General features: G+C 39.9%; 59 protein-coding genes (2 of these 59 only partly in view). 13 read left to right on the top strand and 46 right to left on the bottom strand.

Translation table 11 applies throughout. The features are described from left to right. Window positions 1-482, bottom strand: partial view of a hypothetical protein gene (locus ACYVM0_RS04345; RefSeq protein ID WP_460553009.1) — the 5' portion only. 139 nt of this gene lie to the left of the window's left edge; the window shows 482 of its 621 coding nt (coding positions 1-482); it begins with the start codon at window positions 480-482; the stop codon falls past the left edge of the window. Between the two features lie 180 nt (window positions 483-662). Here ACYVM0_RS04345 and ACYVM0_RS04340 point away from each other — a divergent pair, with 180 nt between their 5' ends. Beyond that, complete coding sequence (locus tag ACYVM0_RS04340) at window positions 663-1,169, top strand: hypothetical protein (RefSeq protein ID WP_460553006.1); 507 nt, start codon at window positions 663-665, stop codon at window positions 1,167-1,169. Window positions 1,170-1,285: 116 nt separating this feature from the next. Here ACYVM0_RS04340 and ACYVM0_RS04335 read toward each other — a convergent pair whose 3' ends face one another. The 3 genes from ACYVM0_RS04335 to ACYVM0_RS04325 all read right to left on the bottom strand — a co-directional run bounded on the left by ACYVM0_RS04335 (window position 1,286) and on the right by ACYVM0_RS04325 (window position 4,234). After that, window positions 1,286-1,924 (bottom strand): peptidylprolyl isomerase, encoded by a 639-nt coding sequence (locus ACYVM0_RS04335; protein WP_460553003.1) that lies wholly within the window; start codon window positions 1,922-1,924, stop codon window positions 1,286-1,288. Beyond that, window positions 1,914-2,666: a PLDc N-terminal domain-containing protein gene (locus ACYVM0_RS04330; RefSeq protein ID WP_460553000.1), complete on the bottom strand. Its 753-nt coding sequence runs from the start codon at window positions 2,664-2,666 to the stop codon at window positions 1,914-1,916. Before ACYVM0_RS04330 ends, ACYVM0_RS04335 begins: the two co-directional genes overlap by 11 nt. Before the next feature lie 251 nt (window positions 2,667-2,917). Next, window positions 2,918-4,234, bottom strand: a complete 1,317-nt coding sequence (locus ACYVM0_RS04325) for a T9SS type A sorting domain-containing protein (protein WP_460552997.1) — start codon at window positions 4,232-4,234, stop codon at window positions 2,918-2,920. A gap of 435 nt (window positions 4,235-4,669) precedes the next feature. On the opposite strand from ACYVM0_RS04325, the gene ACYVM0_RS04320 reads away from it, so the two are divergent. The 3 genes from ACYVM0_RS04320 to ACYVM0_RS04310 all read left to right on the top strand — a co-directional run bounded on the left by ACYVM0_RS04320 (window position 4,670) and on the right by ACYVM0_RS04310 (window position 9,027). Then, window positions 4,670-6,091, top strand: a complete 1,422-nt coding sequence (locus ACYVM0_RS04320) for a hypothetical protein (RefSeq protein ID WP_460552994.1) — start codon at window positions 4,670-4,672, stop codon at window positions 6,089-6,091. 274 nt (window positions 6,092-6,365) lie between these two features. Next, complete coding sequence (locus tag ACYVM0_RS04315) at window positions 6,366-7,565, top strand: hypothetical protein (RefSeq protein WP_460552991.1); 1,200 nt, start codon at window positions 6,366-6,368, stop codon at window positions 7,563-7,565. A gap of 28 nt (window positions 7,566-7,593) precedes the next feature. After that, entirely contained in the window at window positions 7,594-9,027 is a 1,434-nt protein-coding gene (locus ACYVM0_RS04310) for a hypothetical protein (RefSeq protein WP_460552987.1), read from the top strand. A 101-nt stretch (window positions 9,028-9,128) separates the two neighbouring features. Here ACYVM0_RS04310 and ACYVM0_RS04305 read toward each other — a convergent pair whose 3' ends face one another. The 3 genes from ACYVM0_RS04305 to ACYVM0_RS04295 all read right to left on the bottom strand — a co-directional run bounded on the left by ACYVM0_RS04305 (window position 9,129) and on the right by ACYVM0_RS04295 (window position 10,959). After that, a complete protein-coding gene (locus tag ACYVM0_RS04305; RefSeq protein WP_460552984.1) occupies window positions 9,129-9,353 on the bottom strand; it encodes a CDGSH iron-sulfur domain-containing protein in 225 nt (74 codons plus the stop codon). 103 nt (window positions 9,354-9,456) lie between these two features. Further along, window positions 9,457-10,194 carry a hypothetical protein gene (locus ACYVM0_RS04300; RefSeq protein ID WP_460552981.1) on the bottom strand — a complete coding sequence of 246 codons (738 nt, stop codon included), beginning with the start codon at window positions 10,192-10,194 and terminating at the stop codon, window positions 9,457-9,459. Window positions 10,195-10,326: 132 nt separating this feature from the next. Beyond that, a complete protein-coding gene (locus ACYVM0_RS04295; protein WP_460552978.1) occupies window positions 10,327-10,959 on the bottom strand; it encodes a class I SAM-dependent methyltransferase in 633 nt (210 codons plus the stop codon). 122 nt (window positions 10,960-11,081) lie between these two features. On the opposite strand from ACYVM0_RS04295, the gene ACYVM0_RS04290 reads away from it, so the two are divergent. Beyond that, window positions 11,082-14,309 carry a toxin-antitoxin system YwqK family antitoxin gene (locus tag ACYVM0_RS04290; RefSeq protein WP_460552975.1) on the top strand — a complete coding sequence of 1,076 codons (3,228 nt, stop codon included), beginning with the start codon at window positions 11,082-11,084 and terminating at the stop codon, window positions 14,307-14,309. Window positions 14,310-14,391: 82 nt separating this feature from the next. Here ACYVM0_RS04290 and ygiD read toward each other — a convergent pair whose 3' ends face one another. From ygiD to ACYVM0_RS04270, 4 genes are all read right to left on the bottom strand, one after another. Continuing rightward, window positions 14,392-15,282, bottom strand: coding sequence for a 4,5-DOPA-extradiol-dioxygenase (ygiD, locus tag ACYVM0_RS04285; protein ID WP_460552972.1), 891 nt, complete (start codon window positions 15,280-15,282; stop codon window positions 14,392-14,394). 11 nt (window positions 15,283-15,293) lie between these two features. After that, window positions 15,294-15,869: an ester cyclase gene (locus ACYVM0_RS04280; RefSeq protein ID WP_460552969.1), complete on the bottom strand. Its 576-nt coding sequence runs from the start codon at window positions 15,867-15,869 to the stop codon at window positions 15,294-15,296. A gap of 96 nt (window positions 15,870-15,965) precedes the next feature. Then, window positions 15,966-16,787, bottom strand: coding sequence for an AraC family transcriptional regulator (locus tag ACYVM0_RS04275; RefSeq protein ID WP_460552967.1), 822 nt, complete (start codon window positions 16,785-16,787; stop codon window positions 15,966-15,968). Between the two features lie 96 nt (window positions 16,788-16,883). Beyond that, window positions 16,884-17,249: a SnoaL-like domain-containing protein gene (locus ACYVM0_RS04270; protein ID WP_460552965.1), complete on the bottom strand. Its 366-nt coding sequence runs from the start codon at window positions 17,247-17,249 to the stop codon at window positions 16,884-16,886. A 154-nt stretch (window positions 17,250-17,403) separates the two neighbouring features. Between ACYVM0_RS04270 and ACYVM0_RS04265 the strand changes: the two genes are divergently transcribed. Further along, window positions 17,404-18,168: an oxygenase MpaB family protein gene (locus ACYVM0_RS04265; protein ID WP_460552963.1), complete on the top strand. Its 765-nt coding sequence runs from the start codon at window positions 17,404-17,406 to the stop codon at window positions 18,166-18,168. A 106-nt stretch (window positions 18,169-18,274) separates the two neighbouring features. Here ACYVM0_RS04265 and ACYVM0_RS04260 read toward each other — a convergent pair whose 3' ends face one another. The 9 genes from ACYVM0_RS04260 to ACYVM0_RS04220 form a co-directional block, all read right to left on the bottom strand. Then, window positions 18,275-18,907, bottom strand: coding sequence for an outer membrane beta-barrel protein (locus tag ACYVM0_RS04260; protein ID WP_460552960.1), 633 nt, complete (start codon window positions 18,905-18,907; stop codon window positions 18,275-18,277). 195 nt (window positions 18,908-19,102) lie between these two features. Beyond that, window positions 19,103-19,525 (bottom strand): ester cyclase, encoded by a 423-nt coding sequence (locus ACYVM0_RS04255; protein WP_460552957.1) that lies wholly within the window; start codon window positions 19,523-19,525, stop codon window positions 19,103-19,105. A 65-nt stretch (window positions 19,526-19,590) separates the two neighbouring features. Further along, on the bottom strand, window positions 19,591-20,472 hold the full coding sequence (locus tag ACYVM0_RS04250; RefSeq protein WP_460556290.1) for a helix-turn-helix transcriptional regulator: 882 nt from the start codon (window positions 20,470-20,472) through the stop codon (window positions 19,591-19,593). Window positions 20,473-20,522: 50 nt separating this feature from the next. Further along, window positions 20,523-21,641, bottom strand: a complete 1,119-nt coding sequence (locus ACYVM0_RS04245) for a D-TA family PLP-dependent enzyme (protein ID WP_460552954.1) — start codon at window positions 21,639-21,641, stop codon at window positions 20,523-20,525. A 121-nt stretch (window positions 21,642-21,762) separates the two neighbouring features. Continuing rightward, complete coding sequence (locus ACYVM0_RS04240) at window positions 21,763-22,863, bottom strand: CARDB domain-containing protein (protein WP_460552951.1); 1,101 nt, start codon at window positions 22,861-22,863, stop codon at window positions 21,763-21,765. Between the two features lie 271 nt (window positions 22,864-23,134). Further along, window positions 23,135-23,731 (bottom strand): dihydrofolate reductase family protein, encoded by a 597-nt coding sequence (locus ACYVM0_RS04235; RefSeq protein WP_460552948.1) that lies wholly within the window; start codon window positions 23,729-23,731, stop codon window positions 23,135-23,137. 154 nt (window positions 23,732-23,885) lie between these two features. Beyond that, the gene (locus ACYVM0_RS04230) at window positions 23,886-24,437 is read right to left on the bottom strand and encodes a hypothetical protein (protein WP_460552945.1); all 552 of its coding nucleotides are present in this window, start codon (window positions 24,435-24,437) and stop codon (window positions 23,886-23,888) included. Window positions 24,438-24,465: 28 nt separating this feature from the next. Continuing rightward, window positions 24,466-24,897: a DUF1801 domain-containing protein gene (locus ACYVM0_RS04225; RefSeq protein WP_460552942.1), complete on the bottom strand. Its 432-nt coding sequence runs from the start codon at window positions 24,895-24,897 to the stop codon at window positions 24,466-24,468. Window positions 24,898-25,110: 213 nt separating this feature from the next. Beyond that, complete coding sequence (locus ACYVM0_RS04220) at window positions 25,111-25,563, bottom strand: Hsp20/alpha crystallin family protein (RefSeq protein WP_460552939.1); 453 nt, start codon at window positions 25,561-25,563, stop codon at window positions 25,111-25,113. Window positions 25,564-25,841: 278 nt separating this feature from the next. Here ACYVM0_RS04220 and ACYVM0_RS04215 point away from each other — a divergent pair, with 278 nt between their 5' ends. After that, window positions 25,842-31,415: a T9SS type B sorting domain-containing protein gene (locus tag ACYVM0_RS04215; protein WP_460552936.1), complete on the top strand. Its 5,574-nt coding sequence runs from the start codon at window positions 25,842-25,844 to the stop codon at window positions 31,413-31,415. Between the two features lie 99 nt (window positions 31,416-31,514). Here ACYVM0_RS04215 and ACYVM0_RS04210 read toward each other — a convergent pair whose 3' ends face one another. The 7 genes from ACYVM0_RS04210 to ACYVM0_RS04180 form a co-directional block, all read right to left on the bottom strand. Next, window positions 31,515-33,026 carry an alpha/beta hydrolase-fold protein gene (locus ACYVM0_RS04210; RefSeq protein WP_460552933.1) on the bottom strand — a complete coding sequence of 504 codons (1,512 nt, stop codon included), beginning with the start codon at window positions 33,024-33,026 and terminating at the stop codon, window positions 31,515-31,517. A 67-nt stretch (window positions 33,027-33,093) separates the two neighbouring features. Further along, window positions 33,094-33,945, bottom strand: coding sequence for a helix-turn-helix domain-containing protein (locus ACYVM0_RS04205; protein ID WP_460552930.1), 852 nt, complete (start codon window positions 33,943-33,945; stop codon window positions 33,094-33,096). Window positions 33,946-34,008: 63 nt separating this feature from the next. Beyond that, the gene (locus ACYVM0_RS04200; protein WP_460552927.1) at window positions 34,009-34,506 is read right to left on the bottom strand and encodes a hypothetical protein; all 498 of its coding nucleotides are present in this window, start codon (window positions 34,504-34,506) and stop codon (window positions 34,009-34,011) included. Between the two features lie 68 nt (window positions 34,507-34,574). After that, window positions 34,575-35,009, bottom strand: a complete 435-nt coding sequence (locus tag ACYVM0_RS04195; RefSeq protein WP_460552924.1) for a hypothetical protein — start codon at window positions 35,007-35,009, stop codon at window positions 34,575-34,577. Window positions 35,010-35,116: 107 nt separating this feature from the next. After that, window positions 35,117-35,794 (bottom strand): hypothetical protein, encoded by a 678-nt coding sequence (locus ACYVM0_RS04190; RefSeq protein WP_460552921.1) that lies wholly within the window; start codon window positions 35,792-35,794, stop codon window positions 35,117-35,119. Between the two features lie 75 nt (window positions 35,795-35,869). Further along, window positions 35,870-36,151: an HNH endonuclease gene (locus ACYVM0_RS04185; RefSeq protein ID WP_460552918.1), complete on the bottom strand. Its 282-nt coding sequence runs from the start codon at window positions 36,149-36,151 to the stop codon at window positions 35,870-35,872. A gap of 216 nt (window positions 36,152-36,367) precedes the next feature. Beyond that, entirely contained in the window at window positions 36,368-36,712 is a 345-nt protein-coding gene (locus ACYVM0_RS04180) for a winged helix-turn-helix transcriptional regulator (protein ID WP_460552915.1), read from the bottom strand. A 121-nt stretch (window positions 36,713-36,833) separates the two neighbouring features. On the opposite strand from ACYVM0_RS04180, the gene ACYVM0_RS04175 reads away from it, so the two are divergent. From ACYVM0_RS04175 to ACYVM0_RS04160, 4 genes are all read left to right on the top strand, one after another. Continuing rightward, entirely contained in the window at window positions 36,834-37,691 is an 858-nt protein-coding gene (locus tag ACYVM0_RS04175; protein WP_460552912.1) for a type 1 glutamine amidotransferase domain-containing protein, read from the top strand. Window positions 37,692-37,858: 167 nt separating this feature from the next. Then, window positions 37,859-38,479 (top strand): NADPH-dependent F420 reductase, encoded by a 621-nt coding sequence (locus tag ACYVM0_RS04170; RefSeq protein WP_460552909.1) that lies wholly within the window; start codon window positions 37,859-37,861, stop codon window positions 38,477-38,479. A 394-nt stretch (window positions 38,480-38,873) separates the two neighbouring features. Next, a complete protein-coding gene (locus ACYVM0_RS04165) occupies window positions 38,874-40,295 on the top strand; it encodes an SDR family oxidoreductase (protein WP_460552907.1) in 1,422 nt (473 codons plus the stop codon). Between the two features lie 247 nt (window positions 40,296-40,542). Further along, the gene (locus ACYVM0_RS04160) at window positions 40,543-40,968 is read left to right on the top strand and encodes a helix-turn-helix domain-containing protein (RefSeq protein WP_460552904.1); all 426 of its coding nucleotides are present in this window, start codon (window positions 40,543-40,545) and stop codon (window positions 40,966-40,968) included. 402 nt (window positions 40,969-41,370) lie between these two features. Here ACYVM0_RS04160 and ACYVM0_RS04155 read toward each other — a convergent pair whose 3' ends face one another. The 18 genes from ACYVM0_RS04155 to ACYVM0_RS04070 all read right to left on the bottom strand — a co-directional run bounded on the left by ACYVM0_RS04155 (window position 41,371) and on the right by ACYVM0_RS04070 (window position 56,228). Then, complete coding sequence (locus ACYVM0_RS04155; protein WP_460552901.1) at window positions 41,371-41,856, bottom strand: hypothetical protein; 486 nt, start codon at window positions 41,854-41,856, stop codon at window positions 41,371-41,373. 258 nt (window positions 41,857-42,114) lie between these two features. Beyond that, on the bottom strand, window positions 42,115-42,588 hold the full coding sequence (locus ACYVM0_RS04150) for a hypothetical protein (protein ID WP_460552898.1): 474 nt from the start codon (window positions 42,586-42,588) through the stop codon (window positions 42,115-42,117). Between the two features lie 225 nt (window positions 42,589-42,813). After that, window positions 42,814-43,401 carry a TMEM175 family protein gene (locus ACYVM0_RS04145; RefSeq protein WP_460552895.1) on the bottom strand — a complete coding sequence of 196 codons (588 nt, stop codon included), beginning with the start codon at window positions 43,399-43,401 and terminating at the stop codon, window positions 42,814-42,816. Window positions 43,402-43,406: 5 nt separating this feature from the next. Further along, the gene (locus ACYVM0_RS04140) at window positions 43,407-44,318 is read right to left on the bottom strand and encodes a helix-turn-helix domain-containing protein (RefSeq protein ID WP_460552892.1); all 912 of its coding nucleotides are present in this window, start codon (window positions 44,316-44,318) and stop codon (window positions 43,407-43,409) included. A gap of 34 nt (window positions 44,319-44,352) precedes the next feature. After that, entirely contained in the window at window positions 44,353-44,808 is a 456-nt protein-coding gene (locus ACYVM0_RS04135) for a nuclear transport factor 2 family protein (RefSeq protein ID WP_460552889.1), read from the bottom strand. A gap of 13 nt (window positions 44,809-44,821) precedes the next feature. Next, window positions 44,822-45,811: an aldo/keto reductase gene (locus tag ACYVM0_RS04130; protein WP_460552886.1), complete on the bottom strand. Its 990-nt coding sequence runs from the start codon at window positions 45,809-45,811 to the stop codon at window positions 44,822-44,824. 358 nt (window positions 45,812-46,169) lie between these two features. Then, entirely contained in the window at window positions 46,170-46,832 is a 663-nt protein-coding gene (locus ACYVM0_RS04125) for a hypothetical protein (RefSeq protein WP_460552883.1), read from the bottom strand. Between the two features lie 311 nt (window positions 46,833-47,143). Next, entirely contained in the window at window positions 47,144-47,674 is a 531-nt protein-coding gene (locus tag ACYVM0_RS04120) for a hypothetical protein (protein WP_460552880.1), read from the bottom strand. Between the two features lie 194 nt (window positions 47,675-47,868). After that, window positions 47,869-48,540, bottom strand: a complete 672-nt coding sequence (locus ACYVM0_RS04115) for a hypothetical protein (protein WP_460552877.1) — start codon at window positions 48,538-48,540, stop codon at window positions 47,869-47,871. Between the two features lie 267 nt (window positions 48,541-48,807). After that, a complete protein-coding gene (locus tag ACYVM0_RS04110; RefSeq protein ID WP_460552874.1) occupies window positions 48,808-49,419 on the bottom strand; it encodes a hypothetical protein in 612 nt (203 codons plus the stop codon). Window positions 49,420-49,833: 414 nt separating this feature from the next. Then, the gene (locus tag ACYVM0_RS04105; protein WP_460552871.1) at window positions 49,834-50,343 is read right to left on the bottom strand and encodes a hypothetical protein; all 510 of its coding nucleotides are present in this window, start codon (window positions 50,341-50,343) and stop codon (window positions 49,834-49,836) included. 232 nt (window positions 50,344-50,575) lie between these two features. Next, the gene (locus ACYVM0_RS04100) at window positions 50,576-51,355 is read right to left on the bottom strand and encodes a hypothetical protein (protein ID WP_460552868.1); all 780 of its coding nucleotides are present in this window, start codon (window positions 51,353-51,355) and stop codon (window positions 50,576-50,578) included. 252 nt (window positions 51,356-51,607) lie between these two features. Then, complete coding sequence (locus tag ACYVM0_RS04095; protein WP_460552866.1) at window positions 51,608-52,279, bottom strand: hypothetical protein; 672 nt, start codon at window positions 52,277-52,279, stop codon at window positions 51,608-51,610. Between the two features lie 221 nt (window positions 52,280-52,500). Beyond that, entirely contained in the window at window positions 52,501-53,607 is a 1,107-nt protein-coding gene (locus tag ACYVM0_RS04090) for a hypothetical protein (RefSeq protein WP_460552863.1), read from the bottom strand. A 90-nt stretch (window positions 53,608-53,697) separates the two neighbouring features. Further along, window positions 53,698-54,153, bottom strand: coding sequence for a hypothetical protein (locus ACYVM0_RS04085; RefSeq protein WP_460552860.1), 456 nt, complete (start codon window positions 54,151-54,153; stop codon window positions 53,698-53,700). Window positions 54,154-54,497: 344 nt separating this feature from the next. Next, window positions 54,498-54,860, bottom strand: a complete 363-nt coding sequence (locus ACYVM0_RS04080) for a hypothetical protein (protein WP_460552858.1) — start codon at window positions 54,858-54,860, stop codon at window positions 54,498-54,500. A gap of 154 nt (window positions 54,861-55,014) precedes the next feature. After that, window positions 55,015-55,452 (bottom strand): DUF1801 domain-containing protein, encoded by a 438-nt coding sequence (locus tag ACYVM0_RS04075; RefSeq protein ID WP_460552855.1) that lies wholly within the window; start codon window positions 55,450-55,452, stop codon window positions 55,015-55,017. Between the two features lie 218 nt (window positions 55,453-55,670). Continuing rightward, a complete protein-coding gene (locus tag ACYVM0_RS04070) occupies window positions 55,671-56,228 on the bottom strand; it encodes a YcxB family protein (protein ID WP_460552852.1) in 558 nt (185 codons plus the stop codon). A 186-nt stretch (window positions 56,229-56,414) separates the two neighbouring features. On the opposite strand from ACYVM0_RS04070, the gene ACYVM0_RS04065 reads away from it, so the two are divergent. Both ACYVM0_RS04065 and ACYVM0_RS04060 read left to right on the top strand, forming a co-directional pair. After that, a complete protein-coding gene (locus tag ACYVM0_RS04065) occupies window positions 56,415-56,669 on the top strand; it encodes a hypothetical protein (RefSeq protein WP_460552849.1) in 255 nt (84 codons plus the stop codon). A gap of 9 nt (window positions 56,670-56,678) precedes the next feature. Further along, on the top strand, window positions 56,679-57,068 hold the full coding sequence (locus tag ACYVM0_RS04060; RefSeq protein WP_460552846.1) for a hypothetical protein: 390 nt from the start codon (window positions 56,679-56,681) through the stop codon (window positions 57,066-57,068). 111 nt (window positions 57,069-57,179) lie between these two features. Here ACYVM0_RS04060 and topA read toward each other — a convergent pair whose 3' ends face one another. Continuing rightward, window positions 57,180-57,315 carry the final stretch of a type I DNA topoisomerase gene (topA, locus tag ACYVM0_RS04055; RefSeq protein ID WP_460552843.1) on the bottom strand. 2,444 nt of this gene lie beyond the right edge of the window, so the window shows 136 of its 2,580 coding nt (coding positions 2,445-2,580); its start codon lies off the right edge, out of view — the gene reads right to left on this strand; its stop codon occupies window positions 57,180-57,182.

The raw sequence follows: 57,315 nt of genomic DNA, 5'->3' as shown, positions 1-57,315 counted from the left end.
TTTAAGCCTCCCTGTAAATAGTTACTGTGGTAATACATCGTGTCAACTATCTTTCCACTCATATTTCTCACAACAGAAAATTGCTGCTCCCTTTTTAACTGAAGCCCGGCCTTAATTTTTTCAGCGGTACTATCGGCACAAAAAAAACTAAACCAGTAAGACGCATCAATGCCCATCCTGTCGGCATAGCAATACAATTTCTTTACATCAGCAGTAGGGGTAAAGTCAAAAAATTCACGGAACCTTTGCCGGTTATATTTTGTATCGGGTGTAGCTGCATCAAAATGAGGAAACAATTTTTCTGCTACCTGTTCTTTTTTCTCCTTTGCAAAAACTGCGGCGGAATCAATTACGGCATGGCCTTTTGTTTTAATACGGTTGCAGGAAGAAAAGGGGAGACCAATTAAAAGCACCAGTAAAATTGTTGTTATACATCGCAATGCCGGGTAAACCATAGGTAATAAAGATAAAACTAATTTCATTTTCGGGTTAAAGGCAGCAAAGGGCACAGGGCTTTATTGGCGATAGCTATTGTGTTGATTATCAATAATCAAAATACTTGCATCGGTATTTCTCCCTGTTAAAAGAGAAAAAATTACCTTTTTTTCAAATAAAACAGCAATATATACGTTTATGGAGCAGTAACCCTAAAATCCGTCTGTATGAAATATTTTATACCCACACTGGTAGCGCTATGCTTCCCGGTCTTTGCATTTTGCCAGGATATTACCGGCCTCTGGAAAGGCACCATGTACAACGATTCCACTAAAAAAGCTTTACCGTACGAAGTGTTGATCACTAAAGTGAATGGTAAGTATGCCGGTTATTCGCACAGCTGGTTTGCCATCAACGATAAAAATTATTACGGCATTAAAAAAATAAAAGTGCATGTGGCTAAAGATGGCAAGATCATCATACAGGATGCTGAGCTGATTGATAACAATTACCCGGTTCGCCCTGATAATGTATCGCAATTAGATGTGCTGGATTTTACTGCCGGTGCCAGCGAAACCACGTTGGGTGGTCCGTTTGTTACCAACCGTACCAAAACCTATAAAGAACTTACGGGGCAGATCAATGTAAAAAAAGTAAGTATGCTTAGTGATAGTGAGTTGCTGACCTATTTACAAAAAAATGGTATCAGTAACGATGTTACAGTAGCAAAATAAATCAACGATTTTTTTATACAGGATTCTAAAGCAATACTCAGTGTTGCTTTAGAATTTTTTTTGTAATAAAATCTGCCGCCCGTTGAGGGCCGCTAATTTTTTATCTTTGATAACCCTTATTTCCTGGTAATAGAAAGAATAAGAACAGGAGGTTTAAAATATTGGCCTTGTTCCGGGTGAAGTTGTTGAATTTTTTTTACTACCTCCATGCCTTTAATTACTTTTCCAAAAGCGGCAAAGCCCTGTCCATCTTTATTTCTTTTACCACCATAATTCAATGCAGGCTGGTTGTTGATACAAATAAAAAAACTGGAAGTTGCGGTATTGGGGGCAGACCTTGCCATAGAGATGGTACCATTTTTATGCAGGATGCCTGTTTGCTTTGTGGTTTCAAGTATAATGGGAGCAAAGTCTTTTGTTGAATCTGTGTTGCCGCCTTGTATCACTTCAATCTTAATGGAATCTTTGGGTTGATTTTGTAAGGTAACCGAACGAAAGAAAGAACTGCTGTCGTATAAATGTGCATCCACATACCTTAAAAAATTAGCAACAGTAACCGGTGCTTTTGCAGGATAAAGTTCTATTGTGATATTACCCAATGCAGTTTTAATAATGCAGTTTGTTTTTTGTTGTGCATGCAGCTGCGTTAAAAATAAGAGCAATACAATACAGGTAAACGATAAGTTTTTTTGTATGCTGCAATACCAGCGATTGTTATTCATTATTTCCGGGTTTACCGGTACTTTATGCTGCATGACTTATTTTTTTCAGATCCTCCCTGGCATAATTAAACCATATCCTGTTATTTCTTTTTTCTTTCCCGTCAAGGTGTGCTAATTCGCCCAGCATTTCTTCATATATCTTTTTTGCATCGTCATTCCGGTTCATTCGCATTAAAAAACTGCCATACCAATACCGGCTTTCATAATTAGAGAACCTGCCTTTTAATAATTTAAATTCCTTTTCTGCTTCAGCAGCATTGCCGGTATGTGATAGCGCAATGGCATAAAGCATATGTGCTCGGGAACGGGCAAATTGCGGCAAATTATAAATTTGTTTTGCCAGCGGAATAATAGCATCATACTGTTTCAGGTCTGCGTAGGCATTTATCAGTTGTATGTTTACATATTCATGCGTGGTAAAATTTCCCGACAGGCAGGATTCATATAAAGCAATGGCCCGTTGCGTTTGTTTTGCATCAAGATACGCATCGGCAAGTGCAACTTTATTGGCAAAGGTATCTGCAAAGCGTAAATTGTCTTCCAGCTTTTTTACTTTGCCCGATGGGTTAAAAACAGCGCCCATGCCTGATTGCACTTTTTGCATATCGTTACCACTGAACATTTCTGAAAAAATATAAATGAGGCTGCCCACAAGAGGCAAAAATATGATCAGCCAAAGCCACCTGGCCTGGTTATCTCTTCGTATACAATGGATGGCACAAACCACTTGCAAACCTACAGTAACATAATAAAAATAAGGAGACAGGAAGAACATACAGTATAATAATGGTACAAGCTTCAAAAATAGGGATATCTGTGCTTAACCCAAATTTTTTTGGGCCCAAATAGCCGGGCTATAGATTTTCGGATGTAAACAACAGGCAGGCAGCAGTATTTTTAGGCAGGGTATACCCATAAAAAAATGAGGCTGGCAAAGCACTTCACCTGTGCTGTTCACCAACCTCATTATTATAGTAGCTTATTAAAATTAAGCGGAGATTTTTATCTCATTATTGTTGCAGTAATTTATTTTATCACCATCACTTTAAACGATTCTGTATTACCTGATGCAGTGCTAACTTTTAAAGTATAACTGGCATTGGCCAGTTTGCTGATATCTACCGGTATAATATTTTTACCGGTCTCTACAGTCACATCCTGCTGCAGGGCTATTCTTCCGGCATTGTCTACCAGGTAAACAGTCAGCTTACTTTTAGCGGGTGCATTTACCTCCACATTAACAGTGGTAATAGCAGGATTGGGGAAAACAGCATCTACTTGTATCACTAATGGTTTATCTCCATCAATGCGTACCACATTACTGAGTTTGCTATGGTTATTAATGTCTACCTGGCTGAAGCGGTAATATTGCCTGCTGCCGGCAGGATTATTATCAGTGAAATTATAATTGAGTGTACGGGTGCTGTTGCCGCCTTGTGCCTGCGAATTTACAAAGCCGATTGCTGTAAAATTCACACCGTCAGTTGAACGTTGTACTTCAAAACCAAGATTATTATTTTCAGTGGCTGTTGTCCACTGCAACTGGTTTCGGTTACCATCTTTATAACCACTGAAGTTTACAATACTCACAGGCAATACCACACCACCATTGATAACGTATGCCCTGCCTGCTCCGGGCCAGGTAGTATTATTATCATTTGGTGTTACTGTACTTGCCGTATTAGTGGTAGTAGTAATGCTTATAAAATCTGAAAGGCCGTTTTTTGCTATGGCAGCTGAAAAACCGGAATTGAGATTGTTTCCTGCACCATACACAAACATGATTTTATTTGAGGTTTCAAACAGCCAGATCTGGAAATGTTTATCCGCAGTTCCCGGATTTGACAGCGAAGAAAGATTATATTCCACCACCAGTTTTCTGCTGCCGGCAACACCCATTAACTTATACTGAACATTGCCATTTACATCAGTATAATTATCATCCCAATATGGTGCCAGGTATGGACCCGATAAATTGGCAGTTGTATTATCAAAGTCTATAATTGCCGACGTGCCAAATGCAAGCAGTCCGTTAGACGTAACACTGAAATTGGTGTAATTGGTTCCTCCGTAATTGAATGTAAACCCGATATTGGTCATTGCCGAAACATCGTCATCAAGGTTAGTGCCTAATAAATTGGTAAATCCGCCTGTTTCCAAAGCATTTCCGGTAGTGGTGGTGCCAAAACTGTAAGCATTTACCTGTGCTTTTACACCTGTGCTACTTAAAAAACTTAATAACACCAGGCAGGTGAAATAAACTTTTTTCGGTAAGCACAAAAGGCGCCGGATTGATTTTGGGAATAGGGTAATGGGAGAGTTTTGTAAAGATGTAATCTTCATGTTGCTGATTTTTTAAGGGATATGGTTTTATAAATTGAAATACAGGGAAACAAAACGGGAGCGGTTATGGGTTATTGCTTTTTTTGTGAAAATAGAAATTTTTAGAAATTCTTCTACAAGCCGTGTAGTGTTGTAAGCGTTTCCCTGTAAGTGAAACCTTTGTGTGGCTTCTTTATAACGCCTGCTTCATTAATAATTGAGTGCGTAGTGATAAGCCGATTGTTCGTGTATGCATTCTGTATTTCTTCTGCCGATAAAAAAATACAGCAAGCACTGTTTTTATCAATAGAAAACGAATTCACAAATTGTTCCTTGTATCGAATTTCTTCTACCAGTATAAATACGTGTTTTTGATTGAGGTATTGCAAAAGCAATTTTATCGGAATACTTTTATAGAAACAGGTAGCCCATTCATCACCCCAAAACTTTCACCAAATGAAAAAAATATTTCTTCTTTCAACTGTGCTGGTAATGTTGATAGTGGTAGCGGTTATTGCTTACAGTTGTAATGGTAACGACAAAGCTGCTGAAGGTGAAAAAAAGGCAGGCCCTTTGGCAATGGCAGCAACTCCAAACGGTGCCTTTCAAAATTACCGTGATTCTGCACCATCGCAACAACAATACAGTGGCCCGCTTTTCGTACTCAGCCACGATTATCCCACCACACCTAAAACTGTTGTAAACCCGGGCTGGCAGCAGGCCTTAAAAGGGCAACCCATTTCCGAAGCCAATGTATTTACGTATATGGACGCTTTAAAAAACTATGTTGCGCCGAATGTATTGCCATTTTTTAATGATAACAAAAACTGGACAGCAGCAAAATACGGCTGGTTCCAGGAGCCGTGGATGGGATCGCAAAGAGAAGCCATATTGGGAACTTACTTAGGCAACGGCAACCAGGCCAATAGTTTTAAAACCCTTAAACAGGATGAGGCAGGGTATGCATTGGTGTTATATGATTCAACTGCGGCCTATACCGTAGGACAAATATGGGGTAGCACCGGGCAAAAAATTAACCTGGTAAATGATGCGGCACAATTTAAGGAGGGCAGTGTGATTGTAAAATTTGCCTTTTCAAACGTTAATTATCCCGATTGGCCGGTAATGAAAGATGCGGCAACATTCAGCATTTACGATACTATTGGTACCATAAGAAATTTTCCGACTGATACTGTTTATAAAGTTCGTACCGTAAGCTTTTTTCAAATGGATGTGATTGTTAAGGATGGTAAAACAGCACCTAAAACAGGGTGGGTGTATTCTACTTTTGTATACGATATGAATGTAAAAGGTTCCCTATGGGATAAGATGGTACCATTGGGTGCCATGTGGGGTAATGATCCCGATGTAATAAGCCCCATTGCTCCGCCTTATCCTAAACTGGCAGAAACCGTGATCAATCCCAAAGCTCCGGAATACAGCAGGGAAACCTTAGGCTGGGGAGGCCGGTTGAGTGGCCCCAATGATGGCGCTGTTGCACAACAGGCGGTTGATATTAACACCGGAAAAAAATACGATAAGCTGGCTTTATCATCCTGTATGAGTTGTCATCTTCCTTCGCAGTATGCTTTTAATTCATTCCTGTTACCTGCACCATTTCCTAAGCAAACAGATACCGCATTTTTTGTTTTTACACCGGGCAGTGCCAAATGGAATTTATGGTTCAGGGATAATTACGGCACCGTTCCTTTTGATTCGGGGCAGGTAGCTATGGATTATGATATGGTGATGGCATTTAAATCGGCTTCGGCATGGCAGCAGGCACAGCCACAGGGCGCCAGCAAATTATTGCAGACAAACTTTGATGCGGTACAAAAATTCAGAAGGCACAATACCAGGAGCCGGTTCTGGCATTAAGCAAAAGAAATTGACCAGGTTTCGTAAGTATAAGCACAGCAGCCTCAATATGCTCTTCAGTATTGGGGTTGTTTTTTTATTGTGTGCCAAACGTTTTTATCCCGCTATATTCCGAAAACACGCTGCTTATCAACAATATCGGTTGAATTACATTTTAATCAGTAAGGAAAATGAATAATTAACAGGCAGGCCATCGGTTTTATTCCCCGGTATTTGTGAAAATAGAGATTAAAGTAATATTTTCACACCCATTTTAATCGTATAATCCTGTCAAATGAAATTTATAACGCTACAGCTTTCACTTTTATCCTTATCTTTTTTTGCAAATAGTGTGTATGCACAAAGCATCAGTTCAGAAAATGTGGATATTCAATTGATACAATCACCCAGGGTATCTGTTAATCCCGATCTGCGTAATTATAAGATCACTGTAACCTCTCCATATAATCTTACAGCAGAAGATATTACCAGGCAAGCGAAGGCCGATCACCAGAAAGCAGTAACAGACTATGAAAAAACTGTAGCAGAAAGTGAAAAAGAATACCAGCAGAAACTAAAAGATTATGATGGTGAAGTGAAGAGGGCACAGGATAAGTATGATAAAGAAATGGCAGAATTTAAGAAGCTCTCTTTATTGGAACGGCTTACCATGACAGACCAGGGAAAAAATCCTAAGCTGGTTATTCCTTCTAAACCACAATATTTTAAACCGGCAGAGCCGGTGTATAGAGAACCCAACCTGAATGATTATATTATAGTAGACAATGCGGTACTGGCTTCGCAGATCAATATAGAAGGATTAAAAAAAGGCGGTGGCTATTTTGATATACTTATTGATATTAAGGCAGCACATTTCCAGGATAATGCGGGACAGACCTATGTAAACCAACCCACAAAAATTATAGTTAAACAGGGAGGGGTAGATAAGAATAATATTTCCTTTTTTAATGAATTTGAATTTGTATCCTCTTCACCCACCAATAATATTAACAAACCGGCGGAAGAAAAAAGATACCTGGATAAAGTAATATCGTTTATAAGTAAGTACCTGAATGAAACTTACGGTTACCGGACCATAAAGAAAACGGTAAAATTATTGAGTGTTAAAAATAAAGGAGCTTATGACGATCTGGAAAGAGCAGATATCTATATCACCACAAATTTAAAAAAATTACAGGCAGACCCGGATTCAACAGTTAATACCATTGCCTTTACCAATATGCAAAAGGGAATAGACATCTGGTTGCAAACGCTGCAAAAAATTGAATACAAAAACCCAAAGGCTGACCTGAATCCTAAAATTGCCAAATATATTTTTTTCAACCTGATGCGGTTAAACCTGGCATTGAATAAAAAAGGGGAGGCCGAAAAATACCTGAACCAGCTACAGGAACAATTGGTTGATATTAAATTATCCGGCGACGAAGAAAAAGAACTGGATGCAATTGAAAAAGAAATTTACAGGAAAAACTAAATATAAAACCTAACTAAAAAAATAATTTATGAAACATACTATATTAATACTGCTTGCTGTTTGTATTTCCACCATTTCATTTGGGCAGATCAAATATGATAATGGTGAAAAATTTGCTTACAATCTTAAAGATGAATCTGATCCGCAACTGATTCTTTTAGATACATATAACAGCTACCTGATGACTATTACGCAGGTAGATGGTATGTTGAGCAGCCATAAAATAAACATCAGGAAATTTGATCAGAAGAATCAATTGACCGATACCTATACGTATGAGTTTCAAAAAATTGATGCCGGCACATTGTATAATTATCTTGGTTTTAAAGAAGTGGACAATAAGCAGGTAGTTGTTTTTGCAGAAAGCTATTCGGGAAAAGAAAAGAAAAAGGACATCTATAAATATGTGTTTGACAAATCAACCGGAAAATTCACTACTTCATTGGTTGTTTCATTTCCTATAGAATCGGCGATGAAATCGGGCACAACAGAAGTGGAGGTTTCAGGTAATGGCCGTTATATCGGTATCATCAATAAAAAAGATCCATCAAGGAAAGAAGCTTTGCAGGATAATGTTATTATGATGGATGCAGCCACTCTTGCCGTGCTATGGAATAAAGAAGTAACACTGGATGAAAAATCTTACGACCGTGCTTTTACAGTTACCAACTCCGGTAAAGCAGTATTATTAAGGGCTGCAAAAGGAATGAAGTTATCTAATTATCTTATAGTGGTAACACAGAACGGCCAGGAAGATAAACAGTTTGATGAAGCGGTTATGCTGCACGATCCCAAAGCTATATCAATAGGGCAGTCGGATTACCTGGTTGATTTTAATTATGATGCTAAAGGAGTGAGAAGAGGCGATTATGAAAAAATAATGCTGTATGATATCGGATCGGGAAAAATATTAAAGAATAATACCATTACGGAATTCAATACACTGAAAGATATTAATGAAATTAAGATCACTAATGTATTTCTCCAGAATAATGAGATACATCTTTTTACCGAAGCAAAAGTACAGGCAGGTACAAGGCAGGTAAAAGTAAATGCCTTTAGTTCTATGACGATGGATGAGCCTTATTATACGTATGGGCCTGCTCACCTGATCATCATGAGTTTTGAAGGAGAAGTGAAAACCATAAAAAGCCTGAAAACTGATAACAATGCACTGGCCAATGTGTACCACTCATTCGGGTTGCTTAACATCAATGGCAAATACTTTATCAATGCCGGCGATTCCTATGGAATTTATGAACTGCCTGTTGATAATATTGAAATAAAAAATTACACTATCATTCATGCAATTGGCGACGAGACCTATCTTAAAGAAAGGCCAAAATATCTTTGCCAGGTATTTGGATATGTAAAGGATGCCAGAAAACTGATTGTTTGCCACATTAATTCTAAAAGCGATATGGCTTTGGATAACCTGATCGGTTTCCCCGAAACAAGATAAATAGCAGCACAACTGGTGGATGCTATATTGCAGCATCTACCAGTTATACTGCTATTTTGGATTCGTTATAATGAACTGTTCTAGAAATAGATCAACCAGGATCATGATTTCTTTGGCGGCAGGTCAAAAGCAACCGCTTCATGTTCAAAATGCCCGTTGTGAGAACCATCACAAAAAGGTTTATTCTTTGAAAGGCCGCAACGGCAAAAAGAAACAACTTCCCTGCCTTGTAAATTATATATACCCCCATTTCTATCCACCACTTCAAAATCGCCTTCTATTTTCAACGATCCGTTATTGTTAACTGTAATTTTTGTTGTAGACATTTTATATTTTTTGTAAAACTACTTACAAAATAAAAACTATCCGCAATTAATATTAGTTATGTATAAATAAAAAAAGAAAACAGCATTCAGCGGAAGCATATATTTATTTTTTTGCCGCGGTATCTGCCATCATATTTAATTTGTATAACGACTTTCCTTTTTTATTCACTACCATTCCAAAAAGAGGTTCGGGAGTATAATCATCAGCTGGCGCAGCACCCAGGAACATACGGTAACCCTTACCTCCTGCAAAAAAACCTGTTTCGCCATCTTCCATTACAGAAATACCTGTTGCATCGGTTCCGTTTTCTCCATCCAGTGCCATTACCACACGGTTTTGTTTTTCACCTACATTCAGTACGCCGATACCACCTCTTTCAAAACCTTCGTTATCACAAAAAATAAGCCCGGTTTGTTTGCCAATGCGCTGGCCGATATTGGCATCAGGCACACCATCACCTAAACAAACCTTATCATATCCCTGTTCGTCCAATATCAGTATTCCGTTTGCCTGGTGATTATAATCTTTATACCATTTCATGTACTGGTCGGCGTTTCCAAAACGGTGCGACCATAGTGCCCTTACCCTTGCCGTATCAGTACGTACCCTGTTAACCGCCTGTGGCAGAGTAGCACCTATCAATATTCTTTCTCTTCCATGGTCATCAACAATTACAATCCCTTTAGCCCGCAATATTCTGTTATCATCATTTTCTTTAAATGAAAAAAGGAATTGTGATGATAGTACCAATACCAATAATGCAGTAAACAAGAGTAGCCTGTTTACCCGTTTTTTTTGTTGCTCTAACTGGTGCCGGAGCAATTCAATTGGTGTGTTCATGTTTTTTCAGTTTTAATGAGAAAGCTAAGAACTACAAATATTGAATGCCATACAATAACCGGAGGTGTGAATTGAATAAATCCATGTATGAATTGAAAGGAAAGCGTAGTAAAGCCCGGAAATAATATCAGCTTATTTTTTCTTTGCTGTAAGTATCGTGTGTATCTCTTTTTGCGAAGCTGATCTTTCATACGCCACTTTAAATATTTTCAGCACTTCAAATCCATTGGCAATGAACAGTGCTTTTAATTTGTCCAGGTCATAATAATAAAAATAGGTCCTGTCGCCGGTACTGGCAGTAAGAAAACCCGACGTTTCCGGGTCACCCTCTACAAAACTTAAATAAATAAAGCCATGGTCATTTAGTAATGTACTGGCATCAGCAATTAATTTTTCACTATCTGCAGGTGATAAATAGGGTAAACAAAAACCGGCTACAATAGCGTCAAACTTCGTGCTTAGTTGATCGATGGCCCTGCTGTCCATTACAGCAAAATCTGCAGCGGGATTATTTTTTTGTGCCAGGGCAATCATATTGGGCGCAATATCAGTACCAAGAATTTTAAGGTCGGGCCGTTTGTGTAACAGGTATCTGGTGATGTTGCCCGGGCCGCAGCCGAGCTCTAATATTGCAGCGTCTTCAACAGCGATGGAATCGCAAATAAAATCATAAGTGGCATCATACAGGTGCAACTCCATAAACTTATCCTGGTATAACGATGCTACTTTGTTCCAGGTTTCAAATGTTTCTTGATAACTGTCCATTCTTCTTACGGTTTTTAAAAATGCAGGTTGTGGCCTGATTAAAGTTACAATTAATTGCAGTTTTGTAACTACGGACAGCAATACTTTATATGCATATTCACATGATTCAGCATCTTTACAATATGAAACTGTTTTACCTGTTTGTTTTTACCTGCTGCACTATTCTATCCTTTGGTCAAAAAACTGATACCACCTGGTGGGTAAAATACCAGCGCATTCAAACCATTACACAAACAAAAGGCAATACCGTCAGCATCAGGTGCTGGCATGCTAACGGGCAGCCGATGTGTGATGTTGTACTGACATTATCAACAGGGTATGTGCCACAATCAGATGTTATTATATTAGATGCAACAGGAAAAAAGGTTCAGGTGTACTTAGCAAAAAAAGGCTGGCTGATCAATTATATGCCTTCTGGAAAAATTAAGGATATACTCCGCTCCTCGATAAAAGATACAACACAACGTTATACAGAGTATTATACTAACGGAAGCATCAAAACAAAGTCTTTTGCAAGAAAGGACAGTGGTAAAAACGGCATCTACTTTTTTCCACCAAATTTCCAGGGAAAACCTATAGCTTACATGTACCAGCGGGAAAGTTATACCCCATGGCTATATCAAACGTTTTATCCAAATGGCAGCACCTACTTCGTACGTAAGAATAATCCCGGAACCAATAATATATCTAAAACCACCTGGTACAAGGCATCGGGCAAGATAGATACAGGTGCATATATAGATAAAGGTAAATCGGGTTATTCGTATGATAAAGCGGGCCGCAGGCTGGAGTGGTGGAATAATACGCACCTGAAGTCTGACGAAAATTTTAAAGCCAATTACCCTGATGGCAGGCAGCGGACATGGCATGAGAACGGCAGGTTACAATCGGAAAAAATATTTAAAGCAGGCGTTGCCGATGGCATTACCCGTTTATGGTATAGCAATGGGCATTTGCAATATTATGCTGATTGCAGGAATAATGCCAGCAGCACACCTTCTCTTAGTTTTTATGAAAATGGCATGGTAAAAACGCAGGAAAATTGTATCAATAGCGGGTATGACGAAACCGGCCGGCTTACTTATGAAACCGTCAGGCTTGGCAATTACTCCCGCTCATTCGACTTTAGTAACGGGCAGCAAAATAATAATCTTTATAAAGGGAAGTTTGATAAAATACGTATAGGAAAGTGGAAAGCATATGATGATAAAGGGCGTATTATATACAACGTGTTTTATAAAAATGGTTTGTTATCGGGCCTGGCATTGTTTTATGATACCACGGGCAAACTTAATACCAGGGCACATTTTAAAGAAGGGCGCTTGCATGGAACTTACCTTAGTATGAACGACAATGGAACAGATACACTTGCCCTGGGCAGCTATATAAATAATCAACGTACCGGAATATGGCGTATGTTTTCTTCCAGGGGCTTGCTATTGTCGGTACAAAAATTTACGGGAGGCGGATATTATGATGAACTGGAAAAATACGATGAACAGGGAAACGTTTTGGTATCATCAAAATATGACCCGGTTGAAAAAGTATTTCGTTTCTATCACTACAGTAACAATAAGCTAAGGGATATGAATGCAAAGCACATTGGTAGCAAGGCCGTGGATATGTATGAATATTACGACAACGGCAATGTAAAAACCATTCGCTTATATGATACCGCCGGCGGATACACGAGTAAAGGTTTTTACGAAAATGGAACTCGCCAGTGGGTGGCCGGTTTTAAGCCGGGTAACTACGCACATGGCAAACAGTACCGATGGTACCCGGATGGACAGCTACAAATGGAAGGGTTAATGACTGACGGATACCGGGAAGGCAAATGGATAACTTATAATGCTGATGGAAGCGTAGCAGCTCAAACCTATTTTGTAAAAGGAATTGAACAGGTTTCTGCACCGGACTATCCCAATTGTTTTTGCAACACCCCGATGCCGGAGATACCCGGACCGTCATTCTTCAATCCGTCAGAATCGTTTATGCCATTCAAATCTATTAATGCAGTGATGCGGCGTTTTCAGCTGGATACCGCCTACAAGTATACCTTTGTGCGCTGCAATTACTGTTCGCCATCACCCATTATTGCAGTACGTAACCAAAAGTTGTGGATCGATAAAGAAGGGATGTACCTGGACCTTACGCCTTGTATGCATGGTATTAACCGCTCACTTATCACAATAGAACATGCGCAACTTAACACAGTTAAAGCGTGGTATCGCAATTATGATAACGATACAGAACTGGTGCAACCTGTTACACTGGCACAACTTTTAGAACGTGCCATTGCCGGGTATGACCGAAATGAGGATTATATGAATTACCAGCAACTGCTTGAAACAATTTCCGGTGATACGCTATTGCTTTACCATTTGCTGCAACAGAATTACGGGATTGCCAATAATGCTGCAAGACTGGATGAAGACAAAGAAAAAGAAGCGATGGCAAAAGCTGTTGAGCAATATAATAAATCAGAACATGGACGTATTTCATTCGACCGGCATTTTTCAGTGGTACTTGCTGATGGGGTACTCCCTTACTTTCCTGCAGAAGCAAAAGTTTTAATGACAGACAGTACCAACAGGGAGGCAATATTGACGATCTTCCGAAAATTGTTTGCTTCAAAAGAGCCGGAGTATATTGAAGAACGACTATTCGGTTCAATTGATGCAGAGCTGGATTCAGGTACTGTAGCACTTAATCTTCCTGCATCATTCATTGCCACATGTGATACTTTTAACGGTAAAAAAATTTTACGCGACGGAAAGCCTGTAGCAGCCCCGTTCTTGATAAAATTTGCTAAGGCTGATTACCACTCTTACCCGGCTGATAATTTTACTATACCGTCAACAGATGTATTAGGTTATTGTGCTCCGGCCTTCACCATCAGCAACACAGGGGCCTGGATACAACCGCAGCATTTCCGCTATGCTTTGGGCAAGGCAGAACGTGGCAGGAATAATTATGAAGAGGAACCCTTCACCGCTTTTAACTATCCTGCACATTACAAAAATTTTAAAGTGCTGCAGGAAGACATGTACCGTCACACTGAAGCAGACCTGGATGAATACATTAAGCATTTTATGGGTGTGGTAATAAAAGAAGGAACCATGCATTTGCCGGGGGTGCAGGAAAAAATTCCTGTATCAGAAGTAATTGTTGATGCCAAAGAGATCAATGGTTGTATTAAAGTGCCCCAAACTGCTTTAGGCATTACGGAGTTATCGTTAAAAGAAAAATTGATTGCAGCCGGGTTTAGTGTTTTTAGCAGGCAGCAAGGGTGGGATAATTATAATCAGCCGATGGTAATCTTATATTTTCATCGCAGGGAAAATTGATATTGTTATAAAAAAGCACCCGTTTAAAACGGGCGCATTTTTTATAACTGTCAAAACAAGGGGATGCCTGTTCATGTACTATTTACGCCTTTTCGATTTTTACCGATGTCATAGTTAATGAACCTGCAATAGCTTTATCATTAAATACACTCACTTTTTCATTCTCTTCTTTTAACGCCATGGTATACAGCAAAGGCAGGTAATGATCCGGCGAGGGAATGGCCAGTTCAAAAGCTTTGCCCTGTGCTTTATAGTTGATCAATGACTGATGATCGCCATTTAAGATCCATTGTTTCATTTTATCATTGGCTTCAATAGCCCAATCGTAACCATAACCCGAAGTATTTAATTTATCCCATGCAATCATACGCAGGTTGTGAACCATATTGCCGCTGCCAATGATTAAAACACCTTTTTTGCGCAGGCTGGCCAATTCCTTTGCCAGCCCGTAATGATATTGCGGCGCTTGTGTATAATCCAGGCTCATTTGTATTACGGGCACATCTGCGTTAGGGTATAAGTGTTTTATCACACTCCATGCACCATGGTCAAGTCCCCATTTTTCATCCAGGCCAACCGCGGTTTTTGTGATGATAGTTTTGGTTTCCTTTGCCAGTGCAGGATCGCCGGGTGCAGGATATTGCACCTCAAATAAAGCCTGCGGAAAACCACCAAAATCATGAATGGTTTGCGGCTTTGCCATAGCAGTTACAAAGGTGCCTTTTGTTTCCCAATGTGCCGAAATACAAAGAATGGCATTGGGTTTTGGAATTGTTTTTCCTATATCCCTGAAACCTTGTACAAATTCATTTTCTTCAATGGCATTCATCGGGCTGCCATGCCCCATAAACAGCACGGGCATTTGCGTTGTGTTGTTTAATGGAGCTGTAAGTGTACTCAGTTTATTGAATTGCATTGTAGCGCCTGCCATACCTGTAAGTGCTAAGGATTGTAAAAATGATTTTCTATTCATGGTTAACTGCATTATTTGCCTAATCCCAATTGATTCATGTAGGTCTGGTTATCCCAGAACAATGATTCTTCTATCATGATGCCATCTTTCCATATACCAATGGTGGCCATTGGCAATTTAAAAGATTTACCGGTTGGTGGAATAAATTTACCATTACCTATCGGCATAGGTTTGGTAAAAGTACCTTCCATAATACCTGTTACAGCAGTATAATTGCCCGATCCAAAACGGATAGGATGTTCTTTGATCCTGGTATCGGGTGCGTATACAAACATCGCTTTCAGGTCTTCAATATGTTTATCAATACCGGTGGTAAAATGTCCGTCGGGCCAGTTTACCTTAATATCTTTTGCATGGCTTTCATGTAACCTGGTCCATTGCTGGTTACTGAAAACGGTGTAATCCAGTGTGTCGAATGTAACCAGGTTCTTTGCAATACTTTCATTGCCTGCAGTTAATGTTACGATCTGTTTTTTTAATGAGTCAATTGTTGATTGACTTACACCGTTGCTATTGCCTGTACAACCGGTAAATGTAAGTATTGCTGCTGTAACAATTACTGCGGCAAATGTTGCTGTCTGTTTCATGTAATAATTTTTTATTTGATGGTTTAAATTGATAACACAAAGGTGCTGCCATAAACCGCCGGTATGGTTACACTTTCAGGTAAACCTGTTGCACTTTTAGGAAAGCATGGACGACATCTGCTGGCGGAAGTCGGTAGGGGTGAGGCCCGTTTTTTTGGTGAATACACGGGTAAAATAAGCTTTTTCATTATAGCCCAGCTCGTAGCCGATTTCCGAAATGGAAAGATCGGTATTGAGTAATAATTGCCGGGCTTCTATCAGCTTCCTGGTTTCTACAATTTCTGAAACACTTTTATTAAATATGGCATGGCATATAAGGTTGAGGTTGCGTACCGACATATTCATTTTGCCGGCATAAAATTCCACCCCTTCCGGACGTTTAAAATTTTCTTCCAGTATTTTTAAAAAATTATTGAAAGAGATCAGCTGGGTATTACTGGAAGCACTTTCCTGCCGGAAACGATGTTTACCTTCTTCTTCCAGTTTAGATAATAATGCCAGCAACAGATGTTTGATCATCGTGTAATTGATCTGCGGTTGCTTAAATTCATCCAGCATCATGTGGCACAGGCCGTTCAATTTGTCCAGGCAATTATCTGTTTCAAACGTATAATTGATATTATCAGAAAAATTAGAATAGAAATGAAAACGGCTTTGCGGAATAAATTCATTCTTATACCGTATAGCCCAGCCTTCGGTATTCACATCAGGCAAAAACTGGTGTATCTTTCCCTGGGCCACATAAATAACCAATGGCGGTGTTATGGTTTCCTTATTAAAATCTATAAAGTGCTGCGGGCTTCCTTTAGCAACAATTATTATCTCTTCGTAATTATGCCGGTGTGGTTGGGAAGGTGTACCGGCATATTGCCTGGCCAGTTCCGGTGTTAATTTTATAATGTTGAAAGATTGCGTCATGCCAATTAAAAGTACAATAAAATTAACTTTAAAACAGCAGCGCAGGCAGTAATCAACTGCCTGCGCTAAAAATGTACCGGGTCAACAATAGAACGGTCAATAAAAAAATTGCTCCATAATAATCTTGCCGTCTTTTAATTCAAAAACAGCTACTTCTTCCTTATTCATCCGCGGCATACCTTTAAAAGTGATATCCCTGCCCAATACCACCGTAAAAAAATTACCGGCTACCAATGGTTCGCTGCAATGCTGACTGTGAATGGTTTTAATCTTTTCCCTGTTGGCAATGCCTTTGGCTTTTATCGCATCCAGTCCTTTGGTAATTATTGCAATGCCTCTTGCCATAACATGCTGCGGTTCTTTATTTACTAAATCCGGGCTGCAGAGTTCATCTAATATTTGCGGCCATTTGTTTTGCTTTGCCAATTCGCAGTACCGGTTGGCTACTTCCTGTGTTGTCATAATTACTTTTTTAATTTATTGATATGGTAAAGATGAGTTGGAGGAATGACAGCCCTATGTCAGCAGAACGAAAATTATTTATAAAGTTAAAAAAGCAATGACCGGTGTATTGAAGCATTAATGAGGTGTACCTTAGAGCAACTAATTTTACCTTATGCAATACTTTGTTGAAAAAAACTCTATCGTTAGAAAAATATGGGGCAAGAGCGATACCATACTTTTTATTTTTGCAGGTGCAGCTGCAGAATTTGCCCTTAACAAAGCAGTAGACTGGTTGTACTTTACGGGCAAACTGCCTGCCGATCCCTTAGGCAGGTTATTCTCTACTGTGCGGTATGCCAGGAGGATTGTTTTTTCGCCAATGGAGGATGCCAATAAAGCCATTGATACCATGCGGCAGATACATACTGCAGTAGAACAAAACCGTGGCGCCACCATACCCGACTGGGCTTACCGCGATGTATTGTTTATGCTCATTCATTATTCTATTGCATCTTACGAACTGCTGGAAAAGAAATTAAGTGATCAGGAAAAAGAAGAAGTATTCAATGTCTTTTATCGTGTGGGTGCCAGGATGGGATTAAAAGCATTGCCGCTTACTTACACCGAATGGCTGCCGGTACAAAAGGAGCATTTACTGCAGGACCTGCAAAAAAGTAAATACACCGAAGATCTTTTTAAGCAATATAAAAAACACCTTGGCGCCATGAGGTTTAAGGTTTTGATAGAAGGGCAGAAGCTGGTGGTACCGGATAGGGTAAAAGAGTTGCTGCAGTTTAGCGATTTTTCTTTTCTTACACCCGTAGTACCCGTGTATAAGGTCAGCAGGCTGATGAAGATGGACTGGCTGTTAAAAAATATTTTGTTACCTGCTGATTACAAAGATCAGATTAATGAACTGGATGTAAAGCAGGAGTAAAATGATGGCACCTGCTATTATTTATGAACGCCTGTTGGAGACAACCGCCAGTTTACAAAAAAAGCTACTCTGCAAAGAGTAGCTTTTTTTGTATTGGAAGAATCAGTTAGAATAAAAACTTAAATCCAAAGGCAAGAGGAGTGGTAAGTGTTGGATTACTGCCACCCAATGCGCCGTTATATGTAGCGTCTACATTAGCCACATGAGCTAAGGCAAAATCTGTGACGGTAGTTTTATCTCCTGTTTTTGGTGTTAAGGTGGTTACAGATACATTGGCCAGGTTATAAGAGAATTCCACTGAAAAATGTTTACCCAGTATCATATCAAATCCGCCGGAAGCCGCCACACCAAACTGGCTTACTTTTAAATCGCTTTGTTTTTCTTTACCAGTAATTACAGGAACGGCTAACTGCCCCATAAAATATAAGCCACCGGTTACATTCCAGTATTTTCTTACCAATGGTTGCACCACCAGTAAACCTGTATTGGCATGGGTAACCGAACCGGTTTCTGATTTAATACTTGTATAACCTACTGCAGCACCTACTGCCACTGATGGAGATATAAAATTGCCTGCAATTGGCAATACCATAAAATTGGTGCTCTTATCATTTCCCGACTTGGTTTGCTGGTAGCCCACCTGTGATGTTACAAACCATGTACCCTGTAATCCTTTCTTTTGTGCATTTGCCGACAATGTTACCACTGCTAAAAATGCCACTGCAATAATTTTTCTCATATTTTTTAATTTTATTTTGCAGCAAAAATATTTTCAGCAGCAGCTTCACCCGATGAAAACATTCACAGGTTTACATGATTTCCGGCAGGGTAAATAATAAAAGATAATTGTATCTTTATATATTTTTTTAACAGCAGTGTAGTTTATAATTATCAATGCAGTACCTGAATACTGCAGCATATTATTTTTGCCCGGCTATTTTTTGCCAGATAATTCACTGATTACTTCTGCAAAATTACTCACCCCCCAATGCTCAACATATTTTCCATCCTTAAGCCTGATAATATCAATCACATTAATGGAGATCCTTTTTCCGGTAGCAGCAATGCCCATCAGGCCGGCCGTATGGGTGCCATAAAAAACCTTACGGGTGCTGACTTTATCGCCTTCAGCTACCTGGTCAAGTATTTCCACTTTTATATCCGGAAAGGTTGCCCGTAAAATATGTTGTAAAAAATGAAACATCCCGTCGGGACCGGTGGAAGAACCGGGAGGCGCCGAATGATTATATACCTCACCGGCAATGATTTCATTAAAGGCTTCAATATTGCCTCCTTCAATAAACTCTTTGTTAAAACGGATGACCGTGTTTTTGTTTTGTTCTGTAGTGGATTGCATAGTTTTAATTTTACGGCAAAACTACACTGCAGCTCAACCCTGCAGTAGGGCTATCCGTTCAAAAACTATTGCTGAAAGTTCAAATGTTGTAGCTGGAATGCTTTGGGAGTGGTGCCAAAAGTTTGCTTAAAGGATTGTGTAAAACTGGAGTGATTTTCGTAACCCACTTTATAAAATACTTCTCCCGGCTTTTCATTATGGTGCAATAACAAGTCCTTTGCCAGTTCCATTCTTTGCTGCAATATCCATTTATTAGGGGATGTGCCGTATATTTTTACAAAGCGCCTTTTAAAAGTTGATACACTGGTATTACATAAAAATGCCAGTTCTTCCAGGGCCAGGTTATTGGTAATATTGGTTTCTACAGCTCTCCTTATTGCCATATCATCAAAACCGGTTTGTTTTTCATGTTGAAAGGCCAGTATTTTATCAGGGTACCGTTCTAAAAGATGTAACATCAGTTCTTCAAATTTCAGTTGTTTCATTTCAGGCGACACGGGCGTCTTTTGCTTAAAAAGCAACTGTAGGGATTCAATAAAATGTACCACAAAAGCGTCTTTTTTAAAAGCAAGATAAGGCTCGCTGCTTAGCTTTTGTTTGCCGGTAAATGCAGCAACAAGGTCATGATACTTGCTATAGAATTTTTGCAGTACCGCGTTATCAAAAAACAGCAATATACTTTTAAACTGAATGCTTTCATCCAGCTTCATCGAAACAATGCAATTGCCGGCAGAAAGAAAATGGAATTCTCCGGGGTTGACCTTTACGGTCTTTGCAGCAAAGTGCATCGTCTTTTCACCACTCAGCACCAGGCTGATGGCATTTTTACTTAAAATGCTTTTTCCTTTAAAGGAACCTAACGGTGCTGCATAATTGTAAAATAGTATGCCATTGCTGCTTTGCTCCCCGCCACCAAAAATATCTTCAGGTAAATGAAATATTTGCATCACTAAAATTAGGTATTTTCTTTAATTCGGGCAGCGCCCCGCATTAAAACCTACACCGGTATCATCCTGTCCCTGGCAATATTTTTCCATGTGGTCACAGCTTTTCCCTCTTTAATAATATTGATACGCTCATATAAGGCCACCGTAGGGCAAACGTGCCAGGGAATTGCATACAACAGATCTCCGGGCTTAAAAACTGTTGTAGTATTATTTTGTAACAGCAGGTGTTCTTCGCTTTGTGATAATACAGTTAAATGCTCATGTTCCGGAAAGAAAACCCTTTTCGGTTTTTCATTTTCGGCAGCAACAGATTTATGCCCGAGGTCGGTACAGATCAATCCCGGGCCAGGCAAAGAAATTACCCTGGTGATCAATACCGCCGCCGGTATAAATTGCTGCTCGGGGCAATTCTCCAGGTAACTTTTATCCCAGTAAATAAATGTACCGGGGCTGCATTCTACCTGTGGCCTCTTGCAATGGATAGAGAAAGCAGGTGAGCCTCCTAAAATGATGGTTGGCTCAGGTAATGTATCGGCTTTAATTTTTTCAACAAGCGTTGCAACTTTAGCAAAAACGGCATCGGCTTCTTTTTCCCGCTCTTCAAAATATGGGTTAGTAATATGCCCGTCATAGGCATGTAAGCCCTGTATCTTCATTCCGGGTGCAGTGGCACAAAACCGGTATAATTCCAAAGCTGCTGACCCGGGCAAAATGCCGGTCCTGTTCATGCCCACATTCAGGTCGATATAAACAGGAACGGTAAGCCCTGCTGCAGCAAAGGCTTTGCTTTGCACTGCTGCGCTCTCTGCGTTATCGGTTAGGCAGGCGTATAAAGTGCCGGGATATTTTTTTATTAACTGGATAAAGCGTTGCAGTTTGGGGCAAACAGGCTGGTAAGCCAGCAGTACATCTTCTGCATTGGCCATACCCAGCATTTCTGCTTCGGCAATAGTGGCACATTTAAATTTGCGGATGCCTGCCGCTGTCATCATTGCGGTAACTTCGGCACACTTATGTGTTTTAACGTGGGGGCGTAGCCGCTTTACATCCCCGGTCATTGCTATGGCAGTCTGAATATTTTGTTGCACCCTTTCCGGAAAAACCAGCAGGGCAGGAGAATCAATTGTTGTTGCATCAGCAAGGTGAAACCATTGTTTAGTATTGCTCATAACAGCAAATGTAATACAGATAAGTACGCTGAAAATCCTTTTCGGCTTTTTGGGTACCAGCTTTATAACCCTTCTGGTACACAATAATTAACGGAAACAAAGGAGGACTTCAATAAGCACATCAGTAAGCCGATAACTTATCGATCACTTTTATCGACACCGGGTTAAGCGCTGCATCTGCCTTGCATACCAGGTAATGTTTGGCAAAGCCATCTAAAAAAGTATTGGCCGGCATATTGAATTGTATGGTTTTTACACCCTGTGTGGGATGATAAATACCATTGGCATCTTTAAAATGCAACACCAGTTCTACCTGTTCAATTTTCCAGGCATCGGTAAAAATATTGGCTTTATACTCTATTACCGTACCTAACCCGTTGAGGCTGAAAGAAGCAAGACTGGTGGGCGGGTTGGTGATCATATAGGTACTGGCCATAAAAAGGCCCAATGGTAAAGTGCGTGGCGAATTGGGGTAAAACTCCAGCTCATTCTTGGCAATCTTTTTCATGAATTCGTTATGATCGTCGTTGCTGAGGTTTTTTATTAAACTGGGAATAACACGGATGCCTACTTCAGATTCTTTCTCTTTATTATCGGCGCCGGTTTTTATGGTGATGAATGCATCGGTAAGATAATACTGCGATGGATCTACCGATGGATTGTATTGACCCTGGTAACCCCTGAATAACCAGTTTACTGAATTGTTGTTTTCGTTTGTTTCGTTGATGATATTGGCTTTGTCAACCACCAGGATATAAGTATAGTTACTGGCCGAATTAAAATAATGCGATTTGGCCAGGTTAAAACAATGTATAGCATTTTCTTTTTCCTGCCCGCCATTAAGTATGGTAGAAAAAGTAGCCAGGGAATACCCGCCGGCCGGATAATAATTCTTACCATTCAACGGGTAATCCGGTGGTGTGGCGGTAGGCAGTGTAACAGGATCATCAATATAACCCTGTACCGTTACATTATTCAGGTCCAAAGCATCGGCACCGTTATTCTTTACCACATAGGTAACATGAATAGCGCCGCCATTGGCCGGGTCGTACTGGAAACTTTTAATACTTATGCTGAGATCTTTTCCTGCAGGTAAAGCAGGGGGAGGAGGTGGCGGCATCACTTTTTTTATTATTGCCGGCCTTTCAATTTTTTGAATTTGCGCCAATGCACTGCTGCAGGCGTATAAGATGCAACTGCTTATGATCAGGACTTTTTTCATTACAACATTTTTTATGCTGTAAAAATGCAATGGTAAATCCCGGTTTTCAATCCTGTAAAAAAGGGATTTTTGAATAAAGGAATTTTTGCGTTACACGGGGTTTTAGGGTTGGAGTTTTTTTTATTCCCTGGTAGGTGCTTTCACCGGCCGGAATGCAATAATTATCTTTTACCATTACCGGTTATAACTGCCGCACTAACTACAGCAAAGCAGAGAAATTAAAGGATGATGATATTAACCGGATTGTTTTAACTGTTCATGTTAGTATGTATTATTCCTGCCTGTCCGCTACATAATTCAGTTCCGTTACACCACTGGTAAATTGCCGGGTACTTAATAGTTGCAGTTTTATTTTGTCTTTGATATCCTTAAACAATGGAATGCCTTGCCCGAGAATTACAGGGTTAACAAATAACCAGTAGCCGTCAATTAAGTTGAGCTGCATCAGTGAATGTGTTGCCCGGGGGCTCCCAAAAAGCAGTATCTCTGGCCCGTCCGCTTGTTTTATTGCCGTAATGCGCTCCAAAAGGTTATCGCTGATAATAGTGGTATTGGTCAAACCTGCCGGTGCTGCGGAGGCGCCGTCTTCTTTCATTGTTTTCGACAATACAATTTTGTGCGCCTTGTTATACCATTTTGAATGATCAATATCGTGTTGGGTTGCATTGGGCTTTGTGCCGGCAGCAGGCCAGTAATTCTCCATCATCTGGTAGGTTACCCGTCCGTACAGGGCAGTATCGCCTTCGCCTATACGCTTACCTACATGGTCAAAAATTTCTTCATCCACTTTTATCCAGCCCATTTCTCCGTTTGGCCCTGCCACAAAACCATCGAGCGACAGGTGCATAAATGAAATGATCTTTCTCATATATTTTGTTTTTATGGTTGTTTATGATTGGTTACCTGCTACTGTTGTAATATAATGCGGTTACTTGATTCCACACAAAATAAATTGAATGGCCCGGTAATTCATTGGGAACTGTTTATTATTTTCAGGTGTGCGTAATAATACCGTTCACTGTTTATTGTAAAGCTGCAAACCTTGTTCCGGTCCATTTATAAAACTCCGGCACTATTTGCCATTGGTCCAGGTACCTATTCATACTGTCATTCAGCAACTCCGAGTTGCCAACCAATAAATTGCTGCCCGGCTGGTACCGGTATCCCCATTTGCCATCACCTTCAGTTGGAAAAACAAAAATCTTTCCCGTTATTCTGTCTACCATATAAAAATAAGCACACATGGCACCGCAGGATTTTTCAACGATAGTGTATCGTCCGCCAAAATTTATTGGCATATCTTTCAGGCGCTCCAGCAAAAATGCACTGAACCCTTTTTCATTTCCATACGCAACACTTTTAAAATCGGGTTGGGCAAGTTTTCCTGTAATCATTTTGGCAGGCAATTTACCAAACGAATAATTAGTATGAAAAGGTACCCAGCTATTATCCCTGTCAATTTCAGCAACAGGCACTGCAGTATCTTTTGTAACAGGTTTACCAGTTACGTTGTGTGCATCAGCAGGGCGTTTTGCTTTTTGGGTGCAGGACGCTACGCAAATAAATAATATCATGTACAGGATTCGCATGTTGCAGGCAGTGCTATTGTGGTTGTGAAGCCTTAACCCCGTATTGTATTGCCGCTTCAAGTACTTTAATGTTTATATCCTTCAGTGCTTTAAATTTAATGCAATATCCGCTGACACTAGCCTTGCCCAGTTTTTCTCCATATGCTGTGGCTAAGTACTTTTTATCTTTAATACCCATTATATAGATAGAAATTCCGGTAGTGTTGGCACTCATACCAACCTGGTAAAACTCCCGGGTGGTGCCATCCGCATATTGTATGTGCTGAACGCCATAACCGATATTAGGATTAGATACCGTTTTATTGTCACTGTTTTTACCATCCAGGAACCATACTTTACATGCCGGCATCAGTTTCAGTATGTTGCGGTGCAAGGCTTGCATGTCGCTGCTTTTGGCTGCAGGCTGGCTGTTAATATACGCTTTGATCTCTTCTTGTACATTCATATAAAATATAAAATTACAGGTGTTTAATTCCGGGATAGTATAGCCCTGCCTTCAGCCGCTGGTACTTGCAAAATACCAATTGCCACTGCCTTATTAAAGATGCGTATTTTAATTTATTCTGCAAAGGCAAATTATAAACGTAGCTGCTCACCCATGCAATAAATAAAAAAAGTTGCCCGTATAAGGGCAACTTTTTAAAGAGGAAGCTGGTAATTAAGCAATTTGAATTAATCTTGGTGGTTTCTGTTTCACTTCCTCTTTTTTAGGGATCACAAGATGCAGCAGCCCGTTATCATACCTGGCCTCAATTTTATCAACATCCACTACATCTTTTTGCAAATTAAAAGTTCTCTGGAAAGACTGGTAACTGAATTCCTTGCGGAAATATCTTTCTCCATCCTTCTCTTCTTTTTGATTACTTCTCTCGGAACTGATTGTTAATGAGTTTCCGTCTAACTCCACTTTGAAATCTTTTTTTGTCATTCCGGGTGCAGCAACTTCAACTTCATAACTTTCTGCTGTCTCTTTAATATTAACTGCGGGGATAGTGGTGTTAGTGTCAGAAAAATTGGCACTGTTCCAGTTAAATACGTCCCTGTTAAAGAAATCATCAAAAAGCATGGGGAATGGATTTAATAAATTTCCATTTCTTTTTACGAGTGTCATAATTACCTCCTTTTTAATGGTTAAAAAATAAATTTCAAAAGGTAAATATCAACTGGTATGCCATTGCAATTCCGGTATTTTAAAAATGAAAAATTGTCTTTTTTTACGAAAAAATTGTCAGGGTAAAAGGTCAGAATTGCTGTCTTTCTGTATCAAACAAAAGCAGTGGCATTGCTGGCCTTTTACCAAAGTATACCTGTTCACAAATGCCATCTTGCTAAAACCATTTCCATTTTCAGCACAGGGGGCGGGCGGGGCGTAACAATGCAGCATCTGCCTTGCAAAAGCAAGCCGGTATATGTATCTTAGCAGGTATACAACTGCAAAAAATACCACCAGCTATCAGAACATTTATCTGCATATCAGCCTTTCTTTTTTTTCTGCCGGTGGGCTCCAGGGCATTAAATTACTATTGGATAGGCGGAACAGGTAACTGGACGGACCTGAATCACTGGGCAACCAGTTCAGGAGGTGCTGTACTACACACACAGATACCTACCGCTTTGGATAATGTGTTCTTTGATGCCAATTCATTTGCGGCAGCAGGGCAGGTGGTTACACTTAATTCGGCTACCAGCCTGGTAAATAATATGAACTGGACGGGGGCCACCAATACTCCCACACTGGCCGGGCCAACCGCCAACCTGTTGAAAATATACGGGTCGCTTACACTTATTCCGGCAATGAATTTTACATACAGCGGTGCAGTTAGTTTTGAAGCTACCGGTGCCGGGCAAACGATAAACCAGGCAGGTAAAAATTTTTCCAATACAGTATCTTTTAACGGAGCAGGTGGTTCATGGACGTTGCTGGCGGCTTTCTCCTGTTTATCAGGGATTGTTTTAAACAGCGGTTCGCTCAATTGCAATAATCAGCCGGTGTCGGCCTCGCAGTTTACTTCTACATCCGGTACTGCCCGTACACTCAACATGACCTCATCGGTATTTACTTTTACCAACCCGGCCTGCTGGAATGTTTCGCCTTCTGCCGGGCTTACCCTTAATTCCGGAACATCCACCATAAATGTTTCAGCATCCAATGCCGGTTTTGCAGGCGGCAACCTTACTTATTATGATCTTAACCTGAACGCCGGTGGAAATATTTCTGACAATAACAGTTTTCATAACGTAAGCTTTGCGGCGGATGGGTCTGTATTTAATGATAATAATTTCAACCAGCTTACTTTCGCAAAAAATGGTTCACTGATAGGCAACAATAGCTTTACCGACCTGGTGCTTACCGCAGGATATAATTATATACTTAAAGACGGGATGACCCAAACCATCAGTGGCACACTTACAGCAAATGGCAATTGCGGTGCCATGACCACATTGAATTCTTCTGCACCAGGAAGCCAGGCAACCATCAGTCATCCGCCGGGTACAGTTACCGTATCGTTTATAGTATTGAAAGATATGAATGTAACCGGCGGGGCTGCATTTACTGCTAATAATGCGGTTGACCTGGGCAACAATACAGGCTGGACGCTGAATGTAAGTGCACCCAAAAATCTGTATTGGATTGGCAATGCCGGCAACTGGAACGATGGTAATCATTGGTCCTTAACCAGCGGGGGAGCAGCTTCGGGTTGTGCACCGGCACCTGCAGATAATGTGTTCTTTGATGCCAACTCCTTTACACTGCCGGCACAAGCCACCACCATCAACATTCCTACGGCCTATTGCAATAATATGGATTGGTCTGCGGCCACTAATAATCCCGTTCTTAATGGTTCGGCCTCCAACCAGCTGAAGATATACGGGTCGCTGGCATTTACCGGTAATATGACACAATCTTTTGCCGGCCCGGTTAGTTTTGAAGCGGTAACACCGGGGCAAACAATCACCTCGGCAGGAAAAGCTTTTAATGATATCGTAAACTTTAATGGGGTGGGAGGCTTGTGGACCTTGCAGGATGCGTTCACCTGCAGCAATGTGATCAGCCTTAACAGCGGCACACTTAATACCAGCAGCAATACCGTAAATGCGGCAGCCATTTATTCATTAACGGGAGGCAGTAAAACACTTAATATGGGGGCTTCTGTTTTTAATTTAAACGGTGGCACCTGCTGGTATGTGTCGGGCCTCACGCTTAACTGCGGTACATCTGTTATTAATGCGCTTGCTGCCAATGCTACATTTAACGGTGGCGGACTAACTTACTATGACCTTAATTTCAACGGCAGCGGCAATATTTCTTTCGATAATGCATTTCACAATGTCAATTTTCTTTCTGATGGCGTCATCAACAACAGCAATACATTCAACAATGTAGTATTCAGTAAAAAAGCTACCATCTACAACAATAATGTTTTCAATAACCTGGTGCTTACACCCGGCTATACCTATACTTTACGGGAGGGTAAAACACAAACTGTCAACAACATATTAACGGCTACGGGTAACTGCGGAGCGCTGATCACCATTAATTCATTACTTGCAGGCAGCCAGGCTACCATCAGCCATCCACCGGGGGCAGTAACAATTTCGTTTGCTGCACTACAGGATATTAATACTGCAGGCGGCGCTGTATTTACGGCTAATAATTCCATCAACCTGGGTAACAATACCGGGTGGACGATAAATGCCGCCACGCCACGAAATCTTTACTGGATAGGTAACGGGGGTAACTGGAATGATGGCAACCACTGGTCGCTAAGCAGTGGCGGGCCACCATCGGGCTGTTCGCCAACACCGCTGGATAATGTATTCTTTGATGCCAATTCCTTTACCGTTGCCGCACAAACCACTTTTATAAATACACCCACGGCCTATTGCAGGGATATGACCTGGGCGGGTGTGGCCAATACACCCACACTTGCAGGCGCAGTGGCCAATCAATTAAAAATATATGGATCGCTGGTGCTTTCGGCAGGTATGAATCAATTGTTCCAGGGGCCGGTAAGTTTTGAAGCGGCTGCAGCAGCACAAACGATCAGCACTGCAGGCAGGTCATTTATTAATTCGGTAAGTTTTAACGGCACAGGTGGGTGGACCTTACTGGATGCACTGAGCTGTAATAATACGATCTACCTGTATAGCGGCACTTTAAATACCAACGGGCAAGCAGTAAATGCAATTACTTTTAACTCCAGTACTACTGGCCAGCGTACATTAAATATGGGGGCTTCGGTTTTTACATTGTCGGGGCCTACCAGCTGGAATGTAAGTATACCCACCGGGCTTACTGTAAACAGCGGCACTTCAGTTGTAAATGCAACGGGGGGAGGGCTTAGCCCGGTTTCTTTTATTGGGGGCGGTTTTGTTTATTATGATCTCAACTTCACCAATGCCACTGCCACAGGCGCTGCTATTTTTGATAATAACAGCTTTCATAACGTAAGTTTTGCATCCAATGCGGTGCTCTATGATAATAATACCATCAATGATGCCGTATTTAATAAGAACGGGGATCTCTACGGTAATAATCATTTCAACAACCTCAGCTTTACGCCCAACTATACCTATACCTTAAAAGAAAACAAACAACAAACAATAACGGGCAGGTGGCAGGTACAGGGAAGTTGTACGGCCTATATTATTTTACAATCCGCCACACCAGGATCATCTTCGTCTGTTACTAAAACATCGGGTACGGTAAACGGTTATAATATTCACCTGCGTGATATTGCGGCATCGGGGGGCGCTATTTTTAACGCCTACAATTCTGTTAACCTGGGCGGCAACAGCGGCTGGGGTTTCAGTACATTGCCATCGCTTGGCGATCCTGCGCCAATCAACGGGCCTGCTGCAGTGTGCCTGGGGCAAACCGGGGTGCAATACCATATACCACCAACAACAGGGGCCATCTATTATACGTGGACGGTGCCGCCGGGAGCCATTATTACCAGCGTACAGGGAGATACCATTATTACGGTGGATTTTCCGCCGGCTGCAACATCCGGCAACGTAACCGTAACAGCTTTTAATGGCTGCGCTTTTAGTAACCCTGCTGCACTTGCTGTAACGGTGGGGGCGGGCTTTGTACCCGGTGTAAGCATTACGACCAATACCACCACTACCTGTACCGGCGCCATGGTAACGTTTACGGCTACACCGGTAAATGGTGGTACTGCACCTGTATATCAATGGCAGGTAAACGGTGTAAATGCAGGCACCAATTCCCCTGTGTTTTCAACCAATACCCTGGTAAATGGAGATAATGTAACCGTAAGTATGACGTCGACCTTACCCTGTGCCAATCCGGCTGCGGCAAGCTCTAACAGTATTACAATGGTGGTTGCTGCACCGCAAACGCCTGCGGTAAACATTGCGGCCGCACCGGGTAATATTATTTGCCAGGGCACAGCCGTTAGCTTTACTGCTACTGCTTTTAATACCGGCGGTGGCACAGTCAACTATAATTTTAAGATCAACGGCAGCACAGTGCAAAACGGAGCCCTTAGTACCTACAGCAGCACTACATTAAGCAATGGCAATACTATTACCTGCGATATTACTATCAGCGGCGGCAACTGTATCAGCAGCACTTCAGCTATATCCAATACCATTACCATGCAGGTAAATGCTAACCTTACGCCGTCGGTAAGCATTAGTGCCAGCCCGGCAGCAAGCATTTGTAAGGGCAGCCTGGTAAGCTTTACTGCTGTTGCAGTAAACGGCGGTACGGCTCCCGTATTTCAATGGAAACTCAATGGGGTTAATACAGGTACCAATGCAGCGGTCTATTCCAGCACATTGATGGCTAATGGCGATATCATCACGGTGCAACTGAGTTCCAATGCAGCCTGTGCACTACCTGCCACCGTAAGCTCCAATGCAGTGGTTATGAGTGTAACCGACCCTGTTACTCCTGCAGTAAGTATTGTGGCCAGTGCCACATCGGTTTGCCCCGGCACACCCGTAAGCTTTACGGCAACACCGGTAAATGGCGGCACTGCACCAACATACCAATGGAAAGTGAACGGCGTAAATGCAGGAACAAATGCGGCCACCTTTACCAACAGTTTGTTTAACAATGGCGATGTGGTGCAGGTTGGTTTAACTTCCAACGCTGCATGTGCCACACCGGCAACAGTACTTTCCAATACTATACCTGTAAATATTATTGTGCCACTACCCGTATCAGTTAGTATAGGTGCTACTGCCAACCGTATCTGCCAGGGCACCACGGTTATTTTTACAGCCACGCCGGTTAACAACGCTGCCACCCCTTTTTATCAATGGAAAATAAACGGCACCAGTACCGGCACCAACAGCCCGGTATATGCAACCAATAACCTCGCCAACGGCGATAAGGTAAGTTGCGACATCAATGCCGCCAACACCTGCGCCAATACCGTACCGGCAAATTCAAATATCATCAGCATTACTGTAGACCCTAATCCTGTCATCAGTTTTAATCCGGCAGCACCATCATTGCTGGCCGGCAATGCCGTGCAACTGAATGCTGTTGTAAGCGGTAATATAGCTGCTTATTTATGGACGCCTGCCACCGGGCTTAGTAACACCGCTATTACTAACCCTGTTGCCGGGCCAGCTGTAACCACTACCTATACGCTGCAGGTAATATCAGCCGACAATTGCAGCACCAGTAAAAACCTGCAGGTAAAAGTGTTCAATGGCTTCTATATACCCAATTCGTTTACGCCTGATGGTGATGGGCAGAATGATGTATTCCGTGTACCGCCCGGTACGCCTTTTACCCTGGTATCTTTCAGTGTATTTGACCGCTATGGCAACGAGGTATTCCGCACTGCTGATATCAATGACGGATGGAACGGTACTTACAGGGGAGTAAGGTCGCCGATGGGTACGTATACCTATATCATCAGTGCCACCGCTACAGGTAATAAAGTGCAGCTTAAAGGCACGGTAATGTTGTTGCGGTAAGCAATAGCTGTAGTTTGCACAAACCGATTAGGCCCAAAGGCGCAACAAACCTGCCTTTAACAGACACCTTGAAAGAAAGGTATTTTGTTTGTATTATGCTCACTGGTGTTCTGCCTTTAGCAGTAGTTCCTTTGCTGCTTTATTAGCCGGGTTATAGTCTGTTGCTTTTTTCAGGTACAGCCTGGCATTGGTAAAATCATGAAGCATAAAATAACATTTACCGGTATAGTAATACACCCCATCAATATTATCATGAATAATATCCACCAGCCCGGGTCTTTTTGCCTGGTACACTAAAAGATAATCCAATCCTTTCTTCAGGTTAAAATTATTGTTGACTGCAAATTGCCCCAGGTAATAATAAATATCCGGGTAATAACCGATATAAATATTGTCTTTGTGCAGCAAGCAGGTAGCCAGTGCTTTTTGAAGCAGCGCCCACCCGGCACGGGGATCGTTGTTCAGTACATTAAATGCAAGTTCCCTGTAACAGGTGATCAGAGAGGAAGGCCCCATATTCTGCGACATTTCACTGGCAGATATTTTATCAATAGCCCTTTGATATAATTCTTTTGCTTTCTCTTTTAAACCCACTACTACACAGGAATAGGCAAAGTCCCTGAGCTGCCTGCCACCGCTTTTTTCAGTGAGAAAATAACTAATGACAGCCTTCATAGCAGAACTATCCTTATGTTGCCAGGTATAGGTAAGAAAAGGCAGGTACACAGTAGCCACGTTTTTTTCAGGTAATGTACCATATAAATTAGTAAGCGAGGTGGCGTATTTATTGATGCTGGTTAACATATCACTTTCGCCGTTTAATTCCGGGTCGGGGGTATATTGCTGATAGATAAAATCCAGTGCCAGGGGTAAACCCATAGCGGTAGAATTATTATGACCGGCCTCAGCAAGGTTATAATATTGGTAATGGAATGTGGAGCTGTCCAGCTGTTTTATTTTGCCTGCTATTTCTTTGGTATAATCCTGTCTACGCTGCAGGTCCAGCGCACCCGAAGCCAGGAAATAAAAAGTAGGCCTGGTGCTGTAAAATGCGGCAAGCCCGGGTGTAATGTCAAATGGGGGATGTGCAGCAGATAATTTTTCCGGCGACATCAGTATATAGCCCGAAAACAATTCAGGTTGATGCATGAACAGGTAATTGCCATAACTGGCACCATAGGACTGCCCCATATAGGTTCTGAACTTACTGGCCTTATACTTCTGTTCCACCTGCGGAATGATCTCGTTTTTTAAACATTCCAGCATCCTGGTACCATTTACCGTTAATAAGCCGCTTTCATAATTATATCCCATCCTGTCCATATCCGCCCATACATTTACAACAATTACCGGTGGCAGTGGCGTTATGTGCAGTTTATTCAGGTATTGTATCTGTTGCACGGTAAATGCGGCATCGCTTGCACCGTAACTAAAGGTGTAAATGGTAGTGTACTTCTCATCGGGCACCCAGTTTGCCGGCAACCAAACCGTATAGGGAATAGTTTCATTTACATACCGGGAATGTAATTTTACAGTAATACTTTTTTGAGCCATGCACCCCGAAGAAATTGTGGTGCAAACAAATACAGCCAGGATATATTTAATCATCATTCGCTTCTTTTAATGCAAATTGCAAAGAAGTGTACCAGCAGAATTGTACTTTTCAGCCAACTTATTTTTATTCTGTAATAAATTTAAAAATAAGCTGATCATCAGCCAGCTTCCCGGTTTTCTTAAAAAAAGCAGAAGGGGTTTCATTGGTGAGTTTACGGTACATTTTAATAAAATAAGACTGGTCGTAAAAATTACTTTGATAACCTATTGCGGTTAACTTTTTAAATTGGTCATCAAACAGCCTGTTTTTTAACGAATGCCTGAACCGGGCAATCTTTTTAAAACTTACCGGCGCTATACCCACCTGTTGGTAAAACAAACGGTTAAATGTACGGGTGCTAATGCCAAGGTTGCCGGCAATGGTTTCAATAGAAAGTTCTGAATCAAAATCAGTAAGTTGTTCAATGGCATTTGATAACATGTGGTACTCGCTGCGTTCATGATATTTTGATAGCAAAAAAGTTTCAAGTAATGTTACCCGTTCCCGGTTATTATTGGTATTGTAAAAAGCATGGAGAAAATTGGTATAGGCAATATCATGCTGCCATTCGCCGAATAGTTGCGACGGTTTTTTTGCTATTGCCGCAAAAGGTTGGTCAATAAAATGGTTAAGGCCAAGTGGTTTAAAAATAATGGTCACCTTATCCAGCCTTCCTTTTAATTGGATGAATAAAGGGGTTTCATATTTTCCCTGTATAATAGTGGTATAATTATCCTGTTCGGCCTCATTAATATGAATATAATCTGCCCCTATTTTGCAGCTGATATTTTTGTGGATGTTAAAAGAGTGATTGGTGTTGGGGAAAGAATAATAGGCTTTGGAAAAATTCGCTGAGTCCGTTTTCAGGAAATAATAATACTCAATATGATTACATAGTGCCGGGTGCACCGGGTAAAATGTTTCTACTTCCATCATAATCAAATGTAAGCAATGTGCTGTTATTGCTAACACAGTATACCTGCAATGGCTGCCTTCTTCCTACGATGGGGTTAACATTTTCTTCCACTTTCTTATCTCATCCACTTCAAATACCAATTTGTTTTTACTATCATCTTCAGCTATAAATTCCCCGCCGGCATTAAAAATTGACCAATGAAATCTGAAAGCATGTAAACCGTTCAAAGGCCAGGAATATTGTTCCTGCTGAAAGGAAATAAATACCAGGCTGTTTTCAGTCAGCAATAGTTTTCCCGAAACCAGGTGATCGTCGATCATATGATTTGCGGGTGCATCCAGTTTTACTGTTGCCGCATATTGCAGGGGTATCGTAATTGCCTCCAGGGCTTTTAAAGATTTTGTAAAACGGCTTTGTATAAGCCCGTTAACAATAAATACTACAACACCTATCGGAACAGCGTTAAGCAGGGCCTTTTGTAAAGGAAAATTTAAAATATAATAACCGGCAAAGCCCAACAGGAAAAATATGATACCGTATGTTAAGCCATTAAAAATAAAATTCCTGATCCTGGTGTTCATATGCAGTCCTCAGCTTTTTTGTTTTTAAAACTCAGTATGGCAGTCTGTAAATCCGGTACCGGCGGCTTTTAACTCACTTTCATCATCGTCCAGGTTCCGGTACAAATAAAAATCTGGTCCATATTATCCTCGTCTTTAAATCTTTCTGTAATGCTCCATTTGCCGGAGAAGAAAAGCTTACGGCTAAAGAATTTTACTTTAAGCCGGCCGGTATAATCAACACCGTCTGATACAAAATCTACATTGTTCAACAGGTTATTGCTATCGTCGATCATTAAATGGTACTTGTACCTTTTTTTGAACGTTATTTCTTTTCCTGAAAAATTACCCAGGATATAAGATTCATTGCCCGCTTTTGCTTTTACCAAATTATCTATGCAGGACCCTGATATATGACCTGATTGGTCAACGATGTCAAACTCAAAAGGCTCTGATGTGCCCCATAATTTCCCATACTCTTTACCATAAGTATATTGCCCTTTCCAATGCCCGGTAAGATTCATGAACGACTGTTTTTTAATTATTGATGATGAAGATAAGAAAAGTCATAAACTCATTTACATTGTGGTGCGGCGCATTGCCTGTGTTACGCACAAAAAACGGGAGCTGATCAGCTTACCCACCTGTTATACAGGTAAACCTTTGCCCAAACGTAGCCTGTTTTCTTAAAAATGCAACTGAATCCATATCCTGAAGCATTCAATCTTACTATTGCAAATTGCTGATCTTTAGAAAATACAGGGGCAGAAAAACTAAAATAATTTTTATCCTCAGGCCTTATTTTGCCGGCATACGCTTCTCTCTTCGCTACTAATTTTTTTGCTGTTTTTTTTCGGCCCCAGTGTTTTTTTACAGGCAATATAATTTCATTAAAGGCCCTGTTTTCCTCCATCAAAGCAACTTTTTCTTTTGGCGTATTAAAAGGCACCAGGTGATTGATCCGGATCTGGCTTTCAAACTTCGGGATAGATTTATAATCAAAGATCCTTGATTTTTCAATTGCGTAATCCTTCCAGTTTAACCGGCCAGGAAATTGTATCTGTAAAAACTCCGATATCCGGAAGCCAGGATTGTTTATAAAAAACGCTTTATCGTCAAGTGTATCCGGTAGCGATATACAAAAAGGAAAGGTGTGATCAATACTTGAATCTATTAGATTAAAATATTCAAAACCGGCGGGCACGATCTCTTTGTAAGCAACATTCATTACGCTTTCAATTTCTTCTTTTTGCGCAAAACAAAATGTGGAGAAAAAGAAGAAAGCTAATACAAGTATACTTTTGTTCATCTCGGATTTGTATTGTGTTGTATACAATTAACACAGGTAAATATGGCATGCTGCAATGATGCACCAAAATTCCACCTATTTCTTTTTAATAGTAGTATCAAAAAACTCCAGCTCTTTTTTACTTACCCATTTAATAAATTTGGTAATGTCTTCATGCTCCTTAATGCGGTCTGTGGTATGGTAATAATTTTTAAGTTCCGTTTCTGTAAACACCGCATGCACTTTGGCCTGGCAAATTTTGTGCATGGGTACGGTAGGGGTATCCCTGCCGCCCTTGCTGGGTGGTATCAGGTGGTGGCGTACAATGGGCTCGGCTAAGTCACGGTTACACAGCGGGCATTTATCGGTATCAGGCATGGTGATGATGTTGTTGGGCCATAAATATATTGTTTGCCTGTGACTTGATAAAATAGTTTTGGAAAAACATTACGGGCAGGTATTGCCGATGTCAGGGGATTTTATATTCGTCTGCCCCGTAACCGCTGCCTGGCTTTTGATAAAGTTAAATAGTTAGAACTAAAGCCGGGCTTTACTCTTCAAGCCCCAATATTGGCAATATCATGTTACGTGCCGTTATTTTGCCTGCTCTTGTTTTTCTATCATACTTAATCCGTAATTTCTGATTGTTGTAATAAGTTTTATGATGTCTTTACCTTGCTCGGTCAAACTGTATTCTGTCTTTGGTGGTACAACTGCATATACTTTTCGGTTGATGTAGCCGTCTTCTTCCAATTCTCTTAATTGTGTCGTTAGCATTTTGTCTGAAATATGAGGAATGTCTTTTCGCAATTCGCCATAACGCATCGTTTGGCCTTTCAATCGCCACAAAATTGGAGCTTTCCAGGTACCGCCAATTTGTTCCATTACTAATTGTACTGGATTGTAATAAACTTTTCCGTTGTATTTAAAATCGGGCATGGGCTGTAACCAATTATTTTATTGATACTTACCAAAAAGTATGTATCGCACTTTTTGGTTGTACACATTGCAAAGGTAGATATAGTTTGCACTTTTGCAACATAAATTTAAAAAAGCAAATATGCTAAAGTCAATACTTTCAATATCGCTAATTGTTCTCACCACATTAGCCTTATCGGCACAAACAAAAAAATTATCTAAAAAACTAAATTCTAAAAAAATGGTAACAGAGGTAAGCAGTTATGTACATTTTCACGGTGCACCTGCCAAAGGCAAAATTTTAATGGTGGCAAGTTCGCCAGCTATTAGCAAACAAACACAATGGCCAATTGGTTTTTGGGCAGCCGAACTCACACATCCACTTCGTGTATTTCAAGAAGCAGGCTACCAGGTAGAATTGGTTTCTACCGAAGGTGGAAAATTAGAAATGGATGGTTACTCAAATCCAACTGATGCAAGTGGTTACTCTGCCGGGGATGTAATTTCGTTAGGTTATATGCAACAAAAATCGTTTAATGATATGTTGGCAAATACCAAAAAATTGACAGAAGTTGATGCCAAAAACTACGATGCCATTTTCCTGGTTGGTGGTCAGGGCCCCATGTACACATTTAAAGGAAACAAAGCCTTAGAAAAATTATTTGTGACTTTTTATGAAACAGGAAAACCAAGTGCTGCAGTTTGTCATTCAACTACTTTATTGCTGGAAGCCAAAAAATCAAATGGCGAATTATTGGTACAAGGTAAAACCTGGACAGGCTTTGCTGATGCGGAGGAAGAATTTGCCGACAAGGCAGTGGGTATGAAAATTCAACCTTATAGAATTGAGGCCGAAGCGAAGAAAATTGCAGGCACTACTTTTAAAGTTTCAGCACCTTTCAGTTCTTATGCCATTGCCGACGGTAATTTAATTACCGGACAACAACAAAACAGCGGTGCAGCAGCAGCTGAATTATTGGTAAAAATGCTGAATAAATAATGCAATACAGTTTTAAAACAATGTTTGCAGTAATAGCAATGTTTCTTTAGGGAAACATTGCTATTGCACAAATTACTGTGGAAGTTTTTGCCGGGCATTAAAAAAACTACCACAGTAATTATGTTCTTTAAGTTTATTAACAGCAAAGAAATAAAAAAAATAAAAAAATGAATATAGCAATTATAGGAACAGGGAATGTTGGCGGCGCTTTAGCCACCAATTGGTCCAAAAAAGGACACAATATCAATTTAGGTGTACAAGATGTAAACAATTTTAAAGGTAAAGAATTGTTGAAAAATGCAAATACAATTGCATTCTCTGTCAAAGATGCAAGTGCAAAATCAGAGCTCATTTTAATTGCAACACCACCCACAGCAATTTTTGAAATTTTTGAACAATTGGGCGATGTGTCAAACAAAATCATAATTGACGCCACCAATGCAGTAATGAAAAGCCCTGAACCTTACAAAACAGTCTATCATTTTTTAGCAGATAAAACTAATGCAGAAATTGTCAAATGTTTCAATACCACAGGCTTCGAAAATATGCTCAATCCAATGTATAATGGCGAAGCAATAGATATGTTTATGGCTGGCGAAAGTGAAAAAGCAAAATCTGTTGCTAAGCAATTAGCCTTAGATTGTGGTTTTGGTTCTTGCATTGATTTTGGTAAGTCCGACAAAGTAGAACTGTTGGAAAAATTCGCATTGTCATGGATAAATTTAGCAATTATGCAGGGGCACGGAAGAAATTTGGCGTTTAAAGTGGTCCGCAGGCAATTGAGCTAAGCAGATGGGTGCTGTATAATGGCACATTACAGGTTCCTTGTAATAAGAATACTTTTTACCCGGAAGAAAATACTTACCCCCGCTGCATGAGTTTGAACCAAACAATAGGAGCATACCCAGGAGGCAACACCAACGTGAGCTTTGTAAATTCAACAGCACGAAATATGCGCAGCTATAGCTGCCAACGGCAGTTTGAAAATATACACCTGCAGGTAACAACAAAAACCCAAACAGGCAGGCAAGGTGCTGCCGCTGTATACCACGGCCGTTGCAGGCATTAATGAGCTGGAGGCTTATTGCTAAATGCATCGTAAAAAGCGCCGCTGTTAAACTACCGCTGCTTTTAAACTTTTAATGCTTTAATACGTTTACGGTAGTACAAGCAACAACAATTTTGAAAATACTACTTACAGGTGCCACCGGTTATATTGCGCAACGATTACTGCCCGAACTACTGGCTGCAGATCACTATGTTTATTGCTGTGTGAGGGATAAGGCCCGCTTTGATATTGACCGCTTTGAAGACCCGGATATCAGCGTGGTAGAAGTAGACCTGTTACTGGAACAAACATTGCAAAACATTCCTGCAGATATTGATGTGGCTTTTTACCTGGTACATTCCATGAGTACACGCAGTGGCGATTTTGAAAAAATGGAAACCACCTCGGCAGAAAATTTTAAAAAACGGATGTTGCAAACCAATGTAAAACAGGTCATCTATCTTACCGGTATTGCAAATGAAGCTCATTTATCCAGGCACCTTCAATCCCGGCTTAATGTAGAGCATATTTTAAAAAGCGGGCACTATGCATTTACTGCATTGCGGGCCGGTATAATTGTAGGGTCGGGTAGTGCTTCTTTTGAAATAATACGCGACCTGGTAGAAAAACTACCCGTGATGATAACCCCCAAATGGCTTAACACCAAAACACAACCTGTGGCTATAAGAGATGTGCTGGCCTACTTAAAAGGTGTGATAGGTTTACCCGTGGCATACAACAATAATTTTGATATAACCAGCGACGAAATATTTACCTACAAAGAATTATTATTAAAATTTGCCGTTGTACGGGGGCTTAAAAGAAAAATTATAGTATTGCCGGTGTTAACACCGCGGCTATCCTCGTACTGGTTATACTTTGTAACTTCTACCAGCTATGCACTGGCCAAAAACCTGGTAGACAGTATGAAAGTAGAAGTAATTGGTAAACCCAATAACCTGGGCGAAATATTACACATAACTGCCACCCCATACGAAAAGGCAATTGCACTGGCATTTGTAAAAATTGAGAACGACCAGGTACTCTCCAGCTGGAAAGATGCGGCCACAAGTAATATTTTATACAAAGGGGTAACGGTGCATTTGCAGGTACCTAAGGAGGGAACATTTAAGGATACACGAAAACTTAAAGTAACAGATGCCAATAAAACCCTCGACAAAATATGGCGCATTGGCGGCACAAATGGCTGGTACTATGGCGGATGGCTTTGGGGCATAAGAGGGCTGATGGATAAAATGGCGGGCGGCGTAGGATTGCGCCGCGGCAGAAGAAGCCCCACCCAATTATACCCCGGCGAATCGCTTGACTTTTGGCGGGTACTCATTGCAAGCAGAAAAGACAGGAGACTACTTTTATATGCCGAAATGAAACTGCCCGGTGAAGCATGGCTCGAATTTTTTATCAACGACAATAACGAACTGGAACAAACCGCTACTTTTCGCCCGCTGGGTTTAAAGGGCAGGTTATACTGGCTGGCTGTTTTGCCCTTTCATGGATTTATTTTCAGGGGCATGCTGCGTGCACTATGCAAATAAGCAGCAGTTGTAATAATTGTTATTGCGGTGGCGCCGGTACACAATGTTGCCAATACAGCCATAGTAATACAACATAGGCACACCATTATGCCGTGCATTTAAATAACCCCATACCGCTAAATACCTTACCCCAGCCCGTTAGTACCATCCGCCTGCAAATACCGCCCACACATTCTTGTTTTTTTTGTATTTTTATGTTACAATAATGCAGCAAAAGCAGTACATTTACTACCTAACAAATACTGTAATGACAGATAAAAAAATACACGAAGGCCACAACATAAAACGCTTTAGAGAAATGCTGGGCATTAAGCAGGAGGCCATGGCACTCGAACTGGGCGAAGACTGGAACCAGAAGAAAATATCTTTACTGGAGCAGAAGGAAAGCATTGAGCCAGGCATACTGCAACGGGTATCGGGCGTACTTAAAATACCGGTAGAAGCCATTCAGAATTTTGATGAGGAAGCGGCGGTAAATGTTATTGCCAATACTTTTAATTGTACTGACTTCAAGGATAATTCTTCTGTTGTCAATATCAACCCGGTGTTTGACCCCATCGAAAAACTTGTAAAACTTCACGAAGAAAAAATTGCCTTGTACGAACGCATGCTGAAAGAAAAAGATGAAATGATGGCCCGGTTGGAAACAATAATTGCAGCACAGGTAAAATAGTACAGTACCAGCAGCACCTTTTAATTACTCCACTTTATAAGTGGCACCCGCTATAGCCTTTTTACAATTGCACCGCTTGCGGTAAACCCGGCAACAACTGCTTATAATCCATATTCATCCTTCGCCATCCTTCGCTGCAGCGTGCAGCATCCTTCGCTTAGCCCTTATGCATCCTTCGCTGCACATTGCACCACACCATATTAAGCATTGCTTAGGTATACCACTGTCATTGCACGGGGGTACTACTTTATGCTATTGATTGGTGAGGGAGTGGGGTTATGGATGTGTTGTGGTTTATTATCCCTCGTAAGTTTATACTGCGGTTAAAAACCGCTAAGATCAATAGACACGAGTGACCTTCCTTCGGAAGAACACTTGCGCCAGAGGTGTTAGCAGTAGTACCTATATCGACGTCGTTTTGTCAAACGAAACTCCACCTCGGTCATTTATCTCTATGGTCTGCGTCGGTAAATAGCTCGGAAGCTGTCGAACGTATTGTTTGTAGCCAACAGACTTAAAAGAGATTGTTCCTTGTTGTGTTTCAATAAACCAATCCATCTCAATATCCCGCCCGATGTGGTCAGCGTTGTTCGGTCGTTGCGGATTTTTACGAGTTATGTCGTCTATTTCAAGTTCTATCCCGGAAAACTCGAGGTCGAATTTCAAATCGTAAACATTCTCGAAGACGAGGGTACAAGGCGATACCCAAAAATGATAGGTTTTTCCTGTCAGCACCCATTTGAAAATATAGTCAATGTCAAACAATAGCTGAAAATTCTCGCCGAACGAAATAGCGTAAACAATGCTGTCATGCCAGCCCATCGTGTCAAAGTCTTTCTCTGTCCACAGACTTTTCTCTAACTCATATCGCTTTGGTAAGTACGTCATTTGGTATTGCTGATAACGGGCAGGGCTTTATGCAGGTTGGGAATTATCCCGAATGCTTTCGGGACTTCTGCCCATAACCGCTGCTGATTGAACCTGCCTGCCGGCAGGCAGGAATATGTTGATAAAGTTAAGTACAAAAGCTGACAGTTTTTCGTCTGCTGAAACTGAAGCTGGGACTTGCAAATAGCTGATGTTACAAGGTCAAGCCCAATTTGCATCAAACCCAATGTTGTACGCTGTAATATTCTGCTGTCTGTCTTAATCGAAGTTGTCTGATTTGCCATTTTTTATTGTCTTATTAAATAATACCCAAAAATATTTTACAATTTTTTTGTACGATGTTCTCGTGGGTTTTAATAAGTCATATTTGTTTGTTGTCTCCACGAAAATGAATATAGTGTTTGTTTTACTGCGGTCTAAATTTATATCTATTGATGAACTAGTTCTAATAATTATTTTATTTTTTGACCAGTTTTTATTGTGTCCATTGAATTGAAGAAATTCACCATCGCTTTTAGGTGTTGAAAATCTTTTATGAAGAGCGTCAAAAAAAGGTGTTGTCACATTTTGAGTTCTAAAACTCAACGCATTTACGTGTGTCCTGTTACCAATTGTCCCGTTAGCTTCCGGATAAAATTTGCTTGTAGAGTCTTGAGCAAATAATAGTTGTCCTAAAATGCAAAATAGAAATAATGTTAGGATGCGTTTTATTGTCATTTTAATTTTTGTCAAATAGGGAAGTTTCAACTTATAGCGTACAACGTTAGCGGCTTTGCTAGGGCAGGGAATTCATTGCTGTCTGCCCCGTACAAATACCCATTTAAAATATATTGTTAAAGTTAAGAACTAAAGCTGAAAATTTAACGTCGGGCCCGAACTACTGCTGATACTTGCACAGAGTTGATGTTATAATGTCCGGGCCTGCTTTTGCAAATACCATGTAAGTGGTTGTGCATTTTAGTCGCTTGTGTTGGTTATACTGTTGTCCGTTTTATGGTTTGGTAAAAACCAAGCAGCAGCCATTAAAACCATTATGATAAATGCAATTTTTGGGAAGCCCAATAATGCTATAATTCCTGCTGAAAAATTAACGGCTATGGTAATGTAACTTTTAGAGTGCCCTTTGTAAAATTTTGAAAATTCCGAATTTGAGCCGTGCAGTTTGCATAAACTGTTTACCAAAAATATATTCGTAATCGTACTTAAAGTCATTACCAATGCATAAAGAGCAACGGTTATGTTGGAAAAATGATTTTCGCCCATTGAAGCCGTTACAAACGGTATTAAACTTTCCCAAAAAAGTACAAACATATTCAGCCAAAGTATTTTGTTGTTTACTTTGGTTGCAGTGTGAAATAAATGATGATGGTTGCTCCAATATAAACCTACAAAAACAAAACTCAACGCATAACTTGCAAATACAGGATAAGCATTTAGGTAATCTTGCCACGTTGGGTTGTGCGGAACTTTTAAATCCAAAATCATAATGGTAATGATGATGGCTAAAATTCCGTCCGAAAATGCTTCTAATCTATTCTTGCTCATATCAATTAGTTAAACGACTGCCTAAACTCCAAAGGCGAAACGTTTGTTTTGTTTTTGAATAATTTATTGAACGACTGCGGAAATTCAAAGCCCAATCGATAGGCAATTTCGCTTACAGAAAGGTTGGTTGTAGAAAGTAATTCTTTGGCTTTTTCTATCAGCTTTTCGTGTATATGTTGTTGTGCGGTTTGTCCTGTAAAATTTTTCAACAAATCGCTTAAATAGGTTGACGTAAGGTTTAACTCGTTGGCTAAATATTGAACTGTTGGCAATTCATTAGGTTCATTATTAAAATAATCGGTCAATAACTTATCAATTTTTGATAAAGTATCATTACTTATTTTTTTTCGGGTTAGAAATTGGCGGTTGTAATATCGGTCAATATGCACCAAAAGTAATTCGATATTTGCAATGATTACTTCCTGACTGAATTGGTCAATATTATTCTGATATTCTTGCTCTATGGATTTGAAAAGGTTTAAAATAATTTGCTCTTCTTTGTCTGACAAAAACAAGGCTTTGTTATTGCTATAAGAGAAAAATCCGTAGTCTTTTATGGTTTTTGCCAATGGATAACCTTGAATAAAATCGGGATGAATAAGCAATTTGAAGCCTGTTAATTTTATGGCTTCTACTTCTTCTATAGCTATTACTTGCTTGGGTGCGGTAAGGGTCATTATTCCCTCGTCAAAATCATATTCGGTTTGTCCGTATTTTATTCTACCTGTTTCGCCTTTCTTGATAGAAACAGAATACATATCGTTTACAAAATGTTTCCATACATCGCTCAACATAAAATCTACTTCTTCAAAGTTGATAACACTTATCAATGGATGTAAGGGTTTTGGCACGCCAAACAAACGATGAAATTCGGTTACCGATTTTATTTCGGGAATTTCTATTTTTTGTTTACTCATATTCTATACGCTGTTATTATTCAAATTTATAATTTTAAAAAGTTGTTGCAACAGAATGTAGAATAATCCAATTGTCATCTCTTTTTTCTAATTCCATTTTTTGTTGTAATCGCCAAGCATTTCTACTACCCCAAATTCTTGCATCTAATAAATTCTGTCCTACAAATATAGCTTTGTCTCCTTCGATTTTTACCGAAGTTTTTACTTCTTTGTACGAATAGTATTTCATACTTTCAGTTTCAATTTCGTGAAACCATTCGGCTTTACTTTGTACATAACCTGTGATGTGTGTAAGCGTAAAATCTTTGTCCACAATATTATTCATCGCCTTTGTATCTCGTTCTATCATTAATTGAGTTAGTAGGCGAATTACTTCAATGATTTTATTTTCTTCTGTTTTATTATCTGTTATTTCCACTACTGGGCTATTTTTTGATTGCGAACAAGCTACTCCTGTATTTAGAAGTAGCATTGTTGCAAAATATTTCAATAAATGATTCATTTTACTTGTCAATAAAAGTCATATGAACAGGCGATAATCTTTCGCCAACAATGTTTATTTTATCGTAAGTATTTTGAATTTCTTTTAAATCGGTTGCGGTAAGTGTTACGTTTACTGCTCCGTTGTTTTCAGTCATTCTTTCCATTGTTTTTGTTCCTGGAATAGGTACAATAAATTGTTTTTGAGCCAACAACCAAGCCAAGGCAATTTGTGCTAATGTTGCATTTTTTTCTTTGGCAACGTTGGCAAGCAATTCAAGAATTGGCTGATTGGCTTCCATTGCTTCTTTGGTAAATTTTGGGAAAGTAGCTCGTAAATCGGTGTTCGGGTCAAAAATTTGGTTAGTATTTACTTTTCCTGTAAGATACCCTTGTCCAAGTGGACTCCAAGGCACAAAACCGATACCTAATTCCTCACAAACATCCAATACTTTTTCTTCTGGGTCTCTTGTCCACAAAGAATATTCGCTTTGAATAACCGAAACAGGATGAATAGCATTTGCTCTGCGAATGGTGTTTGCACCTGCTTCTGACAACCCAAAATGCTTAATTTTTCCTTCTTGAACCAAATCTTTTATTGCACCTGCAACGTCTTCAATTGGAATAGTTGGGTCAACTCGGTGTTGGTAAAAAATATCAATTACATCGGTTTTTAATCTTTTCAAAGAGGCTTCCGCAACTTGCTTTATGTGTTCAGGTCGGCTATTCAATCCAACTATTTGGTTGTTTTCAATTTTAAAACCATACTTGCTGGCAATGATTACCTTGTCTCTAAAAGGTGCAAGAGCTTCGCCCACTAATTCTTCGTTTGAGAAAGGTCCATACGCTTCGGCTGTATCAAACAGCGTTACACCTTGTTCATAAGCAGCTCTAATAATCTCAATGGCTTTTTTCTTTTCAACGGTTTCGCCATAACCGAAACTCATATTCATACAGCCAAAACCCAATGCAGACACTTCAAGTCCGCTGTTTCCTAATTTTCTTTTTTGCATTGTCAAATTTTTTAATTGTTAATTGATGATGCAAAGGTCAGCTTACTTGTTTTTCGGAATGTGTCCAAAATAGGGGAAGTTGTATCCAAAAATTATTTTGCTGATTTTTATGTCGATCGTTAAAGTTTGCAGTGTCGCCGGTTACATTACCGCTAATGGCCACAGCTTTGCGTTCGGCAGGGTATTTGGAAAACGTTCAGCCCGGAACTGTAGCCTATGTAAGATACAAAAGTTGAAAACATATTGTGTTGCTCATCGGTGTTCGGTCAGCCGGATATGTAGCTGGTACTAGTACTGCCAATGAGGATTTGTTCGTCGACCCCTGCTGACGCAAAACTGAATGTTAGCGGCATGTCTTTCATTTGTCGATAATGACTGTGATGAATTCAGGTATGGGATGTTCGAGAATATCAGGCTGCCTGGCGAAAAACCATAAATAAGTTCTATCGCTTGGTTTGAGTCTCCCAATTAGTAATTCATATGCGCCGTCTAAACCCGTCAATCCTAATAAACCGTCAGGACCTCTATAGAATTCATATATTTCTATGGTGTCACCTTTTGGGATGTCGTCACTTGATAAATCAATGGAGTCTTTAACAAGATTCATATTATATTTTTTGAAAGAGGCCGTCTTATTATTGATGTTTATTATTACAGAATCTAATAACGACAATCTTCCTTCCCCATGAAACTTAAAATGATTTCCATCTCGCATAATTGAAAGTCTTCCATTTTCCTTTTTCGGTTTATCGGAGGAAAAAAGTTCGTTTAGTTGGTTATACTCTTGTTTGCTAATTCCAATATTAGAGTTGTATTCCGGTTTTCCACCTTCCTCAATTTGATGGAAGTATTTTTGTGTCCGACTATTCGTTTCAATGAGCTTTGAGAGTTTTTTAATTAGTTGTTTATGTTTAGTACTCACTTCTTTGCTAGTAAAATATTCAACTTCCTTCATGCCTTCTTTCAAGAATGGACGAAATTCGTTACTAACGTCAGGATTCTTTGGCGTTGGCAATCTCAAGCCACCTGAATTGTTATTACACGAAGTAATTATCGTAAGTAATAGTAAAAATATTAAAGGGTGCATGGTTGTAAGATTGCCGCTAACGGGCAGGGCTTTATGCAGGTTGGGAATTATCCCGAATGCTTTCGGGACGTCTGCCCATAATCGCTGCTGATTAGAAATATAAAGTTGAATTTAAGAACTAAAGTTGAAAGTTGTTTGTCCTGCCCGAACTACAGCCTGGATTTGCAATTGTCTGATGTTACAGTGTAGAGCCCAACTTGCATAAAACCCAATATTACCTGCATAGCCTAATTTATTAGAGATTTTCAACCCGAATAATTCGCACTCCAGGTTTTAAAACATGTACAAGTTTCTACCGGGCACATAATCCAACCTTCTTTCACAGTTTCGGATTCGTCATTCCTAAATGTCATGAGTTGATGTTCATTGAAGTCATGACCACAGTCATTACAAATTGTTTGGTCGGCAGATTCGTTGGTTTTGCGTAATCTATCCAACTTGTTGCTAAGTGCTGTTATGAATGTGTCGTAAGATTCATTTGTTATTGGTCGGTCGCCGATTTCAAAACTTGTAAAGATGTCAATATTTGTTAGGACTTCGTCATTCGAAAAGTTGTCAACCAAATAACTATAAAGTAAATAGCAAGTTCCGTTTTGCAGTGCTTTTTTGAAATTGGAAATTGTTGGAGAGAAAAGAACTACAAACCAAGTTTGACTCTTGTTTGGATTAAATAAAAGGGAATATGCAAATTCTTTAGAATGTTCTGTCTGTACAGCATTAAACATATGGCGAATCACTTCTTCTATTTTGTCTGCAATTAAATCGTATTGTCTCATGTCATGCTATGCGTTGATGTTTTGTAGACTGTTTAAAGGCTTGCCTATAACGTGCACGGCTTTGGGCTGTTGTGGAATTTTCCAACTGTCCGCCGGAACCGCTGCAGATTATTTTGTTTAGTTGAAGTTAAGAACTAAAGCCCAAATTTGTTTGTCAAGCCACACTTGCCCAAAAACGTTTGTTGCACGCTGCCTTATCGAAAGGTGTCAGTACCTTCTGATAAAAAACGTTTTACCTGGTTGGCAAAAAGCTTAATCTCAATTTCGTTCGATTGAATTTCCCGTCCATAATAATTGAAAACAAGTTTGTATTTCAACACTTTTGTCCCTGCTTCTTGATTTATGGAAGCTATTTCAAAAAGATTGGCTTCATTAGGAAGCATTCGTTTTTTGTAGTAGCTATTGCCACATGAAGAGCGTAAGTTTTTTCTCAATTGAAACCAGTTGTTATCTATTTTGATATATTCGGATATACTATCCAGAGTTGCGTCAATTCGAGGAATATAAAGTGTCTTATTTGAGAAATTCAATAAATAGACTTTAAAATGTTCCTCACCAGACTCGATAAATTTGTAGTTGTTAGGAATAATAAGGGTAAGAGTTTTTTTTCTTTCAATTTTTTCCTCGGTTAGAAAAGAAGCGTCAATTGTAGCTTGCTTATCAAACCAAACTTGCATTCCGCCTAAAGAACCAGATTCCATTAGGAAAAACTCCCAACGTTTATTGCTGTCAATAACCATTGTTTTATTTGTGTAAAGTAAATTCCAAAGACTATCCTCTCTGTTTTTCCAATTAGTTTGTGACTTGGCAGGCAGTATGCAGGAAAGTAAAACCGTCAGTGTATAAAATAGTCTTTTTAATTTCATATGGAACGCTCTTAAAGGTGACGTACAACGAGCAGGGCTTTTTGCAGGTTGGGAATTATCCCGAATACTTTCGGACGTCTGCCCATAACCGCTGCTGATTGAACCTGCCTGCCGGCAGGCAGGAATATGTTGATGAAGTTAAGTACAAAAGCTGATAGATATTCTTTTGCTGGAACTGAAGCTGGGATTTGCAATTAGCTGATGTTACAAGGTCAAGACCAACTTGCATAAAACCCAATGTTGTAGGCATACTCATCGTCTTCCAATTTAAATTCGCTTTGCTTTTTTAGGAACTTTGCCGTCTTGAAATTCTTGCCTTTGATTTGTGTCGCCTAAGTCCATCACAAACTTTTCCCACTTGCCTAACCAGTTTCTTACTGCACAACTCCAGTCACCTGTAACGGTATCAGAAAATTGCCAAAGAATATGATGGCCATCTTCATTTGAAAAACCCTCATTGTCAGCTTGTAAAATACCTTTAGTCTTGTTCCAGATTTTCGTTTTAATGTTGTCAATAACTTCAAAGTTTCCGTCATCAAAAGCTGCGTTGAGCATTTGAAAAGCGTAAATTACTTTTACTTTGTCAAAGAAATTTGTCAACCATTTTACTGCAGATGCAGGTTTGTAGTCTTGAATGTCTTCCTTAAACTCATTAAGTTCTTCTTGCCCTAATTCACCTTCAATAACTGGATTTCTTTCTAATTGTGCTAAAGGTTCCCCGTCTGCGTTTAATATGTCAAGCATTGTCCACTTGCTTGGTTCTTCGGTTGGGTCAAACTCAAACTTTGCAGTCAATCCGTCTGCGGCTAATGATTGAATTAGTTCGTCAACTTGAATGTCTGGGTTTTGTGAACCTAAAATTCTGATGTAATATCCCATAGGAAAGTGTCACTTTAGAGTTGCCTACAACGAGTGTATTTATGCTATTATACGCTATCAAGTTAAATGAAATTGCATTGATAATCAACGCTTTGATGTTATACATTTTAGATATATCGTAGCATCAATGCAATTTACTGTAATTTTTAATGTGAAAATAATGCAATTAAAAACGCCTCTCATTTGTAGCAGCGTCTTCAACATATTCCAATACAATTGTTGCTTCTGCTTTGCCGCAGCCACTTTACCGCAGTCTGCTTCACCCAGGCTTTCAGCTGTTCTACTCTTACAACACGCAGTTCAGTTTTTGCAAACGGTAAAAATAGAAAATGCCGCAACAATAGCCGGTTAAATACAATTAATTCACAGCATCCGTCTGTTTGCATAAGAGACTGGCGGCAACCAGCAACAGCATTATTTCCAACTCACTAAAACTCTTATTCGTTGAAGACCTGGCATTATAAGCTGTTGAACAAATACAAGTTCATTCTCCCAGATTGATTTTGCCGCTTTTGTTTCCGTTTCGGGAATCTCATTTGGCATGGTATTGAAATAAGTTGAAATGGTCTCCTTGTTCTTCTTTACAATTTCATAGTATGCACTATCCGTAGCATTTTCATCGCCTTCCCATTCGTATTCAATTAATCTAACTAAAGAGTCGGCTTTGGTATAAAAAAAGGATACTTCATTTTTGAAATTATCAACTTTCTTACCATAAATTATTGGTTGCGCTAAAGCAAATTTTGTTCTGTTTGGGAAATAGTCTTCCGAAATATCTATTGTGTAAGTGTGCTTTATTTTGTTTGCATGGTCAATTTTTCTTAAAGAGTCAATAGCAACAGTTTTAATTTTTGTAAAATTAAACGACTGGCCATAAATTAAAAATGGCACAAATAGAATTAGTATAGTAATAAAAAGCTTCATAAATATTGCTGTTAACGTTCGGGGCTTTGTACAGTAGGGGAACTAGCCAACTGTATGCCCGGAACTGAACCTGCATGCCGGTAGGCAGGGCTGAATGTATACGTAAAAATTGATGATTTGTACGTAACTAAATTAATAACGTTTTGCCTGATATGATGCCAAATTGAACTGCCGGTGATTGCTTCAATGTAATGTCTTAATTGCCCAAAAACTTTTTTTGTGTTCGGCATTTTCACCTGGTCTTTAAGTATATGCCGTCAATTGTTGCATTAAGTCCAAACTGGCTTTCACAAAAACCTTTCGTATAGTTGATATAAACAAAGGCGTTATAAAAAATTACTTTAAATTCACAACTATCACTGCCCGGAATTTTGTAAATAAAACTGTTGCCTGCCATAGTTATGGTGTCTTTTTCAACTTCAGCAATGTTTGGCCCTCTTTCAACATTTGTCAGGGAAAGTATGTTGAAAGCAATTTTGTTGTTTCCTGCTTTGCTAATATCAAAGTCTCCATTGTAACCATTTTCTCCATATTGGTAGTGGTAGTTTCCGAAAATTTTAGTTTCGTCTGGCTTAAGATTCGGGCTAACTATTAATGTGTCTTTTTGAGAAAGCGTCATTGCAAGTTCTTTCTTAGTTTTAGGTGAAACCCAAAGTCCACTAAAAGACTTGTCTGCCGGTTTGCCTTCAATAACACCTGTGATATTTCCTGTGTTGTCAAACTCTAACAGCCTATAACTTTTATCCTCTTCAATTGTACCTAAAAGCTTAATTGGTAGTTTGTCTTTGGTGTTTAAATAGGTGATTTCTCCAATGATTAAATTACTATCAAGCTGATAGTGAATGAAAACAGGCGTCTTACTGTTTAAAGTTCCTGCCCAGCAAATGTCTTTTTTGACGCCTGTAAAAGTTGAAGGCTTAGCAGAAACCGATGTGTCACTGCCATTGACTTTTTGATGCTGATTGTTGCAAGAGCTTATTGTTAATAAAAGTAAGTAAGTCCAATGTTTCATTTTAAGCAGGATGTTTCTTTATGCTGGCACGTAACGTTCGGGGCTTTTCGCAATAGGGGAATTGACCAACTGTTAACCCGGAACTAAACCTGCCTGCCGGTAGGCAGCGCCAAATTTATGACTAAAAGCCGAAGTTAAGAACTACTGCCAGTATTCCGTCCGCCGAATATAAAGCAGGGATATATGCACTGCCGATGATTGTTTAATGTTATGCCCCAATTGCAGAAAACTGCATGTAAGCCGCTGTATTGGTCAATCTTGCAGGTCTGTAATTTTTGTACTTATGCTTGAAAGGGTAGTGTCGTCCAAATATTCAATGTTGTCTATTAGTTCTTGCATGATTCCAATAATTTTTCCAGATTTTGAAGTGTCGCTTGGTGAGTGCTTACCAACAATTCTCTGTCCCTCGCTATAAAGTTTCGATAACCTATAAACAACGCCGTCTAAAGTAAAACCATTTGCCTTTGGTTGTCTCGCATCAATGATGGTGTTGTCAAGCAGCGAAAAAAGTATATCTCCGGTTTTTTTATTCAATTCAGACTTTACTGTAACTTTTGGAACATCTATTATTTTATTGTCGGCATAAAATAAGGCCCAATAATTTTTAGTCAAAGTTGTATGTGTCAACAAGTATCCGTCTTTTTGGTATTCAAGTGTCAATAAGTTTTCTGGCTCAAATGACGGTCTTATCAAAAAGTAAAATTGATTGACTTGGATTTTGTCGAAAAGGAAAATGTTATTCAGATTTTTCTCATATTGACTTATTATGTCGTCACCTAAACTTTGTGTTAGAGGTTCAAAAAATTGTTCGTCTTCAATGTGTAAAAGATGTTTTTCATATTGGTTCTGACAAATAGCAAGTTTTTCAGCGGTGTCAATTTTGCTGAATTGTTCAAAATGTGTTTTAAAATCTTCAAATGTCATAGCGGTCGTGTAATATGGCGGCTAACGTTTGAGTATTTCTTAAGGCAGGGAATTCATTGCCGTCTGCCCTGTACAAATACCCATTTAAAATATGTTATTAAAGTTAAGAACTAAAGCTGAAAATTTAACGTCGGGCCCGAACTACTGCTGATGCCTGCACAGAGTTGATGTTATAATGTCCGGGCCTGCTTTTGCAAATACTTTTGTAGGCAGCTTTTTATTTAAGGATACCAGCGAAATTTTCTTTCAGTCGTGTCCTTTTGCGTTTGATATGAAGTGTCTATTGGTATACTTATGCGCCATTTCAAAATTTCTTTTGCTTTTGGTTTTATTTTTTCTCTGAGTTTTACATAAGCAGGACAGGGATGTTCCCAAATAGCAGTTACAACGTCACTGATAATATTTTCTTTGTCTGGCAGACAGGTTTGCTTTGGTAGGGAAGTAAGCATTGTGTCTAATAATTTTGCACTCTTGTCGGTTTGCTGTACTACCAACGCTTTAATAAAATCTTCAGGGGCGGCTCTGTCGGCTGCATACCCTGTAAACCCATGAGGTCTGTTTCCTGAAAACTTATAAAACTGTCTGCGGTAATAAGTTTGCAAAACATCAAAATAGGCTGTATCCGGAAATTCAGCCATGAACTGAAATGATATGTCACTTAATCGCCAAACATGCTCCATTAGCCTTTTCTTGATAACTTCTGCATCTTGCTTTTTCTTAAACTTGGCAAGTCCGTAAAGTGCATATTCAATGTCGCCAAAGCCCAATTCGTAACCTTCATATGGGTCTAACCGTCTTGGACGTGTCGCCATGCTTTTTATGAACTGATAATATTTTTCTTGAGGCTCTAGGCCTGGCAGAATAATATAAGCTGACCGCAAGTAGTTGTGCTTAGTAAGAACTTCGTCAACTGTTTTGTTTTTTTCGGCCTTGGTTTTCCACTTTGCTTCCCGCAAAATGTCGTCTGATACAGTTCGGTCCCAAATGCCAAACTCACCACCATCTGTGAAAACAAGGGCGGTGTCATCCAGATGTTTTATTATAATGTCAAAATGGTCAAAGGATGTACGCCTCAACATTTCTCTGAAAGCCGCTGCTCTGAGTATCGGATGCTCGGACTTGCCTAAACGCTCCAGTTCCTCATCAGTAACCATTTTTCTGAAGGCACTGTCGCTGTACATGACTATTCCTTTCTCAACCATTTTTATCAAACGTGGTTGTAGAGAACTTCTAAAATCCGTTATTGAATAGTTATACTTATTGTCTGTCTTACAAGACCAAAATAAAAGTATGATGGATAAAAACAAAAGTAGTCTTGGCTTAAACATAAAGTTTTATAGTAGGATTCATCAGCGTAGGGTTTCCACAAAATAGCTGCTAACGTTCGAAGGGTATGTGATGCTTTTACAAACGCTATATTATGCGCTTTTGTCTGTCAATTGCTTAATTTGTTCTTCGAGGTCAGCAATGTAATCTTCAGGATCAAATTCCTTTCTTTCTTCATTGAGTTTTCTTGCCTCTCTGAATAAGGTCTCATAGCTAAGATGCAGTGACAGTAAAACGTCCTTCCAAAACATCACCCGTTCTTCTGGTGTATGACATGGACCGTCGTGGTCATTCTTAAAACGGTCGGGGTTCAGGATGAACAGTTCTTTGGTGTCAAGTCCCAGTTCTTTCACTCTTAGTTCTAAGGGCGTTTGCAACTCCCAGTTGTCAAACCAGTGCTCGCCGTAGTCGTTGTCTAATGTAAAGAATCGTCCAATCCAGACTACTTCATTCCATTCAGTTAATCCGAGTTGGTCAGCGATTTTCTTGTACGTTGGGTCAACTATAAAGCAGTCCAGTTCTTGTATGTAGGAAAATATTTTTATCACGTTGTTATTATAGGCTAGTTGTGCAAGTTGCGGCTAACGTTCGAGTATTTGCGAAGGCAGGGAATTCATTGATTGCCCAACCCGGTACAAATGCCCAATTGAAAATATGTTGTTGAAGTTATGAATTAAAGCTGAACACTGAACGTCGAGCCCGAACCGCTGCCGATGCTTGCACTTTGCTGATATTATAATGTCCAGCCCTGCTTTTGCAAATACTTTTGTTGTAAACAGGTTTAAATGCCTGACCACTTTTTTCTTTTATAAATCAACCCTTTTCTTTTTGGGTCATACGCAAAATATATAGTTAAACCACCTCCATTCCCCATACTAATATTGTTGTTCTTTTATGTTGCGGAAAAAGGAATTATTCCGCAAGAGAACTCACCTTTTCTGAAATCGAATGGAGTAATACCAACGATAGTTGTGCTTCCATTATTTTCATTAATCGCACTTACATACTGACTGTCTGTTTCCAAATATTTTATGTCAAAGCCCAGGATTTTTTTCGGCCAGCTGTCACCAATAAAATGGTCATCTCTAACATAAACGACTTTAGACTTAGTAGAATCCAAAGATTTGCAATATTCTTTTAAGGAAAAGAGATAAACATTATTAAGATTGTTTAAACCGTCAGTGTCTAACACTGTCTGGCCAATAGAGAAATTGAAGTTAAATGCTAATAACAGTACGAAGAATATCTTTCTCATCTTCAAATTTTAGGGTGTCGCTAAAAACTTGCTTACAACGAGTGTATTTATGCTAGCATCAATGCAATTTACTGTAATTTTTATTTTGAAAATAAGGCAATAAAAAACGTCATTCAATCAAGGTAGCGTTTTCAACAATATTCCAATACAATCGTTACTTCTTCTTTGCCGCAACCTTTTTTACCGCTGTTTTTTTAGCCCTCGCTTTCAGCTGTTCTTCTCTTAAAGCACGCAGGTCAATTTTTGCGCAATCAGCAATCAGCTCCTTTACAATTTTTAGTGGTATTTCAGCGGCAGTATTAAAATTAATGCAGCCTTTCTGAAAGCTGGCGTCTTTCAATAGCGCTTTATATTTTTCGTATATCACAGGCGAGCCATACATAGGCAGTACGTGCAACGACATATAATTTTTTACACTGGCAAGCCCGTACTTAAAAGTTCCCGGCGCATTATAAATGATCATCTCTTTGCCCATCATCGGGGCAATAACGGGTGTTACGGTTTTGTCTTTCTGTATAATAATTTCATGCAGCCGGGTTAATAATTCCTGCCGCTCTGCAGGTTGGGTGGCTATAAATGCTGGTATGGTCATGGTTTTATATTTTGGCGTAAATGCAATGTACTATCTTTTTTAATTTGCAGGTGGACCGATAAAAAAACACTACTCCAATGATAGGGGCTTCTGATCTGTTTCAATAAAATTTCTACTTCTTTTTTATCGTAGCTTTTTTCACAGGCCGGTTTGCCACCAATCAAATAAAACACTTTCGCTGCTTCACTAAAAGCCGGCAGGCTGCAGCAGGGGATAGGCTAATCTTTCACCAAATGCCCAACCTCGGCATTAAAAGAAATATGCTGGCCAAAAATTTTTTCTGTCTGCTGTTTGTCCGTTTCAGATTTAAATGCTCTTTTAGGTATCAGTATAGCCTGCTCACTATTTAAATACAGGAAATAATAATCCTTATTTTCTTCTTTTTTAACAATGCCGGGCCATTGGAATTTTGTTTCGGCAAATTCACCCCTGGTAAATATCCCGGTCTCTGCAATATTAATTTGCATTTCTCCAAAAAAATGAGCATTCATGGGATTGTCTGTAATTGAAGCTACCAGTCTTCTGTAATTGCCGGATATTGAAAACAGGGGAACTATAAATATACAGGCCAGCAGGGAAATACTGTAATAGAAAAAAGAATCAAATGTACCATGCTTTGATAACAGTTTAACAAATACCAGCATGGCAGCAAAAGAAAGAAATCTTGTAATGGCTGTCTTTATAGCTTTCTTTTTTTTATACGGGTTAAGCCAGCCTGCCTGGTAATAAAAATTAAAATAGTCTTCTTTTGTGAGGGTATAATTCAGGGTTATCATGAGTGCGCTTTAAATAAAAATACAACATATTTCCCTTCCTGCCGGTGGTGCGTCAGCCACAGCAAAAGCCCTTACCGGCTTTACTTGTAGAATAATAGTCATATGTTTCGTTGATCACCGTCATTCTTTTGTTGCCGGTCATTTTTTTACTTAGTACTATTATTCATCATGCTAAAAAATTAAATTATGCCAGACGTTGTAAAATTTGAAGTATCGCTGCAGAATATAAAACTAACTGCCGCCCAGATTGCTGCTGCCAAAAAAGCGCTTGAAGCCGCATTGCTCAACAGTGTTTTAGCCGACTATGCCAGGAATCATCCGGCTGGCCCGTATGTGGGCATTAAGCATCCCGATTTGATTAACGGTTTTATTGCACAGGCATTTAAAACCATCCCGGAAATAGCCATCAATGGTTATAAACAGGTTACAATAACCAAATGATCCTTGTATATGAAATCAGCAGGCAATAAAAGCTGCCCCAGTGCTGTAGCTAAACCCGGGGCCACCTTATTAGGCGTGGTCAACAGCAACGGAGTGGTAGGGTACATTGATACGCCGCTTACAATAGATGAAACTTTTATTGAAAAAGCCGGTGGTAACGATGTGGTGCTGGAAAAATCATTCCGGTTTAGTGCTGCATGTGCAAAAACCGGGTGCCGCCAATGGAGTAATGGTACATGCGGGGTCATCAAAAAAATAATGACGTTAAACCCGGGATGGCATGAGGATCATCCGCATTTACCCGCTTGTTCTATACGCAATACCTGCAGGTGGTATTTTCAGGAAGGTGATAAGGCATGCGCTTATTGCCCTTATGTGATCACTAAAGTAAACGGATAAACGCAAAAAGGGCAGCAGGGAAAATAGTAGCCCGGCAAACTGCCGGGCTACTATTTATTTCTTGTTACATTATGGTTGGTGAACACACCGGCCATGGGTGGAGGAGATTCATTACTTCTTCTTTGGGGCAGCTTTTTTTACCGCAGTTTTCTTCGGCCCTTTAGATGCCGCCTTCTTTGCCGGGGCCTTTTTATCAAAAGCCTTCGGTTCCTGTTGCAATATCATTTTCTTTACATCATCAATTTCC

The organism is Ferruginibacter profundus, from assembly GCF_054783275.1.
This window is presented reverse-complemented; position numbering and strand designations above follow the sequence as displayed.

What these genes read in the sequence shown, in the direction of transcription:
- ACYVM0_RS04075 (WP_460552855.1), bottom strand. Translation starts at nt 55,452, where the DNA reads ATGACCATACCAGCATTTATAGCCACCCAACCTGCAGAGCGGCAGGAA.
- ACYVM0_RS04230 (WP_460552945.1), bottom strand. Translation starts at nt 24,437, where the DNA reads ATGATATTATTTATTTGCGTAGCGTCCTGCACCCAAAAAGCAAAACGC.
- ACYVM0_RS04300 (WP_460552981.1), bottom strand. Translation starts at nt 10,194, where the DNA reads ATGAACACACCAATTGAATTGCTCCGGCACCAGTTAGAGCAACAAAAA.
- ACYVM0_RS04090 (WP_460552863.1), bottom strand. Translation starts at nt 53,607, where the DNA reads ATGTTTAAGCCAAGACTACTTTTGTTTTTATCCATCATACTTTTATTT.
- ACYVM0_RS04130 (WP_460552886.1), bottom strand. Translation starts at nt 45,811, where the DNA reads ATGCAAAAAAGAAAATTAGGAAACAGCGGACTTGAAGTGTCTGCATTG.
- ACYVM0_RS04295 (WP_460552978.1), bottom strand. Translation starts at nt 10,959, where the DNA reads ATGGACAGTTATCAAGAAACATTTGAAACCTGGAACAAAGTAGCATCG.
- ACYVM0_RS04255 (WP_460552957.1), bottom strand. Translation starts at nt 19,525, where the DNA reads ATGCAATCCACTACAGAACAAAACAAAAACACGGTCATCCGTTTTAAC.
- ACYVM0_RS04190 (WP_460552921.1), bottom strand. Translation starts at nt 35,794, where the DNA reads ATGAACAAAAGTATACTTGTATTAGCTTTCTTCTTTTTCTCCACATTT.
- ACYVM0_RS04115 (WP_460552877.1), bottom strand. Translation starts at nt 48,540, where the DNA reads ATGAAATTAAAAAGACTATTTTATACACTGACGGTTTTACTTTCCTGC.
- ACYVM0_RS04280 (WP_460552969.1), bottom strand. Translation starts at nt 15,869, where the DNA reads ATGAAACAGACAGCAACATTTGCCGCAGTAATTGTTACAGCAGCAATA.
- ACYVM0_RS04240 (WP_460552951.1), bottom strand. Translation starts at nt 22,863, where the DNA reads ATGAAAAAAGTCCTGATCATAAGCAGTTGCATCTTATACGCCTGCAGC.
- ACYVM0_RS04305 (WP_460552984.1), bottom strand. Translation starts at nt 9,353, where the DNA reads ATGTCTACAACAAAAATTACAGTTAACAATAACGGATCGTTGAAAATA.
- ACYVM0_RS04290 (WP_460552975.1), top strand. Translation starts at nt 11,082, where the DNA reads ATGAAACTGTTTTACCTGTTTGTTTTTACCTGCTGCACTATTCTATCC.
- ACYVM0_RS04145 (WP_460552895.1), bottom strand. Translation starts at nt 43,401, where the DNA reads ATGAGCAAGAATAGATTAGAAGCATTTTCGGACGGAATTTTAGCCATC.
- ACYVM0_RS04070 (WP_460552852.1), bottom strand. Translation starts at nt 56,228, where the DNA reads ATGATAACCCTGAATTATACCCTCACAAAAGAAGACTATTTTAATTTT.
- ACYVM0_RS04330 (WP_460553000.1), bottom strand. Translation starts at nt 2,666, where the DNA reads ATGTTCTTCCTGTCTCCTTATTTTTATTATGTTACTGTAGGTTTGCAA.
- ACYVM0_RS04105 (WP_460552871.1), bottom strand. Translation starts at nt 50,343, where the DNA reads ATGAAGCTTTTTATTACTATACTAATTCTATTTGTGCCATTTTTAATT.
- ACYVM0_RS04325 (WP_460552997.1), bottom strand. Translation starts at nt 4,234, where the DNA reads ATGAAGATTACATCTTTACAAAACTCTCCCATTACCCTATTCCCAAAA.
- ACYVM0_RS04205 (WP_460552930.1), bottom strand. Translation starts at nt 33,945, where the DNA reads ATGATGGAAGTAGAAACATTTTACCCGGTGCACCCGGCACTATGTAAT.
- ACYVM0_RS04175 (WP_460552912.1), top strand. Translation starts at nt 36,834, where the DNA reads ATGCTAAAGTCAATACTTTCAATATCGCTAATTGTTCTCACCACATTA.
- ACYVM0_RS04320 (WP_460552994.1), top strand. Translation starts at nt 4,670, where the DNA reads ATGAAAAAAATATTTCTTCTTTCAACTGTGCTGGTAATGTTGATAGTG.
- ACYVM0_RS04185 (WP_460552918.1), bottom strand. Translation starts at nt 36,151, where the DNA reads ATGCCTGATACCGATAAATGCCCGCTGTGTAACCGTGACTTAGCCGAG.
- ACYVM0_RS04120 (WP_460552880.1), bottom strand. Translation starts at nt 47,674, where the DNA reads ATGAGACAATACGATTTAATTGCAGACAAAATAGAAGAAGTGATTCGC.
- ACYVM0_RS04180 (WP_460552915.1), bottom strand. Translation starts at nt 36,712, where the DNA reads ATGCCCGATTTTAAATACAACGGAAAAGTTTATTACAATCCAGTACAA.
- ACYVM0_RS04095 (WP_460552866.1), bottom strand. Translation starts at nt 52,279, where the DNA reads ATGACATTTGAAGATTTTAAAACACATTTTGAACAATTCAGCAAAATT.
- ACYVM0_RS04100 (WP_460552868.1), bottom strand. Translation starts at nt 51,355, where the DNA reads ATGAAACATTGGACTTACTTACTTTTATTAACAATAAGCTCTTGCAAC.
- ACYVM0_RS04060 (WP_460552846.1), top strand. Translation starts at nt 56,679, where the DNA reads ATGAAATCAGCAGGCAATAAAAGCTGCCCCAGTGCTGTAGCTAAACCC.
- ACYVM0_RS04065 (WP_460552849.1), top strand. Translation starts at nt 56,415, where the DNA reads ATGCCAGACGTTGTAAAATTTGAAGTATCGCTGCAGAATATAAAACTA.
- ACYVM0_RS04220 (WP_460552939.1), bottom strand. Translation starts at nt 25,563, where the DNA reads ATGACACTCGTAAAAAGAAATGGAAATTTATTAAATCCATTCCCCATG.
- ACYVM0_RS04250 (WP_460556290.1), bottom strand. Translation starts at nt 20,472, where the DNA reads ATGCAAATATTTCATTTACCTGAAGATATTTTTGGTGGCGGGGAGCAA.
- ACYVM0_RS04160 (WP_460552904.1), top strand. Translation starts at nt 40,543, where the DNA reads ATGACAGATAAAAAAATACACGAAGGCCACAACATAAAACGCTTTAGA.
- ACYVM0_RS04265 (WP_460552963.1), top strand. Translation starts at nt 17,404, where the DNA reads ATGCAATACTTTGTTGAAAAAAACTCTATCGTTAGAAAAATATGGGGC.
- ACYVM0_RS04310 (WP_460552987.1), top strand. Translation starts at nt 7,594, where the DNA reads ATGAAACATACTATATTAATACTGCTTGCTGTTTGTATTTCCACCATT.
- ACYVM0_RS04080 (WP_460552858.1), bottom strand. Translation starts at nt 54,860, where the DNA reads ATGAGAAAGATATTCTTCGTACTGTTATTAGCATTTAACTTCAATTTC.
- ACYVM0_RS04170 (WP_460552909.1), top strand. Translation starts at nt 37,859, where the DNA reads ATGAATATAGCAATTATAGGAACAGGGAATGTTGGCGGCGCTTTAGCC.
- ACYVM0_RS04200 (WP_460552927.1), bottom strand. Translation starts at nt 34,506, where the DNA reads ATGAACACCAGGATCAGGAATTTTATTTTTAATGGCTTAACATACGGT.
- ACYVM0_RS04245 (WP_460552954.1), bottom strand. Translation starts at nt 21,641, where the DNA reads ATGAGCAATACTAAACAATGGTTTCACCTTGCTGATGCAACAACAATT.
- ACYVM0_RS04140 (WP_460552892.1), bottom strand. Translation starts at nt 44,318, where the DNA reads ATGAGTAAACAAAAAATAGAAATTCCCGAAATAAAATCGGTAACCGAA.
- ACYVM0_RS04275 (WP_460552967.1), bottom strand. Translation starts at nt 16,787, where the DNA reads ATGACGCAATCTTTCAACATTATAAAATTAACACCGGAACTGGCCAGG.
- ACYVM0_RS04110 (WP_460552874.1), bottom strand. Translation starts at nt 49,419, where the DNA reads ATGGGATATTACATCAGAATTTTAGGTTCACAAAACCCAGACATTCAA.
- ACYVM0_RS04225 (WP_460552942.1), bottom strand. Translation starts at nt 24,897, where the DNA reads ATGAATGTACAAGAAGAGATCAAAGCGTATATTAACAGCCAGCCTGCA.
- ACYVM0_RS04210 (WP_460552933.1), bottom strand. Translation starts at nt 33,026, where the DNA reads ATGATGATTAAATATATCCTGGCTGTATTTGTTTGCACCACAATTTCT.
- ACYVM0_RS04235 (WP_460552948.1), bottom strand. Translation starts at nt 23,731, where the DNA reads ATGAGAAAGATCATTTCATTTATGCACCTGTCGCTCGATGGTTTTGTG.
- ACYVM0_RS04315 (WP_460552991.1), top strand. Translation starts at nt 6,366, where the DNA reads ATGAAATTTATAACGCTACAGCTTTCACTTTTATCCTTATCTTTTTTT.
- ACYVM0_RS04335 (WP_460553003.1), bottom strand. Translation starts at nt 1,924, where the DNA reads ATGCAGCATAAAGTACCGGTAAACCCGGAAATAATGAATAACAATCGC.
- ACYVM0_RS04340 (WP_460553006.1), top strand. Translation starts at nt 663, where the DNA reads ATGAAATATTTTATACCCACACTGGTAGCGCTATGCTTCCCGGTCTTT.
- ACYVM0_RS04155 (WP_460552901.1), bottom strand. Translation starts at nt 41,856, where the DNA reads ATGACGTACTTACCAAAGCGATATGAGTTAGAGAAAAGTCTGTGGACA.
- ACYVM0_RS04270 (WP_460552965.1), bottom strand. Translation starts at nt 17,249, where the DNA reads ATGACAACACAGGAAGTAGCCAACCGGTACTGCGAATTGGCAAAGCAA.
- ACYVM0_RS04260 (WP_460552960.1), bottom strand. Translation starts at nt 18,907, where the DNA reads ATGAGAAAAATTATTGCAGTGGCATTTTTAGCAGTGGTAACATTGTCG.
- ACYVM0_RS04195 (WP_460552924.1), bottom strand. Translation starts at nt 35,009, where the DNA reads ATGAATCTTACCGGGCATTGGAAAGGGCAATATACTTATGGTAAAGAG.
- ygiD (WP_460552972.1), bottom strand. Translation starts at nt 15,282, where the DNA reads ATGAATAGAAAATCATTTTTACAATCCTTAGCACTTACAGGTATGGCA.